The organism is Variovorax sp. CCNWLW235 (genome assembly GCF_037204085.1).
Taxonomy (GTDB): domain Bacteria; phylum Pseudomonadota; class Gammaproteobacteria; order Burkholderiales; family Burkholderiaceae_C; genus Variovorax.
On record NZ_JBBCBW010000005.1, the window covers coordinates 112,691 to 168,314 of the forward strand.

General features: G+C 66.2%; 53 protein-coding genes (2 of these 53 cut by a window edge). 29 read left to right on the forward strand and 24 right to left on the reverse strand.

Going from position 1 to position 55,624, the window contains the following annotated elements; all coding sequences use genetic code 11:
* Window positions 1–704, forward strand: the 3' portion of a protein-coding gene (gene fba, locus V9L21_RS08095) for a class II fructose-bisphosphate aldolase (protein ID WP_337310758.1). 310 nt of this gene lie to the left of the window's left edge; only the last 704 of its 1,014 coding nucleotides appear in the window; its start codon lies beyond the left edge, outside the window; the stop codon is at window positions 702–704.
* A 2-nt stretch (window positions 705–706) separates the two neighbouring features.
* Here fba and V9L21_RS08100 read toward each other — a convergent pair whose 3' ends face one another.
* The 7 genes from V9L21_RS08100 to V9L21_RS08130 form a co-directional block, all read right to left on the reverse strand.
* Window positions 707–994 (reverse strand): hypothetical protein, encoded by a 288-nt coding sequence (locus tag V9L21_RS08100; RefSeq protein WP_337310760.1) that lies wholly within the window; start codon window positions 992–994, stop codon window positions 707–709.
* Window positions 995–1,170: 176 nt separating this feature from the next.
* Entirely contained in the window at window positions 1,171–3,264 is a 2,094-nt protein-coding gene (locus tag V9L21_RS08105) for an SdrD B-like domain-containing protein (RefSeq protein WP_337310762.1), read from the reverse strand.
* A complete protein-coding gene (locus tag V9L21_RS08110) occupies window positions 3,261–4,061 on the reverse strand; it encodes a COG1470 family protein (protein WP_337310764.1) in 801 nt (266 codons plus the stop codon). The genes V9L21_RS08105 and V9L21_RS08110 overlap by 4 nt, the downstream gene beginning before the upstream one ends.
* Entirely contained in the window at window positions 4,058–4,528 is a 471-nt protein-coding gene (locus tag V9L21_RS08115; protein ID WP_337310766.1) for a hypothetical protein, read from the reverse strand. Before V9L21_RS08115 ends, V9L21_RS08110 begins: the two co-directional genes overlap by 4 nt.
* The gene (locus tag V9L21_RS08120) at window positions 4,525–5,187 is read right to left on the reverse strand and encodes a hypothetical protein (protein ID WP_337310767.1); all 663 of its coding nucleotides are present in this window, start codon (window positions 5,185–5,187) and stop codon (window positions 4,525–4,527) included. Before V9L21_RS08120 ends, V9L21_RS08115 begins: the two co-directional genes overlap by 4 nt.
* A 91-nt stretch (window positions 5,188–5,278) precedes the next feature.
* Window positions 5,279–5,923 (reverse strand): hypothetical protein, encoded by a 645-nt coding sequence (locus tag V9L21_RS08125; RefSeq protein WP_337310769.1) that lies wholly within the window; start codon window positions 5,921–5,923, stop codon window positions 5,279–5,281.
* Window positions 5,924–6,080: 157 nt separating this feature from the next.
* Window positions 6,081–7,850, reverse strand: coding sequence for a tannase/feruloyl esterase family alpha/beta hydrolase (locus V9L21_RS08130; RefSeq protein WP_337310771.1), 1,770 nt, complete (start codon window positions 7,848–7,850; stop codon window positions 6,081–6,083).
* Between the two features lie 175 nt (window positions 7,851–8,025).
* Here V9L21_RS08130 and V9L21_RS08135 point away from each other — a divergent pair, with 175 nt between their 5' ends.
* On the forward strand, window positions 8,026–8,775 hold the full coding sequence (locus V9L21_RS08135) for a TerC family protein (protein ID WP_337310773.1): 750 nt from the start codon (window positions 8,026–8,028) through the stop codon (window positions 8,773–8,775).
* 20 nt (window positions 8,776–8,795) lie between these two features.
* Here the strand turns inward: V9L21_RS08135 and V9L21_RS08140 are convergent, their stop codons facing one another.
* The 5 genes from V9L21_RS08140 to V9L21_RS08160 form a co-directional block, all read right to left on the reverse strand.
* A complete protein-coding gene (locus V9L21_RS08140; protein ID WP_337310775.1) occupies window positions 8,796–9,227 on the reverse strand; it encodes a VOC family protein in 432 nt (143 codons plus the stop codon).
* Between the two features lie 11 nt (window positions 9,228–9,238).
* Window positions 9,239–9,445 (reverse strand): dodecin, encoded by a 207-nt coding sequence (locus V9L21_RS08145; RefSeq protein ID WP_258505777.1) that lies wholly within the window; start codon window positions 9,443–9,445, stop codon window positions 9,239–9,241.
* 107 nt (window positions 9,446–9,552) lie between these two features.
* Window positions 9,553–10,527 carry a tripartite tricarboxylate transporter substrate-binding protein gene (locus tag V9L21_RS08150; RefSeq protein WP_337310777.1) on the reverse strand — a complete coding sequence of 325 codons (975 nt, stop codon included), beginning with the start codon at window positions 10,525–10,527 and terminating at the stop codon, window positions 9,553–9,555.
* 29 nt (window positions 10,528–10,556) lie between these two features.
* The gene (locus tag V9L21_RS08155) at window positions 10,557–11,918 is read right to left on the reverse strand and encodes a hypothetical protein (RefSeq protein WP_337310779.1); all 1,362 of its coding nucleotides are present in this window, start codon (window positions 11,916–11,918) and stop codon (window positions 10,557–10,559) included.
* Window positions 11,915–14,662 (reverse strand): tannase/feruloyl esterase family alpha/beta hydrolase, encoded by a 2,748-nt coding sequence (locus V9L21_RS08160; RefSeq protein WP_337310781.1) that lies wholly within the window; start codon window positions 14,660–14,662, stop codon window positions 11,915–11,917. The genes V9L21_RS08155 and V9L21_RS08160 overlap by 4 nt, the downstream gene beginning before the upstream one ends.
* Window positions 14,663–14,781: 119 nt before the next feature.
* Here V9L21_RS08160 and V9L21_RS08165 point away from each other — a divergent pair, with 119 nt between their 5' ends.
* The 8 genes from V9L21_RS08165 to V9L21_RS08200 all read left to right on the forward strand — a co-directional run bounded on the left by V9L21_RS08165 (window position 14,782) and on the right by V9L21_RS08200 (window position 24,788).
* On the forward strand, window positions 14,782–15,702 hold the full coding sequence (locus V9L21_RS08165; protein ID WP_337310783.1) for a LysR family transcriptional regulator: 921 nt from the start codon (window positions 14,782–14,784) through the stop codon (window positions 15,700–15,702).
* Window positions 15,699–16,715 carry a Bug family tripartite tricarboxylate transporter substrate binding protein gene (locus tag V9L21_RS08170; RefSeq protein WP_337310784.1) on the forward strand — a complete coding sequence of 339 codons (1,017 nt, stop codon included), beginning with the start codon at window positions 15,699–15,701 and terminating at the stop codon, window positions 16,713–16,715. Before V9L21_RS08165 ends, V9L21_RS08170 begins: the two co-directional genes overlap by 4 nt.
* 150 nt (window positions 16,716–16,865) lie before the next feature.
* The gene (locus V9L21_RS08175; protein WP_337310786.1) at window positions 16,866–18,653 is read left to right on the forward strand and encodes an alkaline phosphatase D family protein; all 1,788 of its coding nucleotides are present in this window, start codon (window positions 16,866–16,868) and stop codon (window positions 18,651–18,653) included.
* 139 nt (window positions 18,654–18,792) lie between these two features.
* Window positions 18,793–19,296, forward strand: coding sequence for a sigma-70 family RNA polymerase sigma factor (locus V9L21_RS08180; protein ID WP_337310788.1), 504 nt, complete (start codon window positions 18,793–18,795; stop codon window positions 19,294–19,296).
* A gap of 20 nt (window positions 19,297–19,316) precedes the next feature.
* Window positions 19,317–20,303 (forward strand): FecR domain-containing protein, encoded by a 987-nt coding sequence (locus tag V9L21_RS08185; protein WP_337310790.1) that lies wholly within the window; start codon window positions 19,317–19,319, stop codon window positions 20,301–20,303.
* Between the two features lie 158 nt (window positions 20,304–20,461).
* Window positions 20,462–22,918 (forward strand): TonB-dependent siderophore receptor, encoded by a 2,457-nt coding sequence (locus tag V9L21_RS08190; RefSeq protein WP_337310792.1) that lies wholly within the window; start codon window positions 20,462–20,464, stop codon window positions 22,916–22,918.
* Window positions 22,918–23,217, forward strand: coding sequence for a DUF3649 domain-containing protein (locus V9L21_RS08195; protein ID WP_337310794.1), 300 nt, complete (start codon window positions 22,918–22,920; stop codon window positions 23,215–23,217). The genes V9L21_RS08190 and V9L21_RS08195 overlap by 1 nt, the downstream gene beginning before the upstream one ends.
* A complete protein-coding gene (locus V9L21_RS08200) occupies window positions 23,142–24,788 on the forward strand; it encodes a PepSY-associated TM helix domain-containing protein (protein ID WP_337310796.1) in 1,647 nt (548 codons plus the stop codon). The genes V9L21_RS08195 and V9L21_RS08200 overlap by 76 nt, the downstream gene beginning before the upstream one ends.
* On the opposite strand, the gene V9L21_RS08205 is transcribed toward V9L21_RS08200, so the two are convergent.
* Window positions 24,763–25,041, reverse strand: a complete 279-nt coding sequence (locus V9L21_RS08205; protein WP_337310798.1) for a hypothetical protein — start codon at window positions 25,039–25,041, stop codon at window positions 24,763–24,765. The two genes, V9L21_RS08200 and V9L21_RS08205, sit on opposite strands and share 26 nt — an antisense overlap.
* A gap of 171 nt (window positions 25,042–25,212) precedes the next feature.
* Here V9L21_RS08205 and V9L21_RS08210 point away from each other — a divergent pair, with 171 nt between their 5' ends.
* Window positions 25,213–25,431, forward strand: a complete 219-nt coding sequence (locus V9L21_RS08210; protein WP_337310799.1) for a hypothetical protein — start codon at window positions 25,213–25,215, stop codon at window positions 25,429–25,431.
* Window positions 25,432–25,439: 8 nt separating this feature from the next.
* Here the strand turns inward: V9L21_RS08210 and V9L21_RS08215 are convergent, their stop codons facing one another.
* Together V9L21_RS08215 and V9L21_RS08220 are read right to left on the reverse strand one after the other, a co-directional pair.
* Window positions 25,440–25,634, reverse strand: coding sequence for a hypothetical protein (locus V9L21_RS08215; protein ID WP_337310801.1), 195 nt, complete (start codon window positions 25,632–25,634; stop codon window positions 25,440–25,442).
* A gap of 103 nt (window positions 25,635–25,737) precedes the next feature.
* Complete coding sequence (locus V9L21_RS08220) at window positions 25,738–27,201, reverse strand: TolC family protein (RefSeq protein WP_337310803.1); 1,464 nt, start codon at window positions 27,199–27,201, stop codon at window positions 25,738–25,740.
* 128 nt (window positions 27,202–27,329) lie between these two features.
* On the opposite strand from V9L21_RS08220, the gene V9L21_RS08225 reads away from it, so the two are divergent.
* From V9L21_RS08225 to V9L21_RS08245, 5 genes are all read left to right on the forward strand, one after another.
* Complete coding sequence (locus V9L21_RS08225; protein ID WP_337310805.1) at window positions 27,330–27,947, forward strand: TetR/AcrR family transcriptional regulator; 618 nt, start codon at window positions 27,330–27,332, stop codon at window positions 27,945–27,947.
* An 84-nt stretch (window positions 27,948–28,031) separates the two neighbouring features.
* The gene (locus V9L21_RS08230) at window positions 28,032–29,147 is read left to right on the forward strand and encodes an efflux RND transporter periplasmic adaptor subunit (RefSeq protein WP_337310807.1); all 1,116 of its coding nucleotides are present in this window, start codon (window positions 28,032–28,034) and stop codon (window positions 29,145–29,147) included.
* Window positions 29,144–32,248, forward strand: coding sequence for an efflux RND transporter permease subunit (locus V9L21_RS08235; protein ID WP_337310809.1), 3,105 nt, complete (start codon window positions 29,144–29,146; stop codon window positions 32,246–32,248). The genes V9L21_RS08230 and V9L21_RS08235 overlap by 4 nt, the downstream gene beginning before the upstream one ends.
* A 35-nt stretch (window positions 32,249–32,283) precedes the next feature.
* Window positions 32,284–33,198, forward strand: coding sequence for a LysR family transcriptional regulator (locus V9L21_RS08240; protein ID WP_337310811.1), 915 nt, complete (start codon window positions 32,284–32,286; stop codon window positions 33,196–33,198).
* A 42-nt stretch (window positions 33,199–33,240) separates the two neighbouring features.
* Window positions 33,241–33,918 (forward strand): glutathione S-transferase family protein, encoded by a 678-nt coding sequence (locus tag V9L21_RS08245; protein ID WP_337310813.1) that lies wholly within the window; start codon window positions 33,241–33,243, stop codon window positions 33,916–33,918.
* A 39-nt stretch (window positions 33,919–33,957) separates the two neighbouring features.
* Here the strand turns inward: V9L21_RS08245 and V9L21_RS08250 are convergent, their stop codons facing one another.
* The 3 genes from V9L21_RS08250 to V9L21_RS08260 all read right to left on the reverse strand — a co-directional run bounded on the left by V9L21_RS08250 (window position 33,958) and on the right by V9L21_RS08260 (window position 36,040).
* Entirely contained in the window at window positions 33,958–34,833 is an 876-nt protein-coding gene (locus tag V9L21_RS08250) for an SDR family oxidoreductase (RefSeq protein ID WP_337310815.1), read from the reverse strand.
* Window positions 34,834–34,885: 52 nt separating this feature from the next.
* Entirely contained in the window at window positions 34,886–35,116 is a 231-nt protein-coding gene (locus V9L21_RS08255; protein ID WP_337310817.1) for a hypothetical protein, read from the reverse strand.
* Between the two features lie 138 nt (window positions 35,117–35,254).
* On the reverse strand, window positions 35,255–36,040 hold the full coding sequence (locus V9L21_RS08260) for an SDR family NAD(P)-dependent oxidoreductase (protein ID WP_337310819.1): 786 nt from the start codon (window positions 36,038–36,040) through the stop codon (window positions 35,255–35,257).
* Window positions 36,041–36,172: 132 nt separating this feature from the next.
* Between V9L21_RS08260 and V9L21_RS08265 the strand changes: the two genes are divergently transcribed.
* The 3 genes from V9L21_RS08265 (at window position 36,173) to V9L21_RS08275 (ending at window position 38,884) form a co-directional block, all read left to right on the forward strand.
* On the forward strand, window positions 36,173–36,841 hold the full coding sequence (locus V9L21_RS08265) for a TetR/AcrR family transcriptional regulator (RefSeq protein ID WP_337310821.1): 669 nt from the start codon (window positions 36,173–36,175) through the stop codon (window positions 36,839–36,841).
* Between the two features lie 77 nt (window positions 36,842–36,918).
* The gene (gene dusA, locus V9L21_RS08270) at window positions 36,919–37,926 is read left to right on the forward strand and encodes a tRNA dihydrouridine(20/20a) synthase DusA (RefSeq protein WP_337311049.1); all 1,008 of its coding nucleotides are present in this window, start codon (window positions 36,919–36,921) and stop codon (window positions 37,924–37,926) included.
* Window positions 37,927–38,101: 175 nt separating this feature from the next.
* A complete protein-coding gene (locus tag V9L21_RS08275) occupies window positions 38,102–38,884 on the forward strand; it encodes an IclR family transcriptional regulator (protein WP_337310823.1) in 783 nt (260 codons plus the stop codon).
* Between the two features lie 24 nt (window positions 38,885–38,908).
* Here V9L21_RS08275 and V9L21_RS08280 read toward each other — a convergent pair whose 3' ends face one another.
* Window positions 38,909–39,556: a GntR family transcriptional regulator gene (locus V9L21_RS08280; RefSeq protein ID WP_157613501.1), complete on the reverse strand. Its 648-nt coding sequence runs from the start codon at window positions 39,554–39,556 to the stop codon at window positions 38,909–38,911.
* A gap of 127 nt (window positions 39,557–39,683) precedes the next feature.
* On the opposite strand from V9L21_RS08280, the gene scpA reads away from it, so the two are divergent.
* The 8 genes from scpA to V9L21_RS08320 all read left to right on the forward strand — a co-directional run bounded on the left by scpA (window position 39,684) and on the right by V9L21_RS08320 (window position 48,824).
* Window positions 39,684–41,846 carry a methylmalonyl-CoA mutase gene (gene scpA, locus V9L21_RS08285; protein ID WP_337310826.1) on the forward strand — a complete coding sequence of 721 codons (2,163 nt, stop codon included), beginning with the start codon at window positions 39,684–39,686 and terminating at the stop codon, window positions 41,844–41,846.
* A gap of 14 nt (window positions 41,847–41,860) precedes the next feature.
* Window positions 41,861–42,334, forward strand: a complete 474-nt coding sequence (locus V9L21_RS08290) for a GNAT family N-acetyltransferase (RefSeq protein ID WP_157613503.1) — start codon at window positions 41,861–41,863, stop codon at window positions 42,332–42,334.
* Window positions 42,328–43,377 (forward strand): methylmalonyl Co-A mutase-associated GTPase MeaB, encoded by a 1,050-nt coding sequence (gene meaB, locus V9L21_RS08295; RefSeq protein WP_337310829.1) that lies wholly within the window; start codon window positions 42,328–42,330, stop codon window positions 43,375–43,377. The genes V9L21_RS08290 and meaB overlap by 7 nt, the downstream gene beginning before the upstream one ends.
* A gap of 40 nt (window positions 43,378–43,417) precedes the next feature.
* Entirely contained in the window at window positions 43,418–44,962 is a 1,545-nt protein-coding gene (locus tag V9L21_RS08300) for an acyl-CoA carboxylase subunit beta (RefSeq protein WP_337310832.1), read from the forward strand.
* Between the two features lie 17 nt (window positions 44,963–44,979).
* Window positions 44,980–45,102, forward strand: a complete 123-nt coding sequence (locus tag V9L21_RS08305) for a hypothetical protein (RefSeq protein ID WP_337310834.1) — start codon at window positions 44,980–44,982, stop codon at window positions 45,100–45,102.
* Window positions 45,095–47,143 carry an acetyl/propionyl/methylcrotonyl-CoA carboxylase subunit alpha gene (locus V9L21_RS08310; protein ID WP_337310836.1) on the forward strand — a complete coding sequence of 683 codons (2,049 nt, stop codon included), beginning with the start codon at window positions 45,095–45,097 and terminating at the stop codon, window positions 47,141–47,143. Before V9L21_RS08305 ends, V9L21_RS08310 begins: the two co-directional genes overlap by 8 nt.
* A 140-nt stretch (window positions 47,144–47,283) precedes the next feature.
* Window positions 47,284–48,333 carry a biotin synthase BioB gene (gene bioB, locus V9L21_RS08315; protein WP_337310838.1) on the forward strand — a complete coding sequence of 350 codons (1,050 nt, stop codon included), beginning with the start codon at window positions 47,284–47,286 and terminating at the stop codon, window positions 48,331–48,333.
* Window positions 48,330–48,824 carry a VOC family protein gene (locus V9L21_RS08320; protein WP_337310840.1) on the forward strand — a complete coding sequence of 165 codons (495 nt, stop codon included), beginning with the start codon at window positions 48,330–48,332 and terminating at the stop codon, window positions 48,822–48,824. The genes bioB and V9L21_RS08320 overlap by 4 nt, the downstream gene beginning before the upstream one ends.
* Here V9L21_RS08320 and V9L21_RS08325 read toward each other — a convergent pair.
* A complete protein-coding gene (locus V9L21_RS08325; RefSeq protein WP_337310842.1) occupies window positions 48,814–49,311 on the reverse strand; it encodes an Lrp/AsnC family transcriptional regulator in 498 nt (165 codons plus the stop codon). The two genes, V9L21_RS08320 and V9L21_RS08325, sit on opposite strands and share 11 nt — an antisense overlap.
* Window positions 49,312–49,426: 115 nt before the next feature.
* Between V9L21_RS08325 and yedA the strand changes: the two genes are divergently transcribed.
* Complete coding sequence (gene yedA, locus V9L21_RS08330) at window positions 49,427–50,344, forward strand: drug/metabolite exporter YedA (protein WP_337310844.1); 918 nt, start codon at window positions 49,427–49,429, stop codon at window positions 50,342–50,344.
* Window positions 50,345–50,357: 13 nt separating this feature from the next.
* Here yedA and V9L21_RS08335 read toward each other — a convergent pair whose 3' ends face one another.
* From V9L21_RS08335 to V9L21_RS08350, 4 genes are all read right to left on the reverse strand, one after another.
* Entirely contained in the window at window positions 50,358–50,996 is a 639-nt protein-coding gene (locus tag V9L21_RS08335) for a LysE family translocator (protein WP_337310846.1), read from the reverse strand.
* Window positions 50,993–51,622, reverse strand: a complete 630-nt coding sequence (locus V9L21_RS08340; protein ID WP_337310848.1) for an RnfABCDGE type electron transport complex subunit B — start codon at window positions 51,620–51,622, stop codon at window positions 50,993–50,995. Before V9L21_RS08340 ends, V9L21_RS08335 begins: the two co-directional genes overlap by 4 nt.
* Complete coding sequence (locus V9L21_RS08345) at window positions 51,619–53,034, reverse strand: polyhydroxyalkanoate depolymerase (protein WP_337310850.1); 1,416 nt, start codon at window positions 53,032–53,034, stop codon at window positions 51,619–51,621. The genes V9L21_RS08340 and V9L21_RS08345 overlap by 4 nt, the downstream gene beginning before the upstream one ends.
* A 155-nt stretch (window positions 53,035–53,189) precedes the next feature.
* A complete protein-coding gene (locus V9L21_RS08350; RefSeq protein WP_337310852.1) occupies window positions 53,190–54,386 on the reverse strand; it encodes an amino acid aminotransferase in 1,197 nt (398 codons plus the stop codon).
* Between the two features lie 105 nt (window positions 54,387–54,491).
* Here V9L21_RS08350 and uvrB point away from each other — a divergent pair, with 105 nt between their 5' ends.
* A protein-coding gene (gene uvrB, locus V9L21_RS08355; RefSeq protein ID WP_337310854.1) for an excinuclease ABC subunit UvrB crosses the window boundary here: on the forward strand, window positions 54,492–55,624 show its 5' portion. Its footprint extends 985 nt past the window's final position; the window shows 1,133 of its 2,118 coding nt (coding positions 1–1,133); its start codon is at window positions 54,492–54,494; its stop codon lies off the right edge, out of view.

Consider the following 55,624-nt stretch of genomic DNA (forward strand, 5'->3'; position numbering starts at 1 on the left):
TGGACGGCTCGCTGATGGAAGACGCCAAGACCCCGGCAAGCTACGACTACAACGTGGGCGTGACTCGCCGCGTCGTCGAAATGGCGCATGCGGTCGGCGTCTCGGTGGAGGGCGAACTGGGCTGCCTGGGGTCGCTCGAGTCGGGCATGGCGGGCGAGGAAGACGGCAGCGGCGCCGAAGGCGTGCTCTCGCACGACCAGCTGCTGACCGATCCGCAGCAGGCGGCCGACTTCGTCTCGCGCACCGGCGTGGATGCATTGGCCATTGCCATCGGCACCTCGCACGGCGCCTACAAGTTCAGCCGCAAGCCGACGGGCGACATTCTTGCAATCGACCGCATCAAGGACATTCACGCGCGCATTCCGAAGACGCACCTGGTGATGCACGGCTCTTCGTCGGTGCCGCAGGAATGGCTGGCCGTGATCCGCGAATACGGCGGCGAGATCAAGGAAACCTACGGCGTGCCGGTGGAAGAAATACAGGAAGGCATCCGCCACGGCGTGCGCAAGGTCAACATCGACACCGACATCCGCCTGGCCATGACGGGCGCCATGCGCCGTGCCATGGGAAGCGACCGCAGCGAGTTCGATCCGCGCAAGTTTCTTAAAGAAGCGACTGCGGCCGCGCGCGACCTGTGCATCGACCGGTTCCAGGCCTTCGGTACCGCCGGCATGGCGGGGCGCATCAAGCCGGCGGCGCTATAGCGTCAAAGGCCGTGCACGAGGTACAGCCCCTTCGGTGAAAGCGGCACTTTCAGCGTGTGCTCGCCCACCCTGGAAAACCGGTATTCGCGGCCGTTGATGTAGGCGGACTTGGTGTTGGTCCAGATGCGGTATTCGTGCCCGTCCTTCACGGGTGTGACCTGCAGCACCCGGATCACCGGAGGCACCACCACCCTGAAGCTCAGCTGGCCCGTGGCGCTGTCGACTCCCAACGTGGCCTCCGCCACGCACGCGGGCGGCAGAAGGAGCAGCGCCGACAGGGCGCTCTTCATGCACACCCCCGTAGAGAACATGCTTCCGGACATAAGGCTTTCCCCCCAAAAAACACTGGGCTGGAGGCATCGCAGCGATGCCCGACCTTCTTATATCGGCAGGCCTTTGTGAAAGTTGAGGCCTGTGAAGCAAGTAAATACCGCAACGCGTGCGGACGCAATCGCCTTTCGTCGGCTCAGCGTTCTTTCTGGATGGGGAAGTCGGCCACGGCGGCGTCGCGCACGTAGACGTTCACCCGCCGCGAGGGCGAGCCGGCGCTGCTCCAGGGCAGGGGCAGGTTGTCCTGGACCAGTTCGATTTCGTGGCTGCCCGCCCCCACGGAGGGAAAGCTGTAGAAGCCCTGCGCATCGGTGCGCGTGACATAACCGCGGTCGAGCATCACGGTAACGCCGGGAACGCCGCCCTCGCTTGCCTCGCGCAGCCCGTTGTCGTTCTGGTCGAAGAAAACATAGCCTTCGAGCCGGCCCGCGCCCATGCCGGGAGCCCCGCCGATGGGCGCGCTGGCCAGGCCCGCGCGGCTCTCGTAGCGCAGCGCCACCATGAACGAGCGGCTGGACGGAAGCACCAGCACGGCTTGCTGCATGGCCGTGGTCAGCGCCGACACCACCGCCGGGTTGAGCGACTCCTGCCCGCGCGCCGCGGCGTACTGGGCGATGAAAGACCAGCCCTGGCCCAGCGGCCAGCTCAGGCGCGCATTGGCGCTCAGGAAGCGGTTTGCGTTGCCGCCGATGCCGTTGCTGCCGCGCAGGCTGAGGTCGAGCCGGGCGCCCGCGGCCAGCGGCGTGGTGCCCAGCACCCCCCAGTGCGCCGAGCGTGCATCGACACCGGCCTGGCGGGATTGCTCCAGCGCCAGCGAGGTCGAGAGCGTTTGCGTTTCGCCCACGCGCCAGGCGTGATCGACCCCCGTGCGCAGCACGCGCAGGTCGGTGCCGTGCGCGACGTCCGTTCGCCACTGCGTGTAGCCCCAGCCGGACTGATGCTCCCAGGTGAGCTGGGCCGAACGCGCGGCAAAGCTGCCGGTGCGGGCGGCCACGTTGCCGGAAATCGCATCGCGCGAATCGAAGCGAAAACGCCCGAACAGGCTGCCGTACAGCGAGCGGCGCCCGGGTCCGCTGATGCTGTCGCTCGCCTCCACGTTGCCGCCCAACTGCCATTGGCGTGTGGAGACATCGCCGCGCCATGAAGCGCCGCGCAGGTTGCTCGGCAGCGAGTCGCCGCCCCAGCGCAGCGAGGGCTGGAAATAGAACACCGACGCGTTCTGCTGCAACAGGCTCGTGCGCCATGCTGCGTCTACCCAGCCGCCGCTGGCCGAATCGCGCGGGGCGCGCGACAAGGCATCGGTGGGCTGGCCCGTGCTGTGCGCCAGGTTGGCTTGAACGCGCAGGCCGCCGACCCGTTCGCCGATGCCGCCGTAGCTGCCGCCCACCGTGTCCGCCCACGGAGCCTGGCCCTGCCAGGAGACGGCGCTCCATACCGAACGGGTGTTCTGTGCGAAGCCGGCCACGCCGTTGGCGTTGAAGTTGCGCGTTTCAATCAGCTGAACGGCCGCATCGGTGCGGCCCAGTGCGTAGGGGCCTTCGGCGCCGCCGAGCTGCGTCTGCGCGCCCGCGCCGGCCGCGGTGCCTCGCCCGGCCGAGAAGCCCTGGAATGAAATGCCGTCGAAATAGCCCAGCCGCCCGGCCGATGCATTGAAGGTTGTGCGGCCCGGCTGCTCGATGCTGAGTGCCACTCCTTCGATGGGCAAGCTCGGCAGGTAGACGCGGCCGACACCGCGTGCCAGCGGCGTGCTCGCCATGTTGATGTTGCCGATGCTGTTGTTGCCGAACCAGCCGCCGTTGAACGGCATGGCGCGCTGGTCGATGCGCCAGGTGCTGCCGCTGCGGTAGGTGTAGGGCACCTGCGTGGTGGGCGTGCCGGTGGTGCCGTACACGCCGATGCCGCTCACCGGCGCCGAGTCGCGGTTGAAATTGAGGTTGGCGGAAAAGGTGCCGTGGTTCGGCGTGTCGAGGTAGCCGGAGAACAGCAGCGAATGGTTGCGCGAGCGCACGGCACCGCTTTGCTGGGTCGACTGCCCCTCGATGGTCCAGCCGCGCGGCCAGCCGCTGTCGCCGCGGGGCTCGGGGTCTTCCGCCGGCGCGGCCTGCGGGCTGTCGTCCAGCACGCGGTCGACATAGCCGGCAGCCTGCGACTGCGCCCATGCGGCGGTGCCGGCCAGGGCCTGGCTCGCGCCGCACAAACCGAGCGCGCTGTAACGCAGCAGGCGCTTCATGGAGCGAAGCGCTGGTTGATCGGCATCGAGCCGCTCTTGCCCCACTCGAGCTTGCCGCGAACGGTGATCGGAAAGCGCACCGCGACGGCCGTTTCGCTTTCGCCGGGCTTGTTGGCCAGCAGCGCGATCTCGCGCGTCTCACCCGCCATGATGGGCGTGGTGCTGGCCTGCAGCTCCAGTTCGGTGCCGCCGGCATCGGTGCCGGAGAGAAAGCCCGCCAGGCGGCCATGGGCCGTGCCGGTGTTGCGGATCTTGAGCACGGGCGTGGCGCGTCCGTCGACCGTTTGTACCGAGGTGCCCGCCAGCTCCAGCACCGGCGCCACATCGCCCACGGCAACGTACACGATGACCCCGATGCGCGCGCCCAGCGCCACCGGAACACCCGGCGCGGCCGCGGGCTGCTGGCCTTCGATCATCACGGCGAAGCGGCACTCGGTGGGCGGCGTGCCGGCCGGCGGGGTCACTTCGAAGCGGAAGCGGTAGGGCCGTCCGGGCGTGATGCTGAGTTCGCGGCGTTCGATGGCGACCCACGGCCGGCAACTGCCCGGCAGCAGCTCGTCGCTGAAGTCGACCGAGGCGTCGGGGCGAAAGGTCCAGTCGGAGGTCTTGAGCTTGTAGGCGCCTGGCTGCGTGTCGCGGTGCGTGAGCTCGATCACGTCGCGTACCCGTTCGCCCGGTTGGGCAGACAGCTCGAAGCGCGGCGGCGAGACGGCAAGTGAAAACTGCGCCTGCGCCGCTGTACCCATGGTGAGGGCGGCAAGGCCGGCGGCAAGCAGAAGTGCGGCACGTCGCGTCACGGCGATACCTCGATCTCGAAAAAGAATTGCAGGGTTTGCGCGCGCTCCAGCTTCCGGCCGTCCAGGGTGAGGTCGATCACGATGCTTTCCTGCAGGAAAGACTCGCGCACCACGCCTTCGAACACCAGCGTGCGGCCACCGCCGCGCACGGTGCCCGGAAGCAGCCGGCCTTGCGTGCGCCACGTGGCCATCAGTTGCTCGCCGTCGGTCGGTGCCAGCGCAAGGTAGATGCGCGCGGGCCGGTTGACCCAGGCCGACAGGTTGAGCCGCAGCGCCACGGACATGCGGCCTTCCATCGTGTGGTCGCCCGAGCGGCCGGGCGCCAGCTGGCGCCAGCGCATCGGCGTGACCGGCTGGCTCACGAAAGTGCCCGTGTCGTCGATCCTGTAGGTTGCGGCGTCGGCGGTCGGCACTGCGGCCAGGGCCAGAAGACCAGCCAGGAAGGCGAGCGGAAGTCGGGCTTTCACGGCGCGGTGAGCGTGTAGGTCGCCGTGCCGTTGAAGGTACCGGCGGGAACCAGCTGCGTGTTCAGGTAGCGGAAGGTGAGGCAGCTTTCGAACCAGGTATTGCGGTTCACCGACATCAGGCTCTGGGCGCCGCCGGTGAAGCCGGTGCTCGGAATGGTCGTCGCGTTGTCGCCGTTGCCCGAAGAGATCCACGCAATCGTGCTGAAGGGAATCGTGTCGCCCGCCGTGCTCGTCAGGTTGGCCGGCGTGGTGACCGTGAACGATGCGGCACCGGCGTTGTTGTTGCCCGGCACACGGTAGAAGCCGCCCACGTACACCTGCCCGGTGGTCGCCGGCGAGTTGCAGAAAGTAAAGCCGTCCCATGGGCTAATGGCGACGGTGCTGTCGGTGGCCATGGGCAGGGCCGTGCCCGAGCCCAGCTGGGCCGCCGGAACCGTGACCGACACCAGGTTGACCGTCGTGTTGTTGCCCGGCCGGCCGCGGTTGTTGAAGTTCCCGTTGGTCATCGTGCCGGCGCCCACCTGGAGGAAGAGCGCACGGTCTCCGGCGTCGATGGCCGCCGTGAAGCCGTGCGCCGCGGGCAGCCAGGCGCCGCCCAGCACGGCGAGCGCGAGTGCGGCGCGCCGAAGGCTGGAGGGTGGTGACAACGCGATGTTCATGCGGCTTCTTTTCGGACGGCCAGGGCAGAACAGGACCGCCCTCGGTCACCGTGTGTCGAAAGCCGCGTGTTCCAGGAGCGTGGGCCGGTGGTCAGGGAGCGGTCGCGGTGTAGGTCACGCGGCCGTTGTTTCCGATCGTGTCGCCGTAGGTACCGGCCGGCAGGGTGGCCGTATTGGCGTATGCGAACGTCCAGCTGCCTTCGCGGCGCACAAGGCCGGCCGAGGCGGTCAGCGTGGTGGCAGTTGCCGAAGTGCCGCCTGCGGCTGCAACGTTGAAAGGCGGGTGGGCAATGGCTGCATTGGAGAAGCCGGCGGTGCCCGTCGCGAGCGCGCCCGGGGTCACGACGATGTCGCTCCACGGCACGGTCGGGTCGCCGGCAACGCCGCTGCTGAGGGGGCCGGTGGTGGCATTGGTCAGGCTGACCGTGCCGCTGTTGCCCAGCACGCGAACCGTGACAGCGCCGCTGGCCAGGTCGCCGCCGGTGCCCGCCACAGCGGTACCGTTGCCGATGGCGCCCGCGGGCACGTTGAACTCGACCCGGTTTACCGTCGTGTTGTTGGTGAAGTTGGTGCCGGTACCGACCTGCAGGAAAAGCACCTTGGGGACGACGACCCTGAAGTCGAGTCTTGCACTGGCGCTCTGGGTGCCGGTGTTCGTCACGAAGGTCGATTCCGCCTGAGCGGCGAAGGGGGCCATGCTGGAAGCGATGGCGGCGATCAGAAGGAGTTTTTTCATGAATGTAGACTTTGTTACTAGACTTCGGTCGAGGACCGAGCGAAGTGTAAGCAAAAGTCTACATTTTTGTTAGACATTTAGTACTCAAGTTTACGTTTAAATTGTAAATTGAGACTTTAAGTAACAAAGATCACAGCCTTCCGACCGCGAACTGGTTCTATCGGCAGACGAAGCTGGAGGCGGATTCGAGAGGGCCTCCCAGGTAGGTCGCCATCCTTGGGTAGGGGCACAGCGGCCGGGTGCGGGCGGGCGACCAGTCGGCGGGCAGCTCGGCGTTGACCACGTTGGCGCCGGCTCCACGGGCCCTGGCAATCACAGAGGCCGGAGCCCTGCCTTGTTCGACCCACGCCACCAGCGGCGTCAGCATGTCGAACTGGTCGGTGGCAGGGCCGCCGCCGCAATGATTCATGCCTGGCACGGGAAAGAAGCGCGCAAAGCCCGATGCGTCGCCGCCGTTGGCCGTGCGCAGCTGCTCGTACCAGCGGGTGGTGTCGTCCGACGAGAACACCGCATCGCTGGTGCCGTGATAGACCATGAGCTTGCTGCCGCGATCGCGAAGCGCCGACAGGTTGGCGGGGTCGGGCGGGGTCATGAACGACATTGCCGATTCGGTGTAGACCGCATTGCTTGCAAAGATGGTCGGCGCATCGGCGTCCATGCTGAACCCGAGCGCGAAATCGATCCCGAAGGGTCGGCTTGGCGCGAGCGGCGGCGTGCTGAACACGAAGCCGACCGCGGCGGTGTCGAGGTTCTGCGAATTGGAGAACTCCCACTGGCGCCAGTCGGCCCCCTTGATGCCGGCGTCGAACGGAAAGCTGCTGTAGAGAGCGGTGCCCGCGCTGTTTCGCGCGCCGGCAAAGATGTTGCCGAGCACGTTCTTCTGCGTGGCCGTGAGGCAGCTGCCGGTGCGCGCGCCGCTGCAGGTGGGCACGTCGCTGGCAAGGTCGAAGGCCTGCTTGCACGCCTGTACATCCACAACGATGCCGTCGGCCGCGCCGTCGAGTGCGTCGCAGCGCGCAAGCACCGCGTCGGCCACCGTGCTCATTTCCGCGGGCGTGAAGGCGGTCTGCAGGTCCGGCTTGCCGGCCGGTGTGTTGGCGGTGGTAACCCGGGCGTATTGCTGCACGCCGTAAAGCTGGGCCACCGCGGCCTTCGGCAGGTTGAAGCCGGGGTTGCCGGCCAGGATGCCGTCGTACTGGCCGGCGAACCTTGCCGCGGCCACCATCGCGTGGCGGCCGCCGTTCGAGCAGCCGCCGAAGTAGGAGCGGTCGGGCTCGCGGCCATAGGCCTTGGCAATGAGGTTCCTGGCCATGGGCGTGAGCTGCGCAACGGCGTTGTAGCCGTAGTCCAACCGCGCCTGCGGATCGATGCCGAAGGTGGGTATCTGCGCGCCCGAGTGCCCCGCGTCGGAACTGATGACCGCGAACCCCATGTGCAGCGCGGTGGTGGTGGGCGCACCGCCGCCCACGCTGCCCGTGGCCCGCGCCACGTTGCCGTCGAGGCCGCCATTGGCCTGGTAGAAGAACCGGCCGTTCCAGTTGACGGGCAGGCGCATCTCGAAGCCGATGGCGTAGGTCTTGCCGTCGACGCTGCTGGTGCGCTGGTTCATCTGGCCCTGCACAAGGCAGTGCTCGGGCGCGGGCGTGCTCGCGCCGGCCACGGCGAGCGCGCCGGCGGCCACGGAGCTCACGCTGGTGTAGACGGTGCTGCCGAACGCCGCCTTGGCGGCGAGATCGGTGCACGACTGCAGCGTGCCCGGGCGCGCTTCCGAAGGTGCGGAGCCGCCGCCGGGGGAGGGCGCCGGCGGAACGAACGGGAAGCCACCCCCGCCGCCCCCGCCACCACCTCCGCCGCACGCCGCCAGCAGGGATGCCACGGCAAGAGCCGCCCATGCCGGGCGGTACGAAGAGAACACGGATTGAACCATCGCTGTCTCCTTTCGGCCGGGGTGGCCCGGCTCATCAATAAAGTTATTTCACGTAATCAATATAGTTTTGATCCATAACTAAAAAATAGGGCAAACCCTTGAGGCGAAACCGGTCATGGCAGACTTCAGGACATCCCAACCTTCTTGGCGGCGTTGCCGCGGCGAAAGAACCCCGATGCTTGAACTCCTGACGGATCCCCAGGTCTGGATTGCCTTTGCCACCTTGACTGCGCTCGAGCTGGTGCTGGGCATCGACAACATCATCTTCATCTCCATCCTGGTCGACAAACTGCCGCCCGAAAGGCGTGAGTTCGCAAGGCGGGTGGGGCTGTTCATGGCCATGTTCATGCGCATCGGGCTGCTGCTGGTGCTTGCCTGGATCGTTGGCCTGGTCAATCCGCTGTTTTCGGTGCTGGGCAAGGGCATTTCAGGGCGCGACCTGATCCTGATCCTGGGCGGGCTGTTCCTGATCTGGAAGAGCACGAGCGAGGTTCACCAATCGCTGGAAGGCGGGCACGAGCAGAAGTCCAGCGCGGTGAAGGCCACCTTTGCGGCGGTCATCCTGCAGATCATGATCATCGACCTGGTGTTCTCGCTGGACTCCATCATTACCGCGGTGGGCATGGTGGACGACGTGCGGGTGATGATCGCCGCGGTGATCGTGTCGGTGCTGCTCATGATGCTGTTCGCCAGCCCCATCGGCCGCTTCGTATCGAACCACCCCACCATCAAGATGCTGGCGCTGTCCTTCCTGGTGGTGGTGGGCGTGGTGCTCGTCGCCGAAGGTTTCGGGCACCACGTGCCCAAGGGCTACGTGTACTTCGCAATGGCCTTCTCGCTGGTGGTGGAGATGCTCAACATCAGGCTGCGCAAGAAGTCGGAGAAGGCGGTGGAGCTGCGTCCACCGCACATGCCCGGAGACTGAAGGCGCGAGCGCCCTAGGGCCTAGGCTGTTCCCGCTTCGGGCAGCAATTGCGGGTTGTAGACGGCCTCCCACAGGTGGCCGTCGGGGTCGGTGAAATAGCCGGCGTAGCCGCCATAGAAAGTGTCGGCCGCCGCTTTCACCACGGTGGCGCCGGCCTTTGCGGCTTGCTGCATCACAGCATCGACTTCGGCCTTGGACAGCACGTTGTGCCCGAGGGTGAATTCGAGCGGCCCGCCCGCCCGCAGCGGAAGGCCGGTATCGGCCGCAATGCTCGAGCGCGGCCACAGGGCGAGCTTGAGTCCGTGCTGCAGGTCGAAAAAGGCGACGGCGCCGTTCTCGAACTCCTTGCCGATGATGCCGGCAGTGGAAAGCCCCAGCCCGTCGCGATAGAACGCCACGGCTCTTTCCAGGTCTTCGACGCCCAGCGTGATGACGGTGACTCTTGGTTGCATGGACCGCCTCGCTACTCCAGCGTGAAGCCGATCTTCAGCGTGACCTGCCAGTGCGCGATCTTGCCGTCCACCACGTGGCCGCGCGTTTCGGTCACGGTGAACCACTGGATGTTGCGCACCGTCTGGTGCGCCTTGGTGATGGCGGTCTGCACCGCTTCCTCGATGCTCACCGGGGACGAGCCGGTGAGCTCCAGCGACTTGTAAACGTGATTCGACATGTCTCTGCTCCTGGTAGTGGTGGAAACATCGTAGTCATCGCCGGCTGCAAGGGCAAACGAAGGAGCCGTTGTTTCGACATGCGCGAATCGCCGCTGGAGGCGCGGGCCTAGTCCGCGTACACGCCCGCCGCCTTGATGATCGGCGTCCACTTGGCGATTTCATCCGCCACGAACTTCCTGTGGCCTTCGGGTTCGATGCGCCCGTCGGTGGCCACCACCGCGCCAAGCGCTTCTTCGCGCTTGATGAAGTCCGCGTCGCGCAATGCGGCCTTCATGGCCTCGTTGAGCTTCTTCAGCACCGGTGCCGGCGTGCCCTTGGGGGCATACAGGCCGTGCCAGATGGTGACCTGGAAGTTTTTCAGGCCCGACTCGTCCAGCGTGGGCAGGTCTTTCAGCAGCGGCGTTGTCAGCCGCTTGGGCGTGGTGACGGCGTAGGCCTTGACCTTCTTCGCCTCGATCTGCGGCGAGGTGTTGGTGGTCTGGTCGCACAGGAGATCGATCTGCCCGCCGATCAGGTCGGTGATGGCCGGTGCGGTGCCCTTGTAGGGAACGGGCGTCATGTCGGTCTTGGTGGCGCTCTGGTAGAGCAGGCCGCACAGGTGCGATGCCGAGCCCACGCCCGCGTTGCCGATGTTGATCTTGCCCTTGTTGGCCCCGATCCAGGCGGTCAGTTCCTTGTAGTTGGCGGCCTCGATGGAGGGCTTGGAGATGAGCGTCATCGGCACGTCGTTGACGATGCCCAGGTACTCGAAATCGCTCTCGACCTTGAACGGCAGGTTGCGCACCAGCGTCGGCACGGTGGCCATTGCAATGTGGTTCAGCAGCAGGGTGTAGCCGTCGGGCCTGGCGCGCGCCACCTTGGCCGCGCCGATGGAGCTGCCGGCACCGGGCACGTTGTCGATGATTACGCTCACACCGCCCAGGGGCTTGCGCAGCGCTTCGGCCAGGTCGCGCGCCACGCGGTCGGTGGGGCCGCCGGCCGCAAAGGGCACGACGATGGTCACCGGCTTTCCCGCGGGAAAGTCTTGCGCATGCGCGCCCATGGCCAAGGCCAGTGCCGCAAAGGCGAACAGTTTTTTCATGGAAGTCTCCGTCAAGTAAAAATGAAAATTCAGGGGGCTCGCACCGGCACGCGGCTCTCGAGCGCGGGCGGCTGCCAGTCGGGCTTGATGTGGCAGCCGTTCTTGCCGTCGGTGTCGTAGCGCGGCGCCAGCGATGCGCAGCGTTGCGCAAGGCTTTGCGGCGTGGGCTTTTCGCCCTTGTCGATCCAGTCGAGCAGGGCGGTAAAGAGCGCGGGGTATTCCGAATCGCTCAGGTAGCTGTGCTCGCGCTCTGCGCTGAAGCTCTGCACCAGCTGGCCGCCGGTGCCGGCGGCGTCGCGGATGCGGCGGTAGGCGTTCTCGAGCTCGACGAAAGCCGTCGGGTCGTCGATGGCATGCAGCCCCAGCGTGGGCAGCGCGGTGCGGCCGGTCGGCTGGCTGTCGGCCGCCAGGGCGCCCTTGGCCTGCGGATCGGCGGCATAGCGCAGCACGCCCGCATTGAGTGCCGCATCGTCGGCCGAGCCTTGGTAGACGACGCCGATGTTGCCGAACGGATTGCGGCCGCCCAGGCGCTTTTGAACCAGGTCCTGAAACAGCCAGGTGGCCCAGTTCAGGTGGCCGGGCAGCGAGCGCTCCTGGATCTTCACGACCGAGAGAATGGTCTTGAGCCGGGCGGCCTGCTCGGGCGTGCGCTGCGCGGCGGGCATGCCGACCCCGGTGCATTCCTTGACGCGCGCGGCCAGTTCGGCGCGCGTGAGTTTCGAATCGGCGGGCAGGCCCATCCACAGCGGGTATTGCGGCTCATCGGCACGCGGATGGTTGCGGCACACGTACTGGTACACCACGCGCAGGTCGAGCCGGAAGTCATAGGCGCTGTTGCCGCCGCCGAGCACGCCGCTGGTGAGCAGAAGGCCGTCGTAGGGCGACTTTGCATCGCCGACAGGCGCATAGAGTTCGGCCGCCTTTGCCGCCACGCCTGCGCCGTAGCTCTGGCCGTGCAGCAGGGTGCGTTGCGGCTGGCCGAAGTGGCGCACGAAGATCTGGCGCAGCCGCTCGGTGTCTTCGGCCGCCATCGTCACGCCGTAGCCGCCACGGCGGTAGGTGGAGCCGGCCCACGCGTAGCCGGCTTTCACGGTGATCGCCCAGCGCTTCAGGTCTTCCTGGCTGCGCTCGAGTTTGGGCGGCCCGGTCTCCGGGCCGCCGTGGGCATGCATCACGAGCACGCCGCGGTTCCAGTCCTTCGGAATGGCGATCCAGTAGAAAGAACCGCTGCCGTCTTCGCCTGTGTAGCAGCGCGCGGCCTCGGGCACGGGTGCGGGGCAGGGCGTTGATGCAGGTGCCTGTTTGGATGCGGGCGAGGCCGCTTGCGCGGAGAGCGGCAACGCGGTGCCCAGCAGCGCGAAAGCGGCCAGCGTGGAAAGTTGTTTTTTCAATGTCGTACTCCGAGTTCCAGCGCCGCGTTCGTTCCTGCCGTGGAAACGAATCCGAGGACGCCGCTGTTGAAGATGAAATTGCCCGGCCGGCCCGCATCGGCCTGCACCGCGCCGAGCACCGGTGTGTCGTAGCTGAGGGATGCAGAGGTGCCGCCCAGGTTGAAGCTGCTGCCCGCCACGGTGGCTTCGCGGTTCTGGCCCGTCACGGCGGCCATGGCGTAGCTGCCGTCCGCCGTGCCGGGCGTCAGCGTCTGCTGCAGGCCGAACATGCGCAGGCCGACGTTGGCGGCCGACTCGCGCACCAAGTGCAGCGGCACCGCGGCGCCGTTCACGAGCCCGATCACCATCGACCCCGTGAGCGTGCCGCCGGTGGTCACGGCGCCGCCGGTGGGCGAGGTGGTGCGCAGGTCGAAGGCACCGCGCGCGGTGTTGTAGGTGATGTAGCCCTTTTCCGTTTGCGTGCATGTGGCGTCGTAGGTCATGAACCCACCCGTCACGGCATCGCGGCAATACTGGAAGGTGCCCGCATTGCGCAGCCGCACCGATGACGCATGCGCCACAGCGGCGCCGGTGCCCTGCTGAACGCCCACCGCGTTGAAGATGTTGGCCACCGGGTTGAACACCGCCGGTGCCGCCGTGTTTTCGAAGGTGTTCTGGAACGCGACCAGCGGTGCAAAGCCGCCGCCGCTCGGCGCATTCACTCCGCCCAGCAGCACGCCGCCGGGGGCAAAGCTGAAGACCGCCGCGCTCTCGCCGCTTGCATAGCTGCAACCGCCTTGCGCCACCAGCGAGCCGCTGCGCTGCGTGCCGGCCGCGCGCTGCACGCTGGCATCGATGGTCACGGTGTAGGCCAGGGTCGCGGGATCGATGTCGACGCGCAGTTCTTCGCCGAAGCTGTTGCCGCCCTTGTAGCTGGCGGGGGCGGCCGGCAGGTTGGGGCAGGCCAGCGGATCGCCGACCTCGGTCACGCAGCTGTAGTTGACCGCCGCGTCGAGGCTGCCGCTGCCGCGGTACTTGGGCCATGCCGGAAACTGGCACAGCGGACGCGTGCGGCCATAAGTGCCGGCCACCGCATCGACCGCCACGCCGGTGGCAGGTGCCAGGCCTGCCTCCACCCAGCCCTCGAGCGCCGCGAGCGAGTCCCAGTTGGGAATGAAGCTGCCCGTGCCATGGCCCATGCCGGGCACGGTATAGAAGCGCACGTGTTCGTCCACCGCCGCCTGGCCCACCGTGGCGATGAGCTGCTTGTAGTAGTCGATGGTCGAGTTGGGGCTGATCACTTCGTCGGCCAGGCCGTGCAGCATGATGACCCGGCCGCCGCGCGCGAAGAAGGGCGCGAGGTTGGGGTTGGTGGCATCGGTCAGCGCCGACACCTCGCTCACGCGAGCGGCGTAAGCGCCGGGGTCCAGCGGATCGAAGCCGAGCGAATCGAAGCTGTCGATGCGCGTGACGAAGTACTTCACCCACTGGTCGCCCGTGACGTACATGTTGGCGTCGGCCGAAGTGGCGGGGTTGCCAGGCACCTTGCGCGTGCCCAGGTCGCGCGTGGTGTAGGGGCCCGCCACCAGCGTGCCCTCGAGGATGTTGTAGCCGCCCGCGCGCTTTACGCCGTTGGCCAGCGAGTAGGTGCTGAACTCGAGCGGCGATTCGATGGTGCGCACGGTGGCAAGCTGCGCGTCCGAAAGGCAGGTGTCGCCGGCGTCCGTGCCGCCGCTGCAGCGCAGCGACGCGAGGACTTGCGTGTTCAGCAGCCGGCAGCTTTCCACGTTGCTCACGATGTTGTCTGCCGCGCCGTCGAGCTTGTCGCAGGCCTGCATTGCGGCCTTCTGCACCAGCAGCGTCTTGGCCACGTTCATCCAGCCGGCGCCGCCGTTGCTGTAGAGCGCGCGGCCCACCGCCACGTTCGACAGCCGCGTGCCGGTGTAGTTGAGCGCGGGCTCGTTGGCAATCACGCCGTCGTAGTCCTGCGGCCAGCGCTGGATGTAGCTGAGCGCATCGCGACCACCGGTGGAGGTGCCGAGAAAGTAGGCGTAGGCGGGCTTGACGCCATAGCGCGCGAGCACCAGCGCCTGCGCCACATCGCGCGTTTTCTTGAGCGAATTGCCGCCGTAGTTGGCAAGCTGCTCGTCGTTGGCGGCAAAGCGCCCGTCGGTGATGCTGCTCGACTGGTGGCCCGAATCGTCGCCGTAGGTTGCATACCCCAGCGCAAGCGGCGCGGGCTTGCCGGCGGGGCCGAAGCGGATGACCTCGGTGCCGTCGATCAGCACGCCGTCGAAGCCGCCGCCGCCGAAGTGAATGGTCTTGCGGTTCCACTTTTCGGGCAGGTTGACCGCGAAGTTGATGGCCTGCGAAGCAGGGTCCATCGGCTGGATGGAACCGCGCACGCGGCAGTAGTCGCCGAGCCGGTTGCCGGCATCGCTTGCGGCCACCGGCGTGGCGCTGGTCACGGTGGCGCCCTGCGTGGGCAGGCTGATGAGCGAGGCGGGCAGGCTCTTGCCGACGAGATCCGCGCAGGCGACCACCGGATGTACGGGCGGCGGCGGCGGGTTGTCGGGCGGATCGGTATCGGGCGTGCTGCCATTGGACGGCGGCGGGGGCGATGCGATCGGAAAGAAACCGGCGCCGGCACCACCGCCACCGCCACCGCAGGCGGCCAGAACCAGCGAAATACCGACCGCCGCACCGAACGAGCGGCAGGCGCGAAAGGGCGCGTTGAACACTGCAGAAAAGCGCGAGGTGCGCATGGACTTGTCTCCGGAATGCGGTCTCGGTGGGCCGCTTTTTTGAATGAGCGGCCGGACGATAGGTGCACGGTGACCTAGGGTCAAATAAAATAAAGAGGCACTTTCGATATGAAAAATATATGGAGATAAGACCGCTTCGCTACTTCGTGGCTGTTGCCGAGACCGGCCACATGACGCGGGCCGCCGAACAACTGGGCATCCAGCAGCCGCCGTTGAGCCAGGCCATCAAGGCGCTCGAACGCGAGTTGGGGGTGCTGTTGTTCCGGCGCCATCCGCGCGGCGTGGCGCTCACCGATGCGGGCCGGCTGTTCCAGGTGGAGGCGCTGCGCATGCTGCAGGACATGACGGCCATGAAGCAGCGCATGGCGCGCGTGGCGAAGGGGCAGGCCGGCACGCTGGCGGTGGGCTTCACCAGCTCTGCCGCGGCGCACCGCTTCGTGCCCGAGGCGTTGCGCGCTTTTCGCCGTGCGCATCCGGACGTCGAGCTGCAGCTGCGCGAGGACAACGCGGCCGAACTCACCGAGGCGCTGGACGCCGGCCGGCTGCACTGCGGCCTGCTGCGCGTGCCGGTGGCGCGGCCCGAGGGACTGCGCTTCGAAACGCTGCTGCGCGAGCCGGTGCTGGTGGCAATGCCGAGCGACCACCGCTTTGCCCTCGCGCGCAGCAAGGCCTCGCGGCCGCTGCCGCTTGCGAAGCTGTGCGAGGAAGGCATCATCCTCGTGCGCCGTCCGGGCGCGCCGGGCCTCTACGCCGAGTTGCTGGCCTTGTGCCATGCCAAGGGCCTGCGCCCGCGCGTGGTGGCCGAGGTAGACCGCATGATGACCAACCTGAATCTCGTGGCTGCGGGTGTCGGCCTGTCGGTGGTGCCGGCCTCGATGACCGGCGTGCATGCGCATGCCATTGCCTACACCCGGCTTGCCGACGGCGGCCAGCTCGACGCGCCGCTCACGCTGGTCTCGCGCGTGGAAGAAGACAACCTGCCCGCGAAGCACTTTGCCGCGCTGCTGCGCAGGCACGCGAGCGAGAACCCCGGCTCATGAGTTTTTTACTGCGCCGTCGCCAACTGGTGCGTGAGACCGGCATCGCACTTGCCGCCGCCTGCGCCATGCCGCGGCTGCTGCGAGCGGCCCCAACGCCAATGTCAGCGTCAGCGTCATGGCCGAACCGGCCGGTGCGTTTGATCGTGGTCTACCCGCCGGGCGGCGTGAGCGACGGCATGGCCCGCGTGCTGGCCGAGCCGCTCGCCCAATCGCTGGGCGTTCCGGTGCTCGTCGAGAACCGGCCCGGCGCGGGCGGCAGCATTGGCATGGATGCGCTGGCGCGCGCCATGCCCGACGGCTGCACGCTCGCGTTTTCGGCCATCAGCCCGATCACGCTGCACCCGCTGGTTGCGCGCGTGCCCTACGACCCGTTGCGCGCCTTTGCTCCCGTGGCAAGCGTGATGCGCACACCCGTGCTCGTGGTCGGCACGCCGGCCTTTGCGGGCCGCGGCTTCCAGGAGCTGATTGCGCTTGCGCGCAGCCAGCCCGGCGCGGTGCGGTGGGCCACGTCGGGCGTGGCCACCATCGGCCACATGGTGCTGGCGCAGGTGCGCATGCAAAGCCGCACCGCCATCACGCACATTCCCTACGCGGGCGGCGGCCCGCAACTCAACGATGCACTCGGCGGGCAGTTCGAGGTGCTGTCGACCAACGTTGCCGCGCAGCAGCTGCAGTACATAGGGGAAGGGCGGCTGCAGGCGCTCGCGGTGGGTTCAACCGCGCGCATCGAGGCCTTGCCCGCGGTGCCGACGCTTGCCGAGCTGGGCTACGAGCGGGCCAATCGCGATTCGCTCTTCGGCATCTTCGCGCCGGCCCGCACGCCCGCTGCTGTGCTGCAGCGGCTCAATGCGCAGATCAACCGGGTGCTGAGCAGCGATGCGGTGCGCGCGCGGCTGCGCGGTGCGTACAACCTGCCGGTGGGCGGCGCCATCGAAGACCTTGCGCAGGAGATTGCCGTCGACCGCCGGCGCAACCGCGAGCTGGTGTCCGGCGACCGATCGCAGTTCGACTAGCCGCGCATTTCTGTCGGTTGGCTTCCGGCTGACACGCGCATAGGTACAAACCTACGCTGGAAACCAAAGTCTTCACCTTCAATGGCGCCGACGTCGAAAGGAGACTGAGGCGTGCGGTGCGTCTCGTCCTCGGCGGATCAGGAGACAGCCATGCGCACGCAGAACGAGAAGAAGAACGACCAGGCAAGCCAGACCGGCGATGACGGCGGCGGCACAGATCCCCAGCAAGCCCTGACCGGCACCACCCGACGCTCGCTCATACGCAACGCCGTGCTGTTTGCGATGTTCTCGGCCAGCGGGGTGAGCCTCACAGGTTGCGGCGGCGGTGGTGGAGGAGGCGGCGGGGGCATTGGGGGCGGCATCGGCGGAGGCGGCGGCAGCCCGCCGGTGAGCACCGGCCCGCTGTTCAAGCACGGCGTTGCCAGCGGCGACCCGTTGTCCGACCGGGTGATTCTGTGGACCCGCGTGACGGCGCCCGCACCGGGCGCCCTCAATGTCGAATGGCAACTTGCAAGCGACGAGCGTTTTGGCGTGATCATTGCGCGCGGCACGGTGAGCGCCGGCCCGGAGCGCGACTACACGGTGAAGGTGGACGCCACCGGGCTCCAGCCGGCCAGCACCTATTTCTATCGCTTTGTGGTGGGCAGCGAGGCCTCGCCCATCGGCCGCACCCGCACGCTGCCGGTGGGCGGCGTTTCGCAGGCGCGGCTGGCGGTGGTGTCCTGCTCCAACTTTCCCAGCGGCTATTTCAATGTGTATGCCGACATCGCCAAGCGCACCGACATCGACGTGGTCCTGCATCTGGGCGACTACATCTACGAATATGGCCGCGTGGGCTATGCGTCGCAGCTTGCCATTGCCATCGACCGCGTATCGACACCCGACTACGAGATCCTGACGCTTGCGGACTACCGCCAGCGGCACGCGCAATACCGCACCGACAGCGACCTGCGCGCGCTGCATGCGCGGTTTCCGATGATTGCCGTGTGGGACGACCACGACCTGGCCGACAACGCATGGTCGGGCGGCGCCGCCAACCACGACGAATCGAGCGAGGGCAGCTTTGCGGCACGGCGCGCGGCCGCCGTGCAGGCCTACCACGAGTGGCTGCCGACGCGGCTGCCCGACCCGGCCAACCCGCTGCTGATCTACCGCTCTTTCGACTTCGGCACGCTGGCTTCGCTGCACATGCTCGACACCCGGCTGATCGGCCGCGAGCGGCAGCTCACGCTCGACCAATACCTGGCCGGCGAGGCAGCCGCGCCCACGCGCCAGCTGCTGGGCCAGCCGCAGGTGGATTGGCTCTCCGCGCGCATGGCGGCCTCGGCCGGTACCTGGCAGGTGCTGGGCCAGCAGGTGCTCATGATGCGCATGACCATTCCCCTGAGCATTGCGACCGACTTCAGCCCCGAGACGCTGGGCGCCTACGTGGCCGCGCAGGCGCTGCCGGACGCCGCCCGCAGCGACAGCCAGAGGGCCTTGCTCGCCCAGCAGAAGGTGCCCTACAACATGGACGCATGGGACGGCTACCCGGCCGCGCGCGACGCCGTGCTTGCCATGGCGCGCAACCAGGGCAAGAACCTCGTCTCGCTGGCCGGCGACACGCACAACGCCTGGGCCGGCAACCTCACCGATGTTTCGGGGCAGCGGGTGGGGGTGGAATTCGGAACGTCGTCGGTGTCGTCGCCCGGTTTCGAGCGGGCAGTGCCGCTGATTGCCAACGACCTGCTGGCCGACGGGTTCCTCCGCATGGTCGACGACCTGCGCTACGCCGAAACCAGCAAGCGCGGCTATGCCGTGCTGACCCTGACACCCAGCGAAGCGCGCTGCGAATACGTCGAGGTCAGCACGGTGCTGAGCCGCGACTATTCGGTAAGAACGGCCGCCACGCTGCGCGCGCTGCCGGGCACCGGTAACCTGCAGGTGCTTGCGGCCTGAGGGTGGCCTGGGGCCGACGCGGAGCGGGGGCATTTCATCGCCCGCCTGAAACTCGCGGCATTTGTGAACCAAATAGCCAATACAATTGCGAACGATTCTCATCCGTTGCGTCAACGGCGGTTCTCCAGAAGTTCGTTTCATGTCCGCGGCCGGCCCTCTTGTTCCAACCATCGAAGTTCTCTACAGCGACCACCATGGCTGGTTGCTGGGATGGCTGCGCCGCCGTCTGGGCGATGCCTGCGATGCGGCCGACCTGGCCCATGACACCTTCGTGCGGCTGATGGCGTCATCGCGCACCGCCAGCCTCGGCGACGAACCGCGCGCCTTCCTCACGCACGTGGCCAAAGGACTTGTGGCCGACCATTGGCGCCGGCGCGAGGTGGAACGGGCCTACCTGGAAGCGATCGCGCATCTTCCTGAGCCCGAGGCACCGTCGCCCGAGGCGCGGCTGCTCATCATCGAATCGCTGATGCGCATCGAGGCGATGCTGGCCAGCCTTCCGGGCCGCACGCGCCAGATCTTTTTGCTGGCTCAGTTCGATGAGCTGACGCTCCAGCAGATCTCCGAGCGCATGGCCATGCCCGTGATCACGGTGCGCCGCCATATCCACAAGGCGCTGGTCGCCTGCATGTCCGTCGCCTGAGCGGCAGCGAGCCCGATGCAATGAATAGCCAGCGGCCGGCAACGGCAGGGGCCAGCCCCGATCCCGCACTCCTGAGCGAAGCCGCCGACTGGGTGATGACGCTGCGCTATGGAGACAACGCGCGGAATGGCCAGGAGGCGCAGGCCAACTTCGACCGCTGGCGCCAGCAAAGCCCCGCACATGCCGAGGCCTGGGCGCGGGCGGAGGCCCTGATGGGCGTGTTCGCGCAAGTGCCGGCAGGCATCGGCAAGAACGCCTTCCATGCCTTGCAGCAGCCCAACCGCCGCCGCAGCATGGGCCTGCTGGGTGCATTGCTGATTGCCGCGCCGGCCGGCTGGCTGGCATGGCGGCACATGCCCTGGCGCGAGTGGACCGCCGATGTTGCAACGGCCACGGGCGAGCGCAAGTCGATGACGCTGGCAGACGGCTCGCGCCTGGTGCTCAACACCGCCAGCGCCGTGGACATCGTGTTCACCGCCGCGGAAAGGCGTATCCGGCTGCAGGCCGGCGAGATTCTTGTGACGACGCATGCCGATCCCTCGCCCACCTATCGGCCGTTCCTGGTACAGACGCCGCAGGGCACCGTGCGTGCCATGGGCACGCGCTTCAGCGTGCGCCGCCTGGACGAAGACACCACCCGGGTCGCGGTGTTCGAAGATGCCGTGGAGATACGGGCGGTGCAAGGTGCGTCGCGTGTGCTGAGTGCCGGCGAGCAGATCGACTTCGAGGCCGGGCGCATCGGTGCGGAGCTTCCTGTGGAGGCCAGCGCCGCGCTCTGGGAGCAAGGCATGCTGCTCGCAAGAAACTTGCGGCTGGCGGATGTCGTTGCCGAAATGAGCCGCTATCGCAGCGGCGTGTTGCGCTGCCACCCCGCGGTGGCCGACCTGCGCGTGTCGGGTGCCGTTTCTCTTGCCGACACCGATGCCGGACTCGCGCTGCTGGCGCGCTCGCTGCCGCTGCGCATCGAGCAGACGACCCGCTTTTGGGTAACGGTGGCGCCGCGATAGCCGGTGGGCTTGCGCTTTTCGGCGGGGCAACGCCGCTCGCCCAAAAAATTTTTCATTTCGAGGTGATCACTTTTTCCGTCTCGTCCGGTGTGAGAGGGAATGACGCGTCGACACCGACGCGCGCCACCATCCTCACAGCTATTCAAGGACGCAGATAAATGACATCGCAGCAGGCCCGCCGGCACCGGCGCATCGACAAGTTCGCGGTTGCGATCACCACCACGGCCATTCGCGCAGCGCTTGGAGGGGCCGGCGCCTTGGCATTGGCCACGGCGCCCGTGTTTGCGGCCGAGGCGGCGGGCCCCAGCGCACGCCAGTACGCCATTGCCGGCGGCACGCTGGCCGATGTGCTGGCGCAGTACGCGGCAGCCACCGGCGTGCAGCTGGTCTTCGAGCCGGGCATGCTTGCCGGGCTGCGAAGCGGCGGGCTGCGCGGGCGCTACACGGCGCAGGAAGGCTTCGAACAGGTGCTGCGAGGCAGCGGCTATGAAGTCGTGGGGCAGGGCGCCGGTGCCTATTCGTTGCGCAAGGCCGGCGTGCCCGCGCGCAGCAGCACCGGCGACGCCGCCACGCTCGCGCCCGTGACGGTAACTGCCGCGACCGAGCGCGAAACGCCGACCGGCCGCGTCAATGGCTATGTCGCCAGGCGCAGCGCCACCGCAACCAAGACGGACACGGCGCTGATCGAGAACCCGCAGTCCGTCTCGGTCATCACGGCAGACGAAATCGGCGACCGCAAGGCCGAATCGCTCGACGAGGCGCTGCGCTACACGGCCGGTGTCACGCCCAACCTGAAGCCATGGGCGGTCGACGAGTTCTCGATGTTGCGCGGCTTCGAGCTCGGCACGGCCGGAATCTTCATGGACGGGCTGCTGACCTCCGGGCGCTCCTATGCCGCGCCCATCGAGCCCTATGGACTCGAGCGGCTCGAAGTTCTGCGCGGGCCCGCGTCCGTGCTCTACGGAAAGATGCCGCCGGGCGGCATGGTCAACGCGGTGAGCAAGCGGCCGACGGCAGACACGGTGCGCGAGATCGGCATCGAGTACGGCAGCTACAACCGCAAGCAGCTGAAGGCCGACCTCGCAGGCGCACTGGACAGCCGCAGCGAATGGACCTACCGCCTCACGGTGCTGGGGCGCGATTCGAACACCCGCCTGGACCACGACCGCGACAACCGCCTCTACATTGCGCCCGCCCTCACATGGCAGCCCAATGCCAGCACCAAGCTCACGCTGCTCGGGCGCTACCAGAAGGACAACCAGGCCTATGCGTGGCAGAACCAACTGGAGCAGCCCGGCGTGTTCGGCCAGCCGAGCCCGAGCGTGAACATCGGCGGCTACGACAACCGCTGGCGGCGCGACAACAAGATGCTGGGCTACGAGTTCGAGCACAGCTTCGACGCCACGTGGTCGGTGCAGCAGAGCATGCGCTACAGCGAACTCGATCGCTCGGAGACCAACGTGTTTCCGCGCGGCCTGCGCTCCGACGGCTACACGATGAACCGCAGCTTCTCGCCGCGCGATACGCACTGGAAGGGCTTGCTGCTCGACACGCGCGTGCAGGCGCGTTTCGACAGCGGGCCGCTGGCGCACACGCTGCTCGCGGGCGTGGACTACGCCAAGTCGCGCACCACCGACGAGTTTCCGTACGACCGGCCGCTCCTGGCGCCGATGAACCTGTTCGCACCGGTGTACACGCATCAGCCGCTCGCGCCGGCCGCCGATCCGTATGTCGACAGGGTGCCGTCCAAGCAGGTCGGCCTCTACCTGCAGGACCAGGTGAAGTGGGACCGCTGGGTTCTGACGGCCGGCGTGCGGCACGACAAGGCGGATGCCACGGGTACCCGCACCTTCGGCAGAACCGGCGAGAGCAGCGAGATCTACGACACCTCGGCCAGCGCCACCACCGGCCGCGTGGGTGTGGTGTACCTGTTCGAGTCCGGATGGGCGCCCTATGTGAATTACGCAACCTCCTTCTCGCCGGAGATCGGCAAGGACGTGAACGGCGACCTGCTCAAGCCCTCGAAGGGCCGGCAAGTCGAGGCCGGCGTGCGCTACCAGCCGGTGGGAAAGAACGCCAGCTACACGGCATCGGTGTTCGACATCGTGCGCAGCAACGTGACCACGGCGGCGCCGCAGGTGCCGGGGGAAGTCATCCAGACCGGTGAAGTGAAATCGCGCGGGCTCGAGCTCGAGGCGCGTGCCGACGTGACGGACAACATCAGCCTGATTGCCCAGTACACCTACCTCGACACCCGCATCACACGCAGCAACGACGGCGACCTGGGCCTGCCGCAGATGAGCACGCCAAAGCACAGCGCGTCCGTATGGGGCAAGTACTCGTTCCCGGTGGGCGGCTCGACGCGCGCGTTTGCCGCCCTTGGCGTGCGCTACCTCGGCAAGGCGCGCTCGGCCTGGGACACGGGCAATGCCAACATCACCAACCCGAGCTTCACGCTGGTCGATCTTGCGCTGGGCTTCGACAGGGGACCCTGGCGCTTCTCGGTCAACGTCAACAATCTCTTGAACAAGCAGTCGCTGATGGATTGCAACGGAAGCATCTGCTACCGCAGCGCGGAGCGCACGGCAAACGTGAGCGCGCTCTACCGCTTCTGATGGCGCTGGCGCGTGGCGCTGTTCGGCGCTCCCCGGGGCCACTTGTGTCGCGTATTGCGGCAGCGCTGTTCGGCGGCTACGCGCTGGCGGCGCTGACCAGCGTTGCCGCGCTGGCACTGCCCATGGGCACGGTGGAAGCGGTGCTCACAGGCATGCTGGCCAGCTTCGTGGTGTATGCGGTTGCGGCGATCTGGGTGTTTGCTGCAAAGAGCGCGGGCGGGGCATGGCTCGGCCTGGCGGTGGCCGCGGTGCCGCTGCTGGCGGCGGCATGCTGGGTGTGGTGGGCAGCGGCGGCATGACAGCCACGGCAAAGAGCCTGCGCCAGGCCATGGCCGGTCTTCACACCTGGACCGGCCTGTTGTTCGGCTGGCTTCTGTACGCGATGTTTCTCACCGGCGCGGTGAGCTATTTTCGCGAAGAGATCTCCCAGTGGATGCGGCCCGAAGTGCCGGCGCTCAGGCAAGCGCCGGACGCGGCCGCAAGCACTGCATCGGCCATTGCAGGCTTGCAGCGGCTTGCACCGGGCGCATCCCAATGGGTGATCGACCTGGCCGACGAACGCAGGAACTTCATTGCCGCATCGTGGCGCATCGGCGGCGGCCACGGCAGGGCCATGCTCGACCCCCTGACCGGCAAGGCCGTGCTTGCGCGCGAAACCACCGGCGGAGAGTTCTTCTATTACTTTCATTTTTCGCTGCACTACCTGCCGCGTGCCCCGGCGCGATGGCTCGTCGGCCTGGCCACGATGTTCATGCTCGTCGCGATCATCAGCGGCGTGATCACGCACAAGAAGATCTTCACGAACTTCTTCACTTTTCGTCCCGGCAAAGGCGCGCGCTCGTGGCTGGATGGGCACAACATGCTGTCGGTGTGGGTGCTGCCCTTTCACCTGCTGATTACCTACACCGGCCTGATCACGCTGATGACGCTGTACATGCCGTGGGGCATCGACAGCGCGCCGGGCGCGGCACAGGTGCGCCAATCGCTGAGGGCCGAAATGACGGCGCTCATGCCGCCGGGCGCGCCGAGCGGCAGGGCCGCACCGTTGGCCGATGTGGGCGCGATGGTGAACGAGGCCGAGCGGCGCTGGGGAAGCGGCGGCGTGTCGCGGCTGATCGTCGACCACCCGGGCGATGCCGCATCGCGCGTGCGGGTGGTGCGCAGCGACGCGACGCGTGTGTCCGTCAGCCCGCGTTACCTGGCGTTCGATGGCGCAGAGGGCGCATTGCTGGAGCGCAAGGACCATTCGGAACCCGCCGCTGAAACGCGCGGCGTGCTGTATGGCCTGCACTTGGGGCGCTTTGCCGGCGTCGTGCTGCGCTGGATGTACTTTCTGGCAAGCTTGGCTGGCGCCGGCATGGTTGCGACGGGGCTCGTGCTGTGGGCCGTCAAGCGGCGCGCCCGCCGCCGCCACCTCGATGCCGGGCAGCCGCCGGTCGGACTGCGGCTCGTGGAGCGGCTCAACATTGCTGCCATTGCGGGGCTGCCGGTGGCAATGGCGGCGTTCTTCTGGGGCAACCGCCTGCTGCCGGCCGGGATCGCTGGCCGCCCGGATTGGGAGATTCACTTGTTCTTCGCCGCGTGGCTGCTGATGCTGTTTCACGCAAGCGTGAGGCCCGCGCGGCGCGCATGGACAGAGCAATTCGGGGCCGCTGCCGTGCTGTGCGCCACGCTGCCGCTGTGGAACCTGCTTGCCGGCAAGCGCCACCTGCTCGCTGCCATTCGCGAGGCGGATTGGGTGTTTGCCGGCTTCGAGCTTGCGCTGCTTGCGGCAGCCGCGATGTTTGCCGCCATTTCGATGAAGACCGCCCGCGTTGGCCAGGAGCTGGAAGCCAAGCCACGCGTTACATCAGGCGGAATCCTCGGGTGAATTGCATCGAGGTCTTCGCGGAAGACTTGGGCGCAGTCCCCATCTTCGCGATTTCGGCAAGGCCGTCTTCAGTGATGCGGAGCACCGTGGCCACGCGCGACGAAGCGTAGCGCCCGGCTGGGTTGAGCGGCCCGATATCCGCCTCGATCAACCCGGTGGCCACAAGCACCGAGACATGCCGGAGCTCCTCCGGAATCACAACCCGGACCGGGAGCTGCACATGCTGCAGCCGCATCAAGAACAAAAGCGCCATGCGATTTCTCCGGTTGCCCGTCCGATCTGGATACGAGTCGGTCAAAAGAATCACAAGTTAGCGGTCGGATTTTCCAAGTGCCATTGCCGCAATGCCGTGTCGCGATGTAGGCCTTAAGCTCTACAATTTGCTTGGGAGTAACCTGGCCGCGTCGCTACCCGAGGAGAAGTTATGCCGATGAATTTCCTTCGCCGCATTGAGGACGCCTCATTCCCCTTGGCCATCCATGAAGAGGCCGACATTCAGTGCGCAGCCGTGCTGGCTGCTGCCGAGCTTATTGAGGCCAACCTCCCTGAACCTGACGACGTTTCAGGCCGTCGGGGAGTGATCTTGCGCATCACGCCCCGTGGGCGGGCGGAGCTCAGCCGGGCGCGAGAGGCACAACGCTGAAGCGCTGTTCACTTGGGTGCAGCCGGGCGTCCGTTCTGCTGCGCCGGCGCACCGGTAGCAGGAAGATTGCCTGGCCCCTCCGATGGGTCTTTGAGGCCGTAGAAGAAGAGCACGCCCACAACAACGACCGCAACAACGGCCAGCAGGGTCCACATCAATCGGCGACCGATGTCGCCCTGTTTGTGATGTTGCTTGGTTGTCATGACGCAGAGATTGACGCCCGCGAAAGCGCAATGCCATGCCGCTTTGACGTGTCTTCTTGAAGGTGGCTCTCCTACGTGGGCGCCTTAGCTTGCTCCCAAGACCTCAACGCAGGCCGATGGCCGCTGCCCTGACGGGCTCGGCCGGCCAGCCGCCGCCCAGCGCCTTGAATGCGCTGACCGCCGCGCGCGCCGATTCCGTTTGCGCCTGCGCTCTTGCATCGGCCACGCGCAGCATGCTCTCGTCGGCCTGCAGCACTTCGATCAGGCTGACGACGCCTCGCTTATAAGCCGCGAACGACGCGCCCCGCGCCCGGCCGAGCGATGCCTCTCCCTGCGCGAGCACGGCAGCCTGTTCCTCGCGCTTGACCAGCGTGGAGAACGCGTTCTCCACGTCTTCGGTCGCACGCAGTGCGGCAAGCCGATAGGCCGCGAGCAACTCTGCGTCCTGCCCCTTGGCGAGTTCGATCTGCGCATCGATACGCCCGAAGTCGAACAGCCGCCAGCGCAGGCCGAGCAGGGCCGCGGCCTGGCTCGCGCCTCCGCTGAACAGGTTGCCGCTGGCCACCGAAGTGGCGCTGCCGATCGTTCCCCCCAGCGACAGCTTCGGGTAGTACTCGGCCATGGCCACGCCGATGCGGGCATTCGATGCCGCAAGGCGCCGCTCGGCGGCAATCAGGTCGGGCCGGCGCCGCAGCAATTCAGCGGGCGATCCGGCGGCGCCGATGCGCGGCGCGACGGGAATGGCCGCTGCCGCCGCGAGTTCGGCGCGGTGCGTGCCCGGCGCCGCGCCCAGCATCACGTCGAGCGCATTCATGGCCGCGGCCTCGCCGGCCTCGAGCGCGGGCACCGATGCACGAACCTGTGCCAGCGCGCCTTCGGCCTGGCGCAACTGCAGCTCTGCGGCCAGGCCCTTGCCGTAGCGCAGATCGATTTTCGAGACCAGCTCCTGCTGTGTTGCGACTTGCCGGCGTGCAATGTCCAGGCGGGCTTGCAGGCCGCGCAGGGTGATGTAGATGTCGGCGGTCTGCGCCGCCACGGCCAGTCGCGTGGCGGCTGCGCCGGCCTCCGATGCCTGGTAGTCGGCCAGCGCGGCCTCGCGTCCCCGGCGCAGGCCGCCGAAGACGTCCAGCTCCCAGCTTGCACCCAGGTTCGCTTCGTAGGCGCTGCCGTAGCGATCGAAGCCCGGCTGCGCGTTCAGCACCTGGCCAAGCGGCGTTTCCACCGACTGGTAGGCCCTGGCGGCCTGCGCCCCGAGATTGCCCGAAGGCAGCAGGGCCGCATTCGCAGCGCCAAGCCCGGCCCGGGCCTGCGCCATGCGGGCGGATGCCTGCGCAAGATCGAGATTCTGTTTGAGCGCTTGTTCGACGTGGAGGGCCAGTTGCTCATCGCCGAAGCCGGTCCACCAAGTCACCAGCTCGGCGTTGGCGGTGGCCGATCGCTGGTCGAGGGCGGCCTCGCCGATGAACCGGTCGGGCAGGCTCACGGCAGGTCGGGCGTAGTCAGGCCCCACGGCGCAGCCTGCGAGAAGGCTGAACAAGAGGGGCAGGGCAAGGGTGCGGTGGGGCATGGCTTTGTTCCGTGAAGAGCGGCAGGAAGAACGGAAAGAAGGTCGTGAGTTGAGTGTGATTTAAGTGTGACTATAATTCAATTTGGTCACTTGTTGTCGATTGTTTGCCTGGGCGGTAAGCTCTGGGCATGAACAACGCAACTTCTTCCCCGCCGGCCACGCGGGGGCCGGCCGATCACGACGTGCGCGCGCAGATCGTCGTCGCGGCCACAGAGCATTTCAGCCAGTACGGGTACGAGAAGACCACGGTTTCAGACCTTGCCAAGGCCATCGGCTTCTCCAAGGCCTACATCTACAAGTTCTTCGAATCCAAGCAGGCAATCGGCGAAATGATCTGCGCAAACTGCCTGCGCGAGATCCAGGTGGACATCCGCGCAGCGGTCGACGCGGCCGAAAGCCCGCCCGAGAAGCTGCGCCGCATGTTCAAGGCCATTGTGGATTCGGGCCTTCGGCTGTTCTTCCAGGAGCGCAAGCTCTACGAGATCGCCATCTCGGCGGCCAGCGAGCGCTGGCCGTCGGCCATTGCGCACGAGGAGTGCATACGCCAGATGCTGCTCGAGTTGCTGAAGCAGGGGCGAGAGTCCGGCGACTTCGAGCGCAAGACGCCGATCGACGAAACCGCGGCGGCCATTTACCTGGTCGTCTATCCCTACGTCAACCCGCTGATCCTGCGGCTCAGCTCCGATCACACGGACCGGGCGCCGGCCCAGTTGTCGGGGCTGGTGCTTCGCAGCCTTTCGCCATAAACGATTAATTTCGTTGTGACCATTGACTAAAATGGTCACTATTATCAGAATCGGGGCCCTGATCGATTCGTCAATGGGCCCCTCATGCACACGCGCCGCCTCCTTACATACGCACTTGTCTGTGCCTTGCCGTTCGCGCTGGTCGCCTGCGGCGACAAGACGCCGCCCGATCCGCGCACCCAGACGCCGCTGGTGCGCGCCGCCACGGTCCAGGCAGCCGCGTCGGCATCGCGATCGTTCACCGGCACCGTAGCCGCGCGGGTTCAAAGCGACCTGGGCTTCCGCGTCGCCGGAAAGGTGCTGGAGCGCTTTGTCGATGCAGGCCAGACGGTCAAGCGCGGGCAGTTGCTCATGCGCATCGACCCCGTCGACCTGAAGTTGGCGGCGCGTGCGCAGCAGGAGGCCGTGAGCGCCGCGCGGGCGCGGGCAAAGCAGGCCGGCGACGAAGAAGCGCGCTTTCGCGATCTGCGCGGCACCGGTGCTATTTCGGTCTCGGCATACGACCAGGCGAAGGCGGCGGCGGATGCCGCCCAGGCCCAGCTCGGTGCGGCGGAAGCGCAGGCCGAGGTTGCGCGCAATTCGAACCGTTATTCGGAACTCACCGCCGATGCCGACGGAACCGTGCTCGAGACGCTGGCCGAGCCTGGCCAGGTTGTCAACGCGGGGCAGCCGGTGGTGCGCATGGCGCAGGCCGGGCGCAGGGAGGCCGTGGTGCAGTTGCCTGAAACGCTGCGCCCGGCCGTCGGCTCGGGCGGGCAGGCCACGCTGTTCGGCAAGGAAAGCGTGGCCGTGCCCGTCAAGCTCAGGCAGCTCTCCGATGCGGCAGACAAGCTCACGCGCACCTTCGAGGCGCGCTATGTGCTCGAAGGCGCACTCGCCAACGCGCCGCTGGGTGCGACGGTCACAGTCGACATCGCCGACGGCAAGCCGGCACGGGCCGGTGGCGTCCAGGTGCCCATCAGCGCCTTGTTCGATACAGGCAAGGCGACGGGCGTCTGGGTCATCGGCGGCGATCCGGCGGCCGTGCGCTGGCAGCCAGTGGCCGTCGAGCGCCTCGATGGCGAGCGTGCCCTGGTGGCCGGCCAACTCAAGCAGGGGGACCAGGTGGTTGCGCTCGGCGCGCACCTGCTGCGCGAGGGAGAGACGGTGCGCGTTGCTGCCGTCGCGGCCGTACCCGCGGCAGGCGGAGCCCGCCCATGAGTGAAAGCCGTTTCAACCTTTCGGCGCTCGCCGTCCGCGAGCGATCGATCACGCTGTTCCTCATCTGCCTGATCTCGCTGGCGGGGCTGGTGGCGTTCTTCAAGCTGGGCCGCGCCGAAGTTCCCGCCTTCACCGTCAAGGTGATGACCATCATCACGGCCTGGCCCGGCGCCACGGCGCAGGAGATGCAGGACCAGGTTGCCGAGAAGCTCGAAAAGCGCCTGCAGGAGCTGCGCTACTACGACCGTGCCGAAACCTACACGCGGCCCGGCCTGGCGTTCACGACCCTGACACTGCTCGACAGCACACCGCCGGCGCAGGTTCAGGAACAGTTCTACCAGGCGCGCAAGAAGGTCGGCGACGAAGCGGGCAACCTGCCGGCTGGCGTGATCGGTCCGATGATCAACGACGAGTATGCGGACGTCACCTTTGCCCTGTTCGCGCTCAAGGCCAAGGGAGAACCGCAGCGCGTGCTGGTGCGCGACGCCGAGACGCTGCGCCAGCGGCTGCTGCATGTTGCGGGCGTGAAGAAGGTCAACATCGCCGGCGAGCAGTCGGAGCGCATCTACGTCGAGTTTGCGCACGACCGGCTGGCCACACTGGGCATCGGGCCGCAGGAGGTGTTTGCCGCGCTCAACAGCCAGAACGCGCTGAGCCCGGCCGGGTCTGTTGAAACCCGGGGCCCGCAGGTTTTCATTCGGCTGGACGGCGCATTCGACACCCTGCAGAAGATCCGCGACACGCCGCTGGTTGCGCAAGGCCGCACCCTGAAGCTCTCGGACGTAGCCACGGTAAAGCGCGGCTACGAAGACCCGGCCACCTTCATGATCCGCAACGGCGGAGAGCCTGCCCTGCTGATCGGCGTGGTCATGCGGGAAGGCTGGAACGGGCTCGACCTGGGCAAGGCGCTGGACGTGGAAGCCCGCGCGATCAACGCCGAGCTGCCCCTGGGCCTCAGCCTCACCAAGGTCACGGACCAGTCGGTGAACATCAGCGCGTCGGTCGACGAGTTCATGGTCAAGTTCTTTGCGGCCCTGCTGGTCGTCATGCTGGTGAGCTTTCTGAGCATGGGCTGGCGCGCGGGCCTTGTGGTGGCCGCCGCGGTGCCGCTGACGCTGGCCGTGGTCTTCGTGGTGATGGCTGCGACCGGCAAGAACTTCGACCGCATCACGCTCGGCTCTTTGATCCTCGCGCTGGGCCTGCTGGTGGACGACGCGATCATCGCCATCGAGATGATGGTGGTGAAGATCGAGGAGGGCTACAGCCATGTGGCCGCTTCGGCCTACGCCTGGAGCCACACGGCGGCGCCGATGCTCTCGGGCACGCTGGTTACCGCGGTGGGCTTCATGCCCAACGGCTTCGCGCCTTCCACCGCGGGCGAATACACCAGCAACATGTTCTGGATCGTCGGCATCGCGCTGATCGCATCGTGGGTGGTTGCCGTGGTGTTCACGCCCTACCTGGGCGTCAAGCTGCTGCCCAACTTCAAGAAGATCGAAGGTGGCCATGCCGCCATCTACGACACGCCGCGCTACAACCGGCTGCGCCGCGTGCTGGCGCGCGTCATTGCGCGCAAGTGGCTGGTGGCGGGTGCGGTGGTCGGCCTCTTCGTGGTGTCGATCCTCGGCATGGGCGTGGTGAAGAAGCAGTTCTTTCCGATCTCCGATCGCCCCGAGGTGCTGGTCGAAGTGCAGATGCCCTACGGCAGCTCGATCACACAGACCAGCAATGCCACGGCCAAGATCGAGACCTGGCTCTCCACGCAGCCCGAGGCGCAGATCGTCACCTCGTACATCGGGCAGGGCGCGCCGCGCTTCTACTTCGCGATGGGGCCCGAGCTGCCCGACCCGTCGTTCGCCAAGGCCGTGGTTCGCACGGGCAGCCAGGAGGAGCGCGAAGCCCTGAAGCACCGCTTGCGCCAGGCCATTGCCGATGGCCTCGCGTCCGAGGCGCGGGTGCGCGTGACGCAACTGGTGTTCGGACCGTACTCGCCGTTTCCCGTGGCCTACCGTGTGAGCGGACCCGACGCGAACGAGCTGCGCAAGATTGCGGCCGAGGTGCGGCAGGTGATGGCGGCCAGCCCGATGATGCGCACCGTCAACACCGACTGGGGCACCCGCACGCCCACGCTGCACTTCACCCTGAACCAGCACCGGCTCCAGGCCGTGGGGCTGAACTCCAGCGCAGTGGCGCAGCAACTGCAGTTTTTATTGAGCGGCGTACCGGTAACGACCGTGCGCGAGGACATCCGCACCGTGCAGGTGGTGGCGCGTTCGGCCGGCACCACCCGGCTCGATCCCGCAAGGCTCGCGGACTTCACGCTCGCCGGTGCCGGCGGCCAACGCATTCCGCTGTCGCAGGTCGGCGAGGTCGAGGTGCGCATGGAAGAGCCGGTCATGCGGCGACGCGACCGCATGCCCACGATCACCGTGCAGGGCGACATTGCCGAGGGGCTGCAGCCGCCCGACGTATCGACCGCGATCACCGCCCAGCTGCAGCCGCTGATGCAGAAGCTGCCCGCGGGCTACCGCATCGTGCAGGCCGGCTCCATCGAGGAATCGGAGAAGGCGACGCAGGCGATGCTGCCGCTGTTTCCGATCATGCTGGCGATCACGCTGCTCATCATCATCTTTCAGGTGCGCTCGATCTCCGCGATGGTCATGGTGTTTCTCACGAGCCCGCTGGGGCTGATCGGCGTGGTGCCCACCTTGCTGCTGTTTCAGCAGCCCTTCGGCATCAACGCGCTCGTGGGGCTCATCGCGCTCTCGGGCATCTTGATGCGCAACACGCTGATCCTGCTCGGGCAGATCCACCTCAACCAGGAGGAGGGGCTCGATCCATTCCGCGCGGTCGTCGAAGCGACCGTGCAGCGCGCCCGGCCTGTGATCCTCACGGCGCTCGCGGCCATCCTCGCGTTCATTCCGCTGACGCATTCGGTCTTCTGGGGCGCGTTGGCGTACACGCTGATCGGCGGCACCTTCGCCGGAACCATCCTGACGCTGGTGTTCCTGCCGGCGATGTATTCGATCTGGTTCCGGATCAAGCCGGGCGACGCCGACCAGCCCGCGCACCGCACAGATGCGCCTCTCGGATCTTCCTGAGCCGTTGCTCCTCTGCGCGAACGAAGGAGAACACCGTGGACAGTCTGGATCTCCTGCGCACCTTCAGCGAGGTTGCCTCTTCCGGAAGCTTCTCCCGCACCGCCAGGCATCTGGCGCTGTCGAGGGGCACCGTCAGCAAATACATCGCAACCCTGGAGCGCCGCTTCGGCGTTCGGCTGCTCAACCGGACCAGCCGTGCCGTGAGCCTGACGGATGCAGGCCTGTTGCTGCTCGACAGGAGCCGGCCGATACTGGAACTGGCCGACGCCACGCGTGACGAACTGCAGGGCCGTGCGCGGGTGCCGAGTGGGCGGCTGCGCATTTCGGCGCCGCACGGCATGGACCTGACGGAACTGCCGGCATTGATCAACGAGTTTCTCGGCCACTACCCCGAGGTGAGCATCAGCCTCGTGCTCTCGAACCGCCAGGTCGATCTGACGGAGGAGGGCGTCGACATCGCGCTGCGCTTCGGCCCTTCGGCCAACGAGAACCTGATCGTTCGAAAGCTGCTGCCCATGGAGCTCAGCGTGTGCGCGGCGCCCATGTACTGGCGCAAGCACGGCATACCAGCCCATCCCACGGAGCTTGCGCATCACCTTGCGCTGGTCAGCACGCAGTTGAGCCCGACGGCGAAGTGGCGCTTCAAGGCCGGCGGCCAGCCTCTCGAGGTCGAGGTTCGCGGCAGGCTGGACGCAACGGAGGCCGGCCCGCTGATCCAGGCGGCGCTGCTCGGTGCGGGCGTGGTCTATCTGCCCTCGGTGATGCTCAGGCCGTACGTGGAGAGCGGGAGGCTGGTGCCCGCGCTGTCCGAGTTCGTTCGAAGCGACATGTGGCTGTCGGCCGTTTATCTGCAGCGCCGGCACAGCACGGCGGTGCAGCGTGTGTTTCTGGATTTTCTGGCGAGCCGGCTCGGGTCTGCGGGATTGCGCATGGGGATGGATTCAAAATGACAACCTGCCCCAACACCGCAGCGAACCAGAGACCGCCGACACATGATCACCCTTCACCACTGCGTCAGCGCACGCTCGTTCCGGCCTTTGTGGACGCTTGAAGAGATCGGGCTCTCCTACGAGCTCAAGATGCTGCCGTTTCCGCCGCGCGTGCTGTCGCGGCCGTATCTCGAGGTCAACCCGCTCGGCACGGTGCCGATGCTGTCCGACGGCGCCATGCGAATGACCGAGTCGGCCGCCATCTGCCAGTACCTGGCCGCGCGGTTCTCGGCGGGCCAACTGGATGTAGGTAGCGACGAACCGGACTTCGGGCCGTACCTCAACTACCTTCATTTCGGCGAGGCGACCTTGACCTTTCCGCAGACGCTCGTGCTGCGGTATGCGCACTTCGAGCCGCCGGAGCGAAAGCAGCCGCAGGTGGCCGACGACTATGCCAAGTGGTTCCTGGCGCGCCTGCGAACGCTGGAGCCGCTGCTCGCCGCGCGGGAGTACCTTTGCGCGGGCCGCTTTACCGCGGCGGATGTGTCGGTCGGCTATGCGTTGCTGCTGGCCGAGCACCTGGGCCTGGCAGAGCGCTTCACGCCCGCGGTGGCGGCTTACTGGGAGCGGCTGCAGGCGCGGCCGGGCTTCAGGGCCGCGATGACTGCGCAAGCAAGTGCCGCCAAGGCGCAGGGCGTCTCCCTGACGCCCGCACCCGACATCAGGACCGATCGTCCCTGATAGGCAGCCGGCACGCCGCCGGTGCCTGGGCGTTGCTGCTCAGATGAACGGCACGCCGCCCGTCACCGGAATGGTCGCGCCCGAGATGTAGCTTGCCTGGTCGCTGGCGAGCAGCACGTATACCGCCTGCAACTCGGCCGGCTGGCCCGGCCGCTTCATCGGCGTCTGCTTGCCGAACTCCTTCACCTTATCGGGCGGCATGGTCGAGGAAATGAGCGGTGTCCAGAACGGGCCCGGGGCCACGCAGTTCACCCGGATGCCTTTCTCGGCGAGAAGTTGCGCCATGCCGCCCGACATGTTCTGGATCGCGCCCTTGGTTGAGGCATAGGCGACCAGCGTGGCGTTGGGCTTGTCGGCGTTGATCGACGTGGTGCTGATGATCGAGGCGCCCGGCTTCATTCGCGCCGCCGCGGCGCGGCACAGGAAGAAGTTGGCGTAGACGTTGGTCCGGAAGGTGCGGTCGAACTCCTCGGGCGAGATCTCGTCGAGCGACTTGTGGCTCATCTGGAAGGCCGCGTTGTTGACGAGCACGTCGAGCCGGCCGAAGGTATCGAACGCGCGGTCCACGAGGCTGCGGCAATGCGCCTCTTCGCAGATGTCGCCGGGCACCGCAACGCAGCGGCGGCCCGCGCGCTCGATCCATTGGCGGGTGACCTGGGCGTCTTCTTCTTCCTCGGCAAGGTAGGAGATGAGCACGTCGGCGCCTTCGCGTGCAAAGGCAATGGCCACCGCGCGGCCGATGCCGCTGTCGCCGCCGGTGATGAGTGCGGCCTTGTCCTGGAGCTTGCCGCTGCCGACGTACGACTGTTCGCCGAAATCGGGCTGCGGCGACATCTTCGATTCGAGCCCGGGCGGTTGCTGGGCGGGCGTGGAAAAGGGCGGCTGCGGGCCGGCCTGGCGAGGGTCTTCTGTCATGGCGTTGCTGGAGAGTTGGTTTTGACGAAAGGGCGGAACTCTGCCCGGCAGCTCAGGCGCCGGCATCGTTCTCGCGCGGCGTGTCTCGGGCGGCGCGGCGCTTCAGCGTGTCTTCGCTGTCCGCGGCCGGGGCGGCCGCATCGCGCTCGGCAGCTTTCTGCATTCCGCGCTTCAGGTTCTGCGCGTCGCCGGTGCCGATAGCCGGTTCTTCGCCATTCACTGCGTCGGGCGCCTGCACACGCTGGCCGCCGGATGCGGGGTTGGGGGCGGGGGATTTCTTCATCATGTGCCTGAGCGGTTGGTTGGGTGAACCGCTCAAGCTTCGGCTTCTGGGCCGCGACGTGCGCGCGAGGCTTGCGCATCCGCACGTCGGACAAGACCCACGGCACTCATCCGCGGATTCCATCCAGGCCGGGCGGACTCAACCGTTCATGACGCGCGCAAAGATGGCCTGGTGCAGCCAGCGCGGCGTCGCCCACACCATCGCCACCGCAGCCTTGTTGTTGAAGCCCGGAACGACGCTCATCCGCCCGGCGTGCAGCGCATGAATGCCGGCGCGCACCACCGGCGCCGGTTTCATCATCAGCAGCTTGAGTCCCCACGTGATCTTCTGCTTGGCGGCCTGCGCAAAGCCGGTGTCGGACATGCCGGGGCACAGCGAGGTCACAGTCACGCCGTCGCGCTTGAACTCGCGGTGCAACGCATCGCCAAGGCGCAGCACATAAGCCTTGGCAGCCCCGTAGACCGCCATGTTTTCCACGCCGAAGTAAGCCAGCATGCTGGCGACGAGCAGTATCTTTCCGTGGCCGCGTTCACGCATGTCTTCGCCGAAGAGCCGCGTCATGACCGTCAGGCTTGCAATGTCGAGCTGCAACATGTCCAGGGCGCTTTGCATCGGCGTGTCGAGCAAGGGGCCTTGCAAGCCGTGGCCTGCGTTGTTGATCAGGATTTCAACCGCGATGGCGCGCTCGCGAAGGCTGGCGTGCAACCCGTGCACGGCGGCCATGTCCGACAGATCGGCCTGCTCCGCGATGACCTTGACCTTGTATTGCTGTTGCAGCGCTGCAGCCAAGGCTTGCAGCCGATCGAGCCGGCGTGCGACCAGAATGAGCGGGTGGCCCTTGGCCGCGTATTGCCTGGCGAATTCTTCGCCAAAACCACTGGAGGCTCCAGTGATGAGAACCCAGGAGTCGACGTTGGTAGCCATGATGTTTGCCTTTGTTGAAGTGAGAGTGAAGCTGGAGGTGGCCGGCACCCTCGCTTTCAGGCAAGATTGGAGACCACTGGTCTGTAATTTAGCAGACCGATGGTCTTTTAGCAAATGAAGTGTGATCACCGCATGAATTCGCCCAGCTCATACGTACGCGCCCGATCCGCCGAGCAGAAGGAAGAGCGGCGCCGCCACCTGCTGGCGACCGCTCGGGAAATGCTGAGCCAGAACCCGGCTGCCCTCGAGTTGGGAATCAACGAACTGGCGCGCCAGGCCGAGATGACCAAGTCGAACGTGTACCGGTATTTCGAGAGCAGCGAGGCCGTGCTGATGGACCTGCTCGTCGAAGAATTTGCAGCCTGGCATGCCGAACTGAGCACGGCGCTGGCGCGTGGTGGCAAGGCGGGCGCCAGTTTTGAACACATTGCCCGCGTCTTCGCCTCGACGGTTTCTGCCCAGCCCCTGCTTTGCCGGCTGACCAGCATCCTGCCGTCCATCCTCGAGCGCAAGGTGTCGTTCGAGCGCATGGTCGAATTCAAAGGCAACCTGCTGGCCGTTAGGCAGGGCGCAGCGCAGGCCTTTCACGCCCGCGTGCCCGGCATGCCGGTGCAAGCCTTCGAACAGGTGATGAAGCACACGGTGCCCCTCATCATCGGGCTCTGGCCGCTCAGCAATCCGGCGGAAATGGCTGCGCAGGTGGTCGAGTTGCCCGAGTTGGCGGGTTTGCGATACGACTTCGAGCAGGACCTTGCGCATGCCCTGCTGACGTTGATGCGGGGGATGGCGCCTGCGGATTGAAGCTGGCGTGAGAAACTATCGCCTGGATGCAGCCGATGTCCACGCCGATGGTGGCAGGACCGGCGCCTTGCTCGGCAATGTTTACCGATGGTAGAGCCAAGTTGTTGAATCTAAAAGAGAAAATCGTCTCCGTTGCGCCGATGATGGACTGGACCGACCGCCACTGTCGGTACTTCCATCGCCTGATGTCGCGCCACGCGCTGCTCTACACCGAAATGGTGACCACGGGCGCGCTGGTGCATGGCGACGTGCCACGTCACCTTCGCTTCAACGCCGAAGAGCACCCGGTGGCCTTGCAGCTGGGCGGCAGCGAGCCGGCCGATCTGGCGCATTGCGCGAAGCTGGGCGAAGAGTGGGGCTACGACGAGATCAACCTCAACTGCGGCTGCCCCAGCGAGCGCGTGCAGCGCGGAGCTTTCGGCGCCTGCCTGATGGCCGAGCCAGCACTGGTGGCCGACTGCGTGAAGGCGATGGTCGACGTGGTGAGCGTGCCGGTCACGGTCAAGCACCGCATCGGCATCGACAAGATCGAGAGCTACGAATTCGTGCGCGATTTTGTCGGCGCGGTGAGCGAGGCCGGCTGCGGCACGTTCATCGTTCATGCGCGCAATGCGTGGCTGAAGGGGCTGAGCCCGAAGCAGAACCGCGAAATTCCGCCGCTGCGCTATGAGCTGGTGCACCGGCTCAAGCATGACTTTCCGGCGTTGAGCTTTTCGATCAACGGGGGTATTTCGGTCAATGCCCAGGTGCATGAGCACTTGCGGCTGCTCGACGGGGTGATGGTGGGGCGTGAGGCTTATCACAACCCCTGGTGGCTGGCCGAATGGGACGCCGAGTTCTTCGGCGCCGGGCCGCAGCCGCTGACGCGTGAAGAGGTGGAGTCGCTCATGTGCGACTACATGGTTCGCGAGGCGGCGGAACACGGCACGCAGTGGTCGTCGATTGCCCGGCATATGCTGGGTTTGCGCAACGGGCTGCCCGGTGCGCGCCGCTGGCGTCAGGTCTGGAGCGACCACAGGCTCAAGACGCGCTCGCCGCGCGAGGTGATGGCGCTGGCGCATGAGCCCGTGGCGCAGGTTGCCTAGCTGAAGCGTGCCTTGAGTGAAGCGGGCACTGCCGCGCGGGGCCGCTTGCGGCAAGGGATTCGCCCCTCAGCAACGGTGAGTGTTCCAAAATGATAATGATTGCCTGAGGACTGAAACTTTTCAACTTTTCTGCTAAAGAATCAAGAAACGCTAATAAATAAAGGGGTTTCGATTCATGAATGAAGCGGGGAGCAAAGAAGAAGTCAGCGCACTGGGCCGGGGTCTGGCCCTGCTCAAGGTCATCGGGATGTCGGCGGCGCCGATGAGCAATCGGGAACTGGCCGACACCACGGGCCTTCCCAAGGCGACGGTGTCGCGCCTTACGGCCACGTTGGTGAATGCGGGGTATCTGCGGCAGTCGCAAGACAGCGAGCGCTTCAGCCTGGGCCCGGCGCTGCTCGACATGAGCAGCCGCTACCTTCGTCATTTCGACCTGCGCACGGTGGCCAGGCCGCACCTGGCGGAGTTGTCCGAATTTGCGGGCGCCAGCGTCCATGTGGCGGTGCGCGACGAACTCGACATGCTCGTCATCGATTCGCTGCGCCCGCGCTCGGCGCTCATCAGTTCGCGGCTGGACGTCGGCACCCGCATGAGCATCGTCACCTCGGCCGCGGGCCGTGCTTCCCTTGCGGCGCTGCCCGAGGCCGAGCGGGCGGCGGTGCTCGAGAAGATCCAGCAGGAAAGCGGCGAAAGCTGGGCCTCCATCGAACCCCGCCTGATGGCCGGGCTCGACGAATACGCCCGCCTGGGCTACTGCAGCTCGTTCGGCGAATGGCATCCGCACATTCATGCGCTTGGCTTTGCGCTGCAAGGACCGCACGGTGAACGCTATGGCGTGAGCTGCGGCGGCCCGGCCTACCTATTGCCAAAAGACATGATGCTCTCGCGCGTTGCGCCGCGCCTGCTCGAGGTCGCCAGCCGCATCTCGGCCGAAACCGGCGTCATCGGCCCGGACTGATCGGCCCGCGGCGCCTGGGCGGGCCTAGACCGCCGCTTCCAGGCCGTTCTTGAAGTGCTCGCGCATGCGCGCCATGGCCGCCGTGGCGTCGCGTGCCTCGATGGCCGCCATCATCGAACGGTGCTCCGCCAGCGATTCGGCGATGCGGCCTTCCTTGAGCAGCGAGTTGTGGCGGTTGAGCTTCATCACCTTGCGCAGGTCGGCCACCATCTGGTCGCGCCACTTGTTGTTGGCAATGGCCAGCAGGCGCATGTGAAAGCGCTCGTTCAGCGCAAAGAAGTGCTCGCGGTTTTCCTTGCCTGGCGCGCCTGCGGCCTCCAGCTCGGCGTGCAGCGCCTTCAGCTCGGCACGCTGTGCATCGGTGGCACGCTCGGCCACCACGCCGGCCGCGTCGCTTTCCAGCAGCGAGAGCAGGTGGTACACATCCGCCAGGTCTTGCTCCGACACCTCGGTGACGTAGGCGCCGCGCCGCACCTTCATGGTGACCAGGCCTTCGGCCGCCAGCACCTTCAGGGCTTCGCGCAGCGGGGTGCGGCTGATGCCGTATTCCTCGGCCAGCTTGAGTTCGTCGATCCAGCTGCCGGGTTCGAGCTCGCGGCGGAAGATCCGCTGCCGCAGCAGCTCGGCCACCTCTTCATAGAGGGCGCGCGGGGTAAGGGTGACGGCGGACATGGGCCGGACTGTACCGCAAAAACGTGTTTGAATTAATAATTATGGATCGGTTAGACTCGCTGCGGCTTGCAAATCCCTTGCAGGCGAATTTGCGACTACCCTGCAAGACACTGCAAAACGGCCCCTCATGAGCAGCACACCCGAACCCACCTTCAAGCCTGCCAACCTCGACGACTGGGCCAAGGCCGCCGCCAAGTCGGCGCCGGGTGGCGACCTGAATGCGCTCAACTGGCTCACGCCCGACGGCATTGCGGTAAAGCCGCTCTATACCGCCGCCGACCTGCAGGGCCTGAAGTACACCGACACGCTCCCGGGCTTCGAACCCTACCTGCGCGGCCCGCAGGCCACCATGTACGCGGTGCGCCCATGGACCATTCGCCAGTACGCGGGCTTTTCGACGGCCGAAGAGTCGAACGCCTTCTACCGGAAGGCGTTGGCGGCGGGCGGGCAGGGCGTGAGCGTGGCTTTCGACCTGGCCACACACCGCGGCTACGACAGCGACCATCCGCGCGTGACCGGCGACGTGGGCAAAGCCGGCGTGGCCATCGATTCGGTCGAGGACATGAAGATCTTGTTCGACCAGATCCCGCTGGACAAGGTGAGTGTGTCGATGACGATGAACGGCGCCGTACTGCCGGTGCTCGCGGGCTACGTGGTTGCGGCCGAAGAGCAGGGCGTGGCGCAAGACCAGCTGAGCGGAACCATCCAGAACGACATCCTCAAGGAGTTCATGGTCCGCAACACCTACATCTTTCCGCCCGCGCCGAGCATGCGGATCATCGGCGACATCATCGAGTACACGGCGCAGAAAATGCCCAAGTTCAACTCGATCTCGATCAGCGGCTATCACATGCAGGAGGCCGGCGCCAACCAGGCGCTGGAGCTTGCGTTTACGCTGGCCGACGGCAAGGAATACGTGAAGACGGCGCTGGCCAAGGGCCTGGACGTCGACGGCTTTGCCGGGCGCCTGAGCTTCTTCTGGGCCATTGGCATGAACTTCTACCTCGAAGTGGCCAAGATGCGCGCGGCGCGCCTCTTGTGGTGCCGCATCATGAAGGAGTTCAACCCCAAGAACCCCAAGAGCCTGATGCTGCGCACCCACTGCCAGACCTCGGGCTGGTCGCTCACCGAGCAGGACCCGTACAACAACGTGGTGCGCACCACCATCGAGGCCATGGCCGCGGTGTTCGGCGGCACGCAAAGCCTGCACACCAACGCGCTCGACGAAGCCATTGCGCTGCCCACGGAGTTCAGCGCGCGCATCGCACGCAACACGCAGCTCATCATCCAGGAAGAAACGCACATCACCAACGTGATCGACCCCTGGGCCGGCAGCTACATGATGGAGAAGCTCACGCAGGACATGGCCGATGCGGCGTGGGCCATCATCGAAGAGGTCGAGGCGATGGGCGGCATGACCAAGGCGGTGGACAGCGGCTGGGCCAAGCTCAAGATCGAGGCGGCCGCTGCAGAGAAGCAGGCGCGCATCGACTCGGGCAAGGACGTGATCGTGGGCGTCAACAAGTACAAGCTCAAGACCGAAGACGCAATCGACAGCCTCTCCATCGACAACGTGAAGGTGCGCGAGCAGCAGGTGGCCCGCCTGCAGAAGATCCGCTCTTCGCGCGACACCGCCAAGGTGCAGGCTGCGCTGGATGCGCTGACCGAGGCCGCCGAGAACGGCACCGGCAACCTGCTCGCACTCAGCATCGATGCGGTGCGCCTGCGCGCCACGGTGGGCGAGATTTCCGACGCGCTTGAAAAATCATTCGGCCGCCATCGGGCCGACACGCAAAAGGTGACCGGTGTGTACGCTGCTGCCTATGACTCCGCCGAGGGCTGGGAAGCCCTCAAGACCGAGATCAACGCCTTCGCCGAAGAGCAGGGGCGCCGTCCGCGCGTGATGATCTCCAAGCTGGGGCAGGACGGGCACGACCGCGGCGCCAAGGTGGTGGCCACGGCCTTTGCCGACCTGGGCTTCGACGTGGACATGGGGCCGCTCTTTCAAACGCCTGAAGAGTGCGCACGCCAGGCCATCGAAAACGACGTGCATGCCGTGGGCGTGAGCACCCTCGCGGCCGGCCACAAGACGCTTGTGCCGGCCATCATCAACGAGCTGAAGAAGCAGGGCGCGGACGACATCATCGTGTTCGTCGGCGGTGTGATTCCGCGGCAGGACTACGACTTTCTCTACGAGGCTGGCGTGAAGGGCATCTACGGCCCTGGCACGCCGATTCCCGCCAGCGCGAAAGACGTGCTGGAGCAGATTCGCGCAGCGGTCTCGGCCTGATCGGGACGCGAGACGTGGGCGATCTTTTGTCGCGGCTGTCGTTGCAGCCCGTTGATTCCAGCGATTTCGAAGCCATGCTGGCCTTGCGCGTCGATGCGATGCGCCCCAGCCTGGAGCGCGTCGGGCGCTTCGACCCCGCGCGTTCACGCGAACGGCTCCAGGCCGGTTTCGTCGTGCCCTACATGCATCACATCGTGCTCGATAGCGACCTGCGCATCGGCTTTGTCACGCTCAAGCCCGAAGACCCCGATGCGCTTCGGCTCGACCATCTGTACCTGCGCACGGGCTTTCAGGGCCTGGGCATCGGCGAGTGGGTGCTGCAATGGGCCAAGTCGCAGGCGCGCGAACAAGGAATGGACATCAAGCTCACCGCGCTGGTGCAAAGCGACGCCAACCGCTTCTATGTGCGGCATGGCTTTGTGCTCGAAGGCGAAGAGGGCGTCGACCTGCACTACCGCTGGCGCGTGGCCTCGGAGGATGCGTGCTGAAACAGGCCGGGGCACTCGAACGCGCCATTGCCGAGCCGGAGGGCATGGCACAGCGCCGCGCCATCGCCAAGGCCATTACGCTGCTCGAATCCACCCGCGCCGACCACCGCGCGCAAGCCGATGAACTGCTCACCGCATTGCTGCCGCGCACCGGCAATTCATTTCGCCTTGGCATCTCGGGCGTGCCGGGTGTCGGCAAGTCGACCTTCATCGAGACGCTCGGCCTGCTGCTGATCGGCAAGGGCCACCGCGTCGCGGTGCTCACCATCGATCCTTCATCCACCGTTTCGGGTGGCTCCATCCTCGGCGACAAGACGCGCATGGAGCGCCTCTCGGTGCATGAGCGCGCGTACATCCGGCCGAGCCCGTCGAGCGGTACGCTGGGCGGCGTGGCCGAGAAAACGCGCGAAGCCATGCTGGTGTGCGAAGCCGCGGGCTACGACATCGTCATTGTCGAAACCGTGGGCGTGGGCCAGAGCGAAACCGCCGTGGCTGGCATGACCGACATGTTCGTGCTGATGCAGCTGCCCAACGCGGGCGACGACCTGCAGGCCATCAAGAAGGGCGTGATGGAATTGGCCGACTTGGTTGTCATCAACAAGGCCGACATCGACAAGGACGCCGCCACGCGTGCCCAGGCGCAGATCACCTCGGCCCTGCGCCTGTTCGGCCACCAGGGCAATCCGGACCATGCGCATGCGGTGCATGACGCGCACAGCGGCGCCGAGGTTCGCTTCTGGCTGCCCAAGGTGCTGCAGCTCAGTGCGCTGGCGGGTACCGGGGTCGACGCCTTCTGGGACGCCGTCACGCAGTTCAGGCAACTGCAAACCGCAAACGGCAAGCTCGCCAAGCGGCGCGAAAAGCAGGCCACGGCGTGGATGTGGGAGCGCATCGACGCCGGGCTCAAGCAGGCATTCAGGCAGCACGCGCAGGTGCGCGAACTGCTGCCGCAACTCACCCGGCAAGTGGCAGAGGGCGCGCTTCCCGCATCGACCGCGGCGCGCCAGCTGCTTGCGGCAGCGGCCATCACCGCAAGGCCATGACAACACACGAAATTCAGGACCACAGCTTCGGAAGCACACCATGCAAGAACTGATCGAACAACTCGAAAAGCGCCGCGCCCAGGCGCGCCTTGGCGGCGGACAGAAGCGCATCGATGCGCAGCACGCCAAGGGCAAGCTCACCGCGCGCGAACGCATCGAGCTGCTGCTGGACGACAACACCTTTGAAGAGTGGGACATGTTCGTCGAGCACCGCTCGGTCGACTTTGGCATGGCCGAGCAGAAGGTTCCGGGCGACGGCGTGGTCACCGGCTACGGCATGATCAACGGCCGCCTGGTGTTCGTGTACAGCCAGGACTTCACCGTCTTCGGCGGCGCGCTCAGCGAAGCGCATGCCGAAAAAATCTGCAAGGTGATGGACCAGGCCATGAAGGTCGGCGCACCCGTCATCGGCCTGAACGACTCCGGCGGCGCGCGCATCCAGGAAGGCGTGGCCTCGCTCGGCGGCTATGCCGACGTGTTCCAGCGCAACGTGATGGCCTCGGGCGTGGTGCCGCAGATCAGCATGATCATGGGCCCATGCGCAGGCGGCGCAGTGTATTCGCCGGCCATGACCGACTTCATCTTCATGGTGAAGGACTCGAGCTACATGTTCGTCACGGGGCCCGATGTGGTGAAGACCGTGACGCACGAGACTGTGACGGCCGAAGAACTCGGCGGCGCCATCACCCACACCACGCGCAGCGGCGTGGCCGACATGGCGTTCGAGAACGACGTCGAGGCGCTCATGATGCTGCGCCGCCTGTACAACTACCTGCCGCTCAACAACCGCGAAAAGCCGCCGGTGCGCCTGGGCAACAACGGCCAGGGCGACCCGGCCGACCGGCCCGACTACTCGCTGGACACGCTGGTGCCCGATAACCCGAACAAGCCCTACGACATCAAGGAGCTGATCCTCAAGGTGGTCGATGACGGCGACTTCTTCGAGCTGCAGCCTGACTACGCGAAGAACATCGTGATCGGCTTTGCGCGCATGGAAGGGCAGACGGTCGGCATCGTCGCCAACCAGCCGCTGGTGCTCGCGGGCTGCCTCGACATCAAGAGCAGCATCAAGGCCGCGCGCTTCGTGCGTTTTTGCGATGCGTTCAACATTCCGGTGGTCACCTTTGTCGACGTGCCCGGATTCATGCCCGGCACGGGGCAGGAGTACGGCGGCATCATCAAGCACGGCGCCAAGCTGCTCTACGCCTATGCGGAGTGCACGGTGCCGAAGATCACCGTCATCACGCGCAAGGCCTACGGTGGCGCGTACGACGTGATGGCTTCCAAGCATTTGCGCGGCGACGTCAACCTGGCTTGGCCGCGCGCCGAGATTGCGGTGATGGGCGCCAAGGGTGCGGTGGAAATCATCTTCCGCGAAGACAAGAACGACCCCGAGAAGCTTGCCGCACGCGAGGCCGAATACAAGGCGCGTTTCGCCAATCCGTACGTGGCCGGTGCGCGCGGCTACATCGACGATGTGATCCTGCCGCACGAGACGCGCAAGCGCATCTGCCGGTCGCTGGTGATGCTGCGCGAGAAGAAGCTCGAGAACCCGTGGCGCAAGCACGGGAACATTCCTCTCTGAAGACGCAGGACGACAACATGTTCAAGAAGATCCTGATCGCCAACCGCGGTGACCAGCCGCGTAGCGGCGCAGCGACGAAGTCAAATTGCCTGGCACGCGCAGCGTGCGGCGGTTTCATCGCGGAGACCACCAATGTTTAAGAAGATCCTGATCGCCAACCGCGGTGAAATCGCCTGCCGCGTCATCCAGACCGCGAAGAAGATGGGCATCCTCACGGTTGCCGTCTACTCCGACGCCGACAAGGAGGCACGCCATGTCGAGCTGGCCGACGAGGCCGTGCACATCGGTGCTGCGCCCAGCCGCGAGAGTTATCTTCAGGCCGACCGCATCATCGCGGCCTGCAAGCAGACCGGCGCCGAGGCAGTGCATCCGGGCTACGGTTTCCTGTCGGAGAACGAAGCCTTTGCGCGCAAAGTCGAGGAAGAGGGCATTGCCTTCATCGGACCGAAGCACTATTCGATTGCCGCGATGGGCGACAAGATCGCTTCGAAGAAGCTTGCGAACGAAGCCAAGGTCAACACCATTCCGGGCTGGAACGACGCCATCGAAACGGCCGAGCGCGCCGTCGAGATTGCCAAGGACATCGGCTACCCCGTAATGATCAAGGCGTCGGCCGGCGGCGGGGGCAAGGGGCTGCGCGTAGCCTACGACGACAAGGAAGCCTTCGAGGGCTTTACCTCGTGCCGCAACGAGGCCCTGAGCAGCTTTGGCGACGACCGCGTGTTCATCGAGAAATTCGTCGAGGAGCCGCGCCACATCGAGATCCAGGTGCTGGGCGATTCGCATGGCAACGTCATCTACCTGAACGAGCGCGAATGCTCAATCCAGCGCAGGCACCAGAAGGTGATTGAAGAGGCGCCTTCGCCATTCATCAGCGATGCCACGCGCAAGGCAATGGGCGAGCAGGCGGTGCAGCTGGCCAAGGCGGTGAAGTACCAGAGCGCTGGCACGGTGGAGTTTGTGGTCGGCAAGGACCAGAGCTTCTATTTCCTGGAGATGAACACGCGGCTGCAGGTGGAGCATCCGGTGACCGAATGCATCACCGGGCTCGACCTGGTCGAACTGATGATCCGCGTGGCGGCCGGCGAAGCGCTGCTGCTGACGCAGGCCGAGGTGAAGCGCAACGGCTGGGCGATCGAGTGCCGCATCAATGCCGAAGACCCGTTCCGCAACTTCCTGCCTTCCACGGGCCGGCTGGTGAAGTTCCAGCCACCCGCCGAGACCATGTTCGCCAGCGACACCGAGCGACTGAACGGCGTGCGAGTGGACACGGGCGTGTACGAAGGCGGCGAGATCCCGATGTATTACGACTCGATGATCGCCAAGCTCATCGTGCACGGCAAGGACCGGCAGCATGCGATTGCGCGCATGCGCGAGGCTCTCAACGGCTTCGTGATCCGCGGCATCAGCAGCAACATTCCGTTCCAGGCGGCGCTGCTCGCGCACCCCAGGTTCGTGGCGGGCGATTTCAACACCGGCTTCATTGCCGAGCACTATGGCAAGGGCTTCCATGCGGAAGACGTGCCGCACGCAGACCCCTCGTTTCTTGTCGCGCTTGCGGCCTATGTGCATCGCCGCTACCGCGCGCGCGCCTCGGGCATCAGCGGCCAGCTCGAAGGCCATGGCGTGAAGGTGGGCGAGCAGTTCGTGGTGGTCGAGCTGGGGCCGGAAGGCAAGCACGTGCACCACCCGGTGTCGGTGACCGACTTTCATGGCAAGACGGGCGCCAGCGCCGTTGCCGTGGGCGGCAAGAGCTACAAGATCGACAGCGGCTTTGCGCTGGGCGCCATTCGCGTGCAGGGCATGGTGAACGACCGGCCCTTCACCGCGCAGGTCGAGCGCGGGGCGGGCAAGAACCCGCTGGCGCTGCGCGTGTCGCACGACGGTACGCAGATCGAGGCGATGGTGCTCTCGCCGCTGGGCGCCCGGTTGCTCGAGTTGATGCCCTACAAGGCGCCACCCGACCTGAGCAAGTTCCTGATGTCGCCGATGCCGGGCTTGCTGGTCGAGGTGTCGGTGCAGCCGGGGCAGCAGGTGCGTGCCGGCGAGAAGCTGGCCGTGATCGAGGCCATGAAAATGGAAAACGTATTGTTTGCCACGCAAGACGGCGTGGTCGGCAAAATCTCGGCGGGCAAGGGCGAGTCGCTCACCGTCGATCAAATCATTCTGGAGTTTGAATAAAGCTCACCCCCAGGCTTCGCGCACTTCGTGTCGCTTCTCCAACCCCCTTCCGGGGGCAACACCTGCGGCCCGGCGAAGCCGGTTCCGCGGTGTTTCCCGAACAGGCAACGCTTCGGGCACCTATGAAAGATTTCATTGATATGACGACCTCCGATCTTTTTTTTGAAGCGCCCATCTCGGCGCCTGTCACGCTGCACCGGCCCGCAAAGCCGGTGACGCCGCAAGGCCCGTGGACGGTCGAGGCGATCCAGGCGCTGCTCGACAAGCCGCTGATGGAGCTGCTGTTCGAAGCACAGACCGTGCATCGCCAGCACTTTCCTGAGGGCGACATCGAACTGGCGACGCTGCTGTCGGTCAAGACCGGCGGCTGTCCGGAAAACTGCGGCTACTGCCCGCAGTCGGCCGAGTTCGACACCGGCGTGAAGGCGCAGAAGCTCATGGAGGTCGACGAGGTGGTGCGTGCCGCGCAGGCCGCCAAGGACGCCGGTGCCACGCGGTTCTGCATGGGTGCCGCATGGCGCGCGCCGAAGGACCGCGACGTGGAGAAGGTGGCCGTGCTGGTCGAGGCGGTGAAGGGCCTGGGCATGCAGACCTGTGCCACGCTCGGCATGCTGGAGCCGCATCACGCGCACCAGCTCAAGGCCGCGGGCCTGGACTACTACAACCACAACCTCGACACCGCGCCCGAGTACTACACCGACATTGTCGACACGCGCACCTACCAGGACCGGCTCGACACGCTGGCCCATGTGCGCAGCGCCGGCATCAGCGTGTGCTGCGGCGGCATCGTCGGCATGGGCGAGCAGCCGGTGCACCGGGCGGGGCTGATCGCGCAACTGGCCAACCTGAATCCGTACCCCGAGTCGGTGCCGATCAACAGCCTGGTGCGCGTGCCGGGCACGCCGCTGGCCGATTCGGAACCGGTCGATCCCTTCGACTTCGTGCGCATGATCGCGGTGGCGCGCATCACGATGCCGACCGCGCGCGTGCGGCTTTCGGCAGGCCGTCAGCAGATGGGTGACGCGGTACAGGCACTGTGCTTCATGGCGGGCGCCAACTCGATCTTCTATGGCGACAAGTTGCTGGTGACGGGCAACCCCGACGTGGAGGCCGACGTGCAGTTGCTGCGCAAGCTGGGTCTGCAATCGCGCCGGACCACGACCACTGAAAAGGTAGAGGTCTGCGCATGACAATCACGGCTTCCGCGCGTCCCTTCAAGGTGCTGGGCATCCAGCAGATCGCCGTCGGCGGGCCCGACAAGATGCGGCTGCAGAAGCTCTGGGTCGACATGCTGGGGCTCGAGGTCACGGGCACCTTCAAGAGCGAGCGCGAGAACGTCGACGAGGACATCTGTTCGATGGGCAGCGGCCCGTTCAAGGTCGAGGTCGACCTGATGCAGCCGCTCGATCCTGAAAAGAAGCCGGCGGTTCACACCACGCCGCTCAATCATGTGGGCCTGTGGATCGACGATCTGCCCAAGGCTGTCGAATGGCTCACCGCGCAAGGTGTACGTTTTGCGCCTGGCGGCATTCGCCAGGGCGCGGCCGGCTTCGACATCTGCTTTCTGCATCCGAAGGCGAACGACGAGTTTCCGATTGCGGGCGAGGGCGTGCTGATAGAAATGGTGCAGGCTCCGCCCGAGGTGGTGACTGCGTTCAACGCGCTGGCCGCTACGCGTTGAGCACCTTCTTGATCGGCGGCTTCACGTCGGAGCGTTGAGGCGGCAGCATCGGCTGGTGCTCGCGCGCCGGGTTCAAGATGATCGAGGTGGCCGTTTCGGTGAGGATGCAGAACTTGGTGACCACCGCATCGAGGTGGCTCACGTCGATGACCGCAATTTCCAGAATCCAGCTGTCGTCGCCGGTCACGTTGTAGGCATTGACGCACTCGGGCGTCTGCTGCACCAGCTCGACCACGCGCGCGTAGTCGGCGCGGCCCACGCGGATGATGGCGCGGATGCCATAGCCCAGCTTGCCGAGGTTGACCGTCGCGCGATAGCCGCTGATCACGCCGGCGGCCTCCAGCTTTTTCACGCGCTCGGTCACGGCCGGCTGGCTCAGGTGCACGCGGCGGCCGAGCTCGGCCATGGTGAGCCGCGCGTCGCCCTGCAATTCGGCCAGGATGCGGGTGTCGTGGGCATCCAGCGTGGGGTTGAAGGTGAAGTCCATGCAACTCCTTTAAATCGACGGTGCAAAACAGATAGAACCATGAGTTGTGCATGGCTGCGAAGGGTTTGCTTTCATACCATGGATGGCGTTCCAATACCAACAAGACAGACCTCGCATGCCGACTCTTGCATCTCCCTCCCAAGCCGAATCCGGCCCCGCACGTGGCACGCTGCCGCCGCTCCTGTGGCTTTGCCTAGCCGCCACGTGGGTGGTCTGGGGCTCGACCTATCTCGCAATCAAATATGCGCTGATCAGCTTTCCGCCGTTCTTGCAGATGGGATCGCGTTTCTTGTTTGCGGGCGTGGTGCTCGCGGTGTGGATGCGCTGGCGCGGCGCTGCCTGGCCTTCGGCGCTGCAATGGCGCAATGCGCTTGTCGTCGGGGCGCTGATGCTGGGCGGCGGCATGGGCGGCACGGCGCATGCCGAGGTATCGATCGGCTCGGGCCTGGTGGTGGCCTTCATCGCGGTGGTGCCGCTGCTCATTGCACTGCTCAACCTCATCTGGGGCGTGAAGCCGACCCGGCTCGAGGCCACGGGCATCGCGCTCGGGCTTGTCGGCGTGCTGATGCTCACGCAGGGCAGCGGCTTCCAGTCATCGCCCGCGGGGCTGCTGGCCATTTCCGTGGCTTGCATCTGCTGGTCGATGGGCAGCGTGCTGAGCCAGCGCAGCCTGCCGCTCGCGCCCGGTGCGATGGGGTTTGCGAGCGAGATGATCTGTGGCGGGGTGGTGCTGATGATGCTTGCGGCGGTGTCTCGCGAGAGCCTGGTCTGGCCGCCGGAGCCAGAGGCCGTCTGGGCCTGGCTGTACCTCGTGGTCTTCGGTTCGCTGATTGCGTTCAACGCCTACATGGTGCTGCTCGCAAGGGCGCCGGCCGCGCTGGCGGCGAGCTACACCTTCGTCAATCCCGTGATCGCAATGCTGCTGGGCGTGTGGATTGCCAACGAGACCGTGACGCGCTTCGAGTGGTATGCCGTGGCCGTCATCCTGGCCGGTGTGCTGCTGTTGCTCTTCAAGCGCCCGCAGAAGGGTTGAGCCTGCGCCTGCTTCAGGTGCCCGGACGGCGCCAGAAGGCCAGCGTGGCGGCAAGCAGCCACATGCCGGCCGCGCAACTGCGGTTCAGCACCTTCAGGCCGCGCCGCGAGAGCCAGCGCACGGCTTGCGTGCCGGCGGCCGCGTAGGCCAGCATCACGCAGGTGTCGAGCGCCACGAAGATCGAGCCCAGCAGCAGGTACTGCATGCCTTGCGGCTTGGTGATGTCGATGAACTGCGGCAGAAAGGCCGCGAAGAACAACACCGTTTTGGGGTTCGACAGCGCCACGAGCAGGCTGCGCACAAGCGCGATGCGGCCGTGCGGGCGAACCTCGATGGCGGACTTGGCCAGCGCCTCGCCCAGGTCGGTGGCGTCGCTGCGCCACAGCTTGATGCCAAGCCACACCAGGTAGGCGACGCCTGCCACGCGAATCGCATTGAAGAGCAGTTCCGACGCAGCCAGCAGCGAGCCGAGCCCGAGGGCGACCACCGCGATCAGTGTGACGCTGCCGAGCGATGCACCGGCAATGCCCCAGCTCGCGCGGCGCATGCCGCCCTCGATGCCGTTGGACAGCGCCAGCAGCATCGTGGGACCGGGGATCACTGCCAATGCGAGCGAGGCAACCACGTAGATGAGCAGGGTGTCGGGTGTCATGGCTTGACGGCGGGTGGGCGTTGCTGGGCGGCGCGGGCTCGCGCCAGAGCGGCTTCGACGATGGAGCGCTTGCGTGTGTCTGCGGCTTGCGGTTCGGCGGCGGCGGGTGCGGGTTCTTCGATTCGCTTGGCGATCCGGCGATGCTCGCCATGCAGTTGATAGCGCTTCAGTGCCGCCTCGGCCTGCGCCTGCGACCATGCGGCCCAGCCTGTGCGGCCCGGCGTTTCGATCTCGAGCGAGATGCAATCGACGGGGCAGACCGGAATGCAGAGCTCGCAGCCGGTGCAGTGCGCCTCGATGACCGTGTGCATGCGCTTGTTGATGCCGACGATGGCATCGGTAGGGCAGGCATCCAGGCAGAGCGTGCAGCCGATGCACCAGGCTTCGTCGATCACCGCCATGGCGCGCGGGCCTTCAGTGCCGAACTGCGGATCGAGCGGCAGCGGCTGGCGGCCCGTGAGCTGCGCCAGCCTGGCAATGCCTTCCGCGCCGCCGGGCGGGCACTGGTTGATGTCCGCCTCTGCGTCGGCCACGGCCTGCGCATAGCCGGCGCAATCGGGGTAGCCGCACCGCGTGCACTGCGTTTGCGGCAGTGCATCGTGAATGCGTGCGGCCAGCCCGTTCACTTCCTGCGTGCCGCGGGCTTCTTCACGGCGGCAACGGCCACCGCTTTCTTGGCTGCGACATTCTTCTTGGCGGCCACGGCAACCGTCTTGCGCCCGGGCTTGATGCGGTCTTCGGCCGGCAGGGCCTCGCGTGCGCCGGCGCGCCGCTGGGGCTGGTCGTGGGCGGCGATGAACTTCTGCACCTTGGGGTAGACCAGTTCGCGCCAGCGGCGGCCGCTGAAGATGCCGTAGTGGCCCGCGCCCTTGACTTCGTAGTGTTCGCGCTGCGCGTCGTCGATGCCGGTGCACAGGCTGTGCGCGGCCTCGGTCTGGCCCGAGCCCGAAATGTCGTCGAGCTCGCCCTCGACGGTGAGCAGGGCGGTGGAGTGAATGTCTTGCGGGCGCACGCGCTCGATCTGGCCCTTGGGGTTCTTCACGTCCCAGGTGCCGTTCACGAGCTCGAACTGCTGGAACACGGTGCGAATGGTGTCCAGGTAGTAATCGGCGTCCATGTCGAGGACGGCGTTGTACTCGTCATAGAACTTGCGATGGGCTTCGGCGCTGGCGTCGTCGCCCTTGATCAGGTCCTTGAAGTAGTCGTAGTGGCTGCTGGCATGGCGGTCGGGATTCATCGCCACAAAGCCCGTGTGCTGCAGGAAGCCCGGATACACGCGGCGCCCCTCGCCCGGGAAGCCCTGCGGCACCCGGTAGATCACGTTGTTCTCGAACCACTCGTAGCTCTTGTTCATTGCCAGGTTGTTCACCGCGGTGGGCGACTTGCGGGCGTCGATGGGGCCGCCCATCATGGTCATGGTGAGCGGCAGCGGTTCGCCGCGGCTTGCCATGAGCGACACGGCCGCCAGCACCGGCACGGTCGGCTGGCACACGCTCACCACGTGGCAGTTGCCGTACTCGGATTGCAGCCGGCGGATGAACTCCTGCACGTAGTTGATGTAGTCGTCCAGGTGGAACTCGCCTTGCGACAGCGGCACGAGGCGCGCGTTCTTCCAGTCGGTGATGTAGACCTTGTGGTCCTGCAGCATGGTGCGAACCGTGTCGCGCAGCAGCGTGGCATAGTGACCCGACAGCGGTGCCACGATCAGCACCACGGGCTGGCTCTTGAGTGTCTTGAGGGTGTGCGGCTCGTCGGTAAAGCGCTTGAAGCGGCGCAGTTCGCAGAAAGGCTTGTCGAGCTCGACGACTTCCTGGATCACGACGTCGTCGCCGTCGACCTTCACCGACTTGATGTTGAACTCAGGCTTTTCGTAGTCCTTGCCCAGGCGATAGAGCAGGTCGTAGCCGGCAGCCATGCGCTGCGCCATGGGCAACTGGCCCCACACCGCGCCTTGGCCGTAAAGCTTGGACGCCGCTTGCGCGAAGTCCGAGAACGGTTCCATCAAGGAACGCTGGGCTTCGTAGAGTTGATAAAGCATCGCTGGTCTTGGAGTGAAATGTTGCAGTGCAATATATCAGCGCATTTGCGGCGATGCAGGAGGCCAAACCCTACGTCGGCCACAGTGCAAGGGGTCTTCCGTGAAGGAGTGTGAAGGAATCGCGCGAAACGGATTCCCTCACACTTTGCTGTCACCTAGATGACTTTGGCGATCGACGCGCAGACGTAGTCAATGTTCTTGCTGTTGAGCGCGGCCACGCACATGCGGCCGGTGTCGGTGCCGTACACGCCAAACTCGCTGCGCAGGCGAACCATCTGGTCCTTGCTGAGGCCCGAGTAGCTGAACATGCCGATCTGCGTGGTGATGAAGCTCATGTCTTCCTTCACGCCAGCAGCCTTGAGGCCGTCGACCAGCTTCTGGCGCATGGCCTTGATGCGCACGCGCATTTCGCCGAGTTCCTTTTCCCACAGGGCGCGGAGTTCGGGGTTGCCGAGCACTGCGGCCACCACGGCGCCACCGTGGATCGGCGGATTGCTGTAGTTGGTGCGAATGGCGATCTTGAGCTGCGAGAGCACGCGGCCGGCTTCTTCCTTGTTTTCGCACAGCACCGAGAGGGCGCCCACGCGTTCGCCGTACAGGCTGAAGCTCTTGGAAAACGAGGTCGAGACGAAGAAGGTCAGGCCTGCGTCGACAAACTTGGCCACAGCGGCGCCGTCTTCCTTCAGGCCGTAGCCGAAGCCTTGGTAGGCCATGTCGAGGAAAGGCACGAGGCCCTTGGCCTTGACGGCGGCAACCACCTGGTCCCACTGCTCGGGCGTGATGTCGTAGCCGGTGGGGTTGTGGCAGCAGGCGTGCAGCACAACCACGGTGCCGGCGGGCGCTGCGTTCAGGGCGGCCAGCATGCCGTCGAAGTTGACGCCGCGCTTGGCGGAATCGTAGTAGGGGTAGCTTTCGACCACGAAGCCGGCGTTGGTGAACAGCGCACGGTGGTTTTCCCAGCTGGGGTCGCTGATCAGCACCTTGGCGTCGGGGTTGAGCTTCTTGAGAAAGTCGGCGCCGACCTTCAGGCCGCCGGTACCGCCGATGCCTTGCACCGTGGCCACGCGGCCCGACTGCACGGGTTCGCTGTCGGCGCCGAAGACCAGGCCCTTGACGGCGTTGTCGTATGCCACGATGCCGTCGATTGGCAGGTAGCCGCGCGCCGTGGGGGCTTTCATCATGTTCTGTTCGGCGGCCTGCACGCACTGGAGCAGGGGCAGCTTGCCGTTGTCGTCGTAATAGACGCCGACGCCGAGGTTGACCTTGTTGGGGTTGGTGTCGGCTGCAAATTGCTCGTTGAGGCCGAGGATCGGGTCGCGCGGTGCCATTTCGACCGCGGTGAACATAGACATGGAAAGGTCCTTTGGGATGAAAGCTTCGCTGGCAACCGGACTTGCGCTACGCTTTCCGGTTGCCTTGAATTTTACCGGCGCCATCGCCACCTGTCGGGAACAGCCATGCCAGAGAACAACGAAGCCATAGCAGACCTGAAGAAACTGGACCCGATCGGTCCGGCCAAGCAGGGCGAATTCATCAAGTACCCCGATTCGCCTTTCGAGCTTTTCCAGCCGTATCCGCCGGCCGGAGACCAGCCGAAGGCCATCGACGGGCTGGTGGAGGGCGTGCTCGACGGCGAGGTGTTCCAGACGCTGCTGGGCGTGACGGGTTCAGGCAAGACCTTCACCATGGCCAACGTGATTGCGCGGCTGGGCCGCCCGGCCATCGTTTTTGCGCCCAACAAGACGCTGGCGGCGCAGCTCTACAGCGAGTTTCGCGAGTTCTTTCCCAAGAACGCGGTCGAGTACTTCGTGAGCTACTACGACTACTACCAGCCCGAAGCCTACGTGCCCCAGCGCGACCTGTTCATCGAAAAGGACTCGTCGATCAACGAGCACATCGAGCAGATGCGGCTTTCGGCCACCAAGAGCGTGCTGGAGCGGCGAGACACGGTCATTGTGGCCACGGTGAGCGCCATTTACGGCATCGGCACGCCCGAGGACTACACGCAGATGCGTTTCATCATGCGGGTGGGCGACAAGATCGGCCAGCGCGACGTGATCGGGCGGCTGATTCGCATGCAGTACACCCGCAACGAGCAGGACTTTTCGCGCGGCACCTTCCGCGTGCGCGGCGACACCATCGACGTGTTTCCGGCGGAGCACAGCGAGCTGGCGATCCGCATCGAGCTGTTCGACGACGAAATCGAGTCGCTGCAGCTGTTCGATCCGCTCACGGGCCGCATCCGCCAGAAGATTCCGCGCTTTACGGTGTATCCGTCGAGCCACTACGTGACGCCGCGCGACAAGGTGCTGGGCGCGGTGGAAACCATCAAGATCGAGCTGGCCGAGCGGCTCAAGGAGTTCGTCAGCCAGGGCAAGCTGGTCGAGGCGCAGCGGCTGGAGCAGCGCACCCGCTTCGACCTGGAAATGCTGGCTGAAATCGGCCACTGCAAGGGCATCGAGAACTACACGCGCCACCTCTCGGGGGCGGCGCCAGGCGAACCGCCGGCCACGCTGACCGACTACCTGCCCAAAGACGCCCTGATGTTCCTGGACGAGAGCCACCAGATGGTCGGCCAGCTCAGCGCCAT

Excerpts from the sequence above, each read along its gene's own strand:
- V9L21_RS08230 (WP_337310807.1), top strand. The coding sequence starts at position 28,032 with ATGCACACGCGCCGCCTCCTTACATACGCACTTGTCTGTGCCTTGCCG.
- V9L21_RS08120 (WP_337310767.1), bottom strand. The coding sequence starts at position 5,187 with ATGAACATCGCGTTGTCACCACCCTCCAGCCTTCGGCGCGCCGCACTC.
- V9L21_RS08225 (WP_337310805.1), top strand. The coding sequence starts at position 27,330 with ATGAACAACGCAACTTCTTCCCCGCCGGCCACGCGGGGGCCGGCCGAT.
- V9L21_RS08140 (WP_337310775.1), bottom strand. The coding sequence starts at position 9,227 with ATGCAACCAAGAGTCACCGTCATCACGCTGGGCGTCGAAGACCTGGAA.
- V9L21_RS08335 (WP_337310846.1), bottom strand. The coding sequence starts at position 50,996 with ATGACACCCGACACCCTGCTCATCTACGTGGTTGCCTCGCTCGCATTG.
- V9L21_RS08135 (WP_337310773.1), top strand. The coding sequence starts at position 8,026 with ATGCTTGAACTCCTGACGGATCCCCAGGTCTGGATTGCCTTTGCCACC.
- V9L21_RS08205 (WP_337310798.1), bottom strand. The coding sequence starts at position 25,041 with ATGGCGCTTTTGTTCTTGATGCGGCTGCAGCATGTGCAGCTCCCGGTC.
- V9L21_RS08105 (WP_337310762.1), bottom strand. The coding sequence starts at position 3,264 with ATGAAGCGCCTGCTGCGTTACAGCGCGCTCGGTTTGTGCGGCGCGAGC.
- V9L21_RS08235 (WP_337310809.1), top strand. The coding sequence starts at position 29,144 with ATGAGTGAAAGCCGTTTCAACCTTTCGGCGCTCGCCGTCCGCGAGCGA.
- V9L21_RS08260 (WP_337310819.1), bottom strand. The coding sequence starts at position 36,040 with ATGGCTACCAACGTCGACTCCTGGGTTCTCATCACTGGAGCCTCCAGT.
- V9L21_RS08245 (WP_337310813.1), top strand. The coding sequence starts at position 33,241 with ATGATCACCCTTCACCACTGCGTCAGCGCACGCTCGTTCCGGCCTTTG.
- dusA (WP_337311049.1), top strand. The coding sequence starts at position 36,919 with ATGTTTACCGATGGTAGAGCCAAGTTGTTGAATCTAAAAGAGAAAATC.
- V9L21_RS08280 (WP_157613501.1), bottom strand. The coding sequence starts at position 39,556 with ATGTCCGCCGTCACCCTTACCCCGCGCGCCCTCTATGAAGAGGTGGCC.
- V9L21_RS08350 (WP_337310852.1), bottom strand. The coding sequence starts at position 54,386 with ATGTCTATGTTCACCGCGGTCGAAATGGCACCGCGCGACCCGATCCTC.
- V9L21_RS08320 (WP_337310840.1), top strand. The coding sequence starts at position 48,330 with ATGACAATCACGGCTTCCGCGCGTCCCTTCAAGGTGCTGGGCATCCAG.
- V9L21_RS08265 (WP_337310821.1), top strand. The coding sequence starts at position 36,173 with ATGAATTCGCCCAGCTCATACGTACGCGCCCGATCCGCCGAGCAGAAG.
- V9L21_RS08100 (WP_337310760.1), bottom strand. The coding sequence starts at position 994 with ATGAAGAGCGCCCTGTCGGCGCTGCTCCTTCTGCCGCCCGCGTGCGTG.
- V9L21_RS08130 (WP_337310771.1), bottom strand. The coding sequence starts at position 7,850 with ATGGTTCAATCCGTGTTCTCTTCGTACCGCCCGGCATGGGCGGCTCTT.
- bioB (WP_337310838.1), top strand. The coding sequence starts at position 47,284 with ATGACGACCTCCGATCTTTTTTTTGAAGCGCCCATCTCGGCGCCTGTC.
- V9L21_RS08125 (WP_337310769.1), bottom strand. The coding sequence starts at position 5,923 with ATGAAAAAACTCCTTCTGATCGCCGCCATCGCTTCCAGCATGGCCCCC.
- V9L21_RS08180 (WP_337310788.1), top strand. The coding sequence starts at position 18,793 with ATGTCCGCGGCCGGCCCTCTTGTTCCAACCATCGAAGTTCTCTACAGC.
- V9L21_RS08175 (WP_337310786.1), top strand. The coding sequence starts at position 16,866 with ATGCGCACGCAGAACGAGAAGAAGAACGACCAGGCAAGCCAGACCGGC.
- scpA (WP_337310826.1), top strand. The coding sequence starts at position 39,684 with ATGAGCAGCACACCCGAACCCACCTTCAAGCCTGCCAACCTCGACGAC.
- V9L21_RS08220 (WP_337310803.1), bottom strand. The coding sequence starts at position 27,201 with ATGCCCCACCGCACCCTTGCCCTGCCCCTCTTGTTCAGCCTTCTCGCA.
- V9L21_RS08170 (WP_337310784.1), top strand. The coding sequence starts at position 15,699 with ATGAGTTTTTTACTGCGCCGTCGCCAACTGGTGCGTGAGACCGGCATC.
- V9L21_RS08275 (WP_337310823.1), top strand. The coding sequence starts at position 38,102 with ATGAATGAAGCGGGGAGCAAAGAAGAAGTCAGCGCACTGGGCCGGGGT.
- V9L21_RS08160 (WP_337310781.1), bottom strand. The coding sequence starts at position 14,662 with ATGCGCACCTCGCGCTTTTCTGCAGTGTTCAACGCGCCCTTTCGCGCC.
- yedA (WP_337310844.1), top strand. The coding sequence starts at position 49,427 with ATGCCGACTCTTGCATCTCCCTCCCAAGCCGAATCCGGCCCCGCACGT.
- V9L21_RS08165 (WP_337310783.1), top strand. The coding sequence starts at position 14,782 with ATGGAGATAAGACCGCTTCGCTACTTCGTGGCTGTTGCCGAGACCGGC.
- V9L21_RS08255 (WP_337310817.1), bottom strand. The coding sequence starts at position 35,116 with ATGAAGAAATCCCCCGCCCCCAACCCCGCATCCGGCGGCCAGCGTGTG.
- V9L21_RS08210 (WP_337310799.1), top strand. The coding sequence starts at position 25,213 with ATGCCGATGAATTTCCTTCGCCGCATTGAGGACGCCTCATTCCCCTTG.
- V9L21_RS08195 (WP_337310794.1), top strand. The coding sequence starts at position 22,918 with ATGGCGCTGGCGCGTGGCGCTGTTCGGCGCTCCCCGGGGCCACTTGTG.
- V9L21_RS08185 (WP_337310790.1), top strand. The coding sequence starts at position 19,317 with ATGAATAGCCAGCGGCCGGCAACGGCAGGGGCCAGCCCCGATCCCGCA.
- V9L21_RS08345 (WP_337310850.1), bottom strand. The coding sequence starts at position 53,034 with ATGCTTTATCAACTCTACGAAGCCCAGCGTTCCTTGATGGAACCGTTC.
- V9L21_RS08305 (WP_337310834.1), top strand. The coding sequence starts at position 44,980 with ATGTTCAAGAAGATCCTGATCGCCAACCGCGGTGACCAGCCGCGTAGC.
- V9L21_RS08325 (WP_337310842.1), bottom strand. The coding sequence starts at position 49,311 with ATGGACTTCACCTTCAACCCCACGCTGGATGCCCACGACACCCGCATC.
- V9L21_RS08310 (WP_337310836.1), top strand. The coding sequence starts at position 45,095 with ATGTTTAAGAAGATCCTGATCGCCAACCGCGGTGAAATCGCCTGCCGC.
- V9L21_RS08300 (WP_337310832.1), top strand. The coding sequence starts at position 43,418 with ATGCAAGAACTGATCGAACAACTCGAAAAGCGCCGCGCCCAGGCGCGC.
- V9L21_RS08200 (WP_337310796.1), top strand. The coding sequence starts at position 23,142 with ATGGCTCGGCCTGGCGGTGGCCGCGGTGCCGCTGCTGGCGGCGGCATG.
- V9L21_RS08190 (WP_337310792.1), top strand. The coding sequence starts at position 20,462 with ATGACATCGCAGCAGGCCCGCCGGCACCGGCGCATCGACAAGTTCGCG.
- V9L21_RS08250 (WP_337310815.1), bottom strand. The coding sequence starts at position 34,833 with ATGACAGAAGACCCTCGCCAGGCCGGCCCGCAGCCGCCCTTTTCCACG.
- V9L21_RS08150 (WP_337310777.1), bottom strand. The coding sequence starts at position 10,527 with ATGAAAAAACTGTTCGCCTTTGCGGCACTGGCCTTGGCCATGGGCGCG.
- V9L21_RS08145 (WP_258505777.1), bottom strand. The coding sequence starts at position 9,445 with ATGTCGAATCACGTTTACAAGTCGCTGGAGCTCACCGGCTCGTCCCCG.
- V9L21_RS08215 (WP_337310801.1), bottom strand. The coding sequence starts at position 25,634 with ATGACAACCAAGCAACATCACAAACAGGGCGACATCGGTCGCCGATTG.